The organism is Mycobacterium interjectum, from assembly GCF_900078675.2.
Classification (GTDB): domain Bacteria; phylum Actinomycetota; class Actinomycetes; order Mycobacteriales; family Mycobacteriaceae; genus Mycobacterium; species Mycobacterium interjectum.
Map to the genome: position 1 here is coordinate 1,323,674 of NZ_LT546237.1, position 57,671 is coordinate 1,381,344.

Genomic DNA, 57,671 nt, shown 5'->3' on the forward strand with positions numbered 1-57,671 from the left:
GCGGCGGCGCGACGTAACACCTGGATGCCTTCGTCGCGACCAGCAGGCAAATTTTCTTCCGTGGAAGGCACGATGACACTATAGTGTTCCGCAATGCGGTCTATCAAGAACCGCAATGTGGATCGAAGGGAGCTGCAATGGGCGCGCTACCGGCCGGGCGACATTTTTTCCGTGGCGATGACGGGTACGAGGCCGCCCGCCGAGGCACCGTGTGGCACCAAAAAGTGCCCGACCGGTATCCCGAGCTGATCGTGCAGGCCGTCGACGCCGCGGACATCGTCGCCGGCCTGCGCTACGCCAAGGCCAACGGCCACCAGGTCAACGTCGTCTCGGGGGGACACAGCTTCGCGGCCAGCCATCTTCGCGACGGCGCGGTGCTACTGGACCTCAGCCGCCTCGATCACGCGACGATCGACGCCGAGAAAATGACCGCGGTCGTCGGGCCGGGCAAGGGGGGGAGCCTGCTCATGGCCGACCTGGAGGCGCAGAACCTGTTCTTCCCGGGCGGCCACTGCAAGGGCGTCTGCCTCGGCGGTTACCTGCTGCAGGGCGGTTACGGCTGGAACAGCCGGATCTACGGCCCGGCGTGTGAGAGCGTCGTCGGGCTCGACGTCATCACCGCCGACGGCGAACAGATCCACTGCGACGCGGAGAATCACCCCGACCTCTACTTCGCGGCCCGCGGGGCCGGTCCGGGCTTTTTCGGGGTCGTCACGTCGTTTTACCTGAAGCTGTACCCGCGCCCGGCCGCCTGTGGCACCAGCGTGTACGTCTACCCGTGGGACGTCGCCGACGAGGTCTACACCTGGGCCCGCGGCATCAGCGCCGAAGTGGACCGTCGCGTCGAGATGCAGGCCATCGCGACCCGCAGCCTCTCGGAGATGGGCATCGACGGCCCCGGCATCGCGTTCGCGTCGCCGGCCTTCGCCGACTCCGAAGCGGAAGCCCAACAGGCCCTCGCGATCTTCGACACCTGTCCCGTCGTCGATCGAGCCGTGCTGAAAGTCCCCTACATGCCCAGCGATTTGCCCACCTGGTTCACGGCGGTGATGACCCACTACCTGAACGATTACCGCTATACGGCGGACAACATGTGGACCTCGGCGTCGGCCGAGGAGCTGCTGCCCGGCATCCATACGATCCTCGACACGATGCCGCCGGCTCCGTCGCACTTCCTCTGGCTGAACTGGGGGCCGTCGCCGGCCCGCCAAGACATGGCCTACAGCATCGAAGACGAGATTTACCTGGCCCTCTACGGGTCCTGGAAGGACCCCGCCGACGACGCCAGGTTCGGCGACTGGTCGGGATCCAACATGGCCGCGATGTCGCACCTGGCCACCGGGATTCAGCTTGCCGACGAGAACCTCGGCCAGCGCCCGGCGAAGTTCGCCAGCGACGAGGCGATGGCGCGGCTCGACAAGGCGCGCGCCACCTATGACCCCGACGGCCTGTTCAACGCCTGGATGGGACGACTCTGATGACCGGCGATCTTTACCTCGGCTACCGCAACGACGACGCTAATACGCCGTTTGGCAAGTTCTTCAAGCCCGAGATGGCCCCGCTTCCAACGCATGTCGTCGAGGCGCTACAGCATGGCCCGCAAGGGGCGATGGCGCTCTCGGCGTTCGCCGACGCCGCCGGCGTCGCCGAGCAGGGCTACCAGCAGACCGAGAACGGCTACGGCGTTCTCGAGGACGGCAGCTACCAGGTATCGGTGCGCACCGACATGCCCGGAGTCACCCCGGCGATGTGGTCATGGTGGTTCGGCTGGCACGGCTGCGACACCCGCCGCTACAAGCTGTGGCATCCGCGCGCGCATCTGTCCGCCGCATGGAAAGACGGTGACGACGCCGGTCGTCAGGGCGCCCGGCGCTACATCGGCCGCTGGTCGATCATCAGCGAGTACATCGGCTCCACGATGCTCAACGGTGCAATCCAATTCGTCGAGCCGACCGAGATGGGTTGCCCACCCGACAGCGCCGACGCGGTGGCGATCTGCGCCCGACTGGGCTCCAGCGACGCGCCGGTGGATGTCGGATGGTTCATTCACCACATCCGGTCGACGCCGGAGGGCGCCGAGATGCGGTCACGGTTCTGGATGGGCGGGCCGCACATCGCCGTGCGCAAGGCGCCCGGCGTCGCGTCCAAGGCGGTGCGCCCCATCGCGTCGCGGATACTTGGCGACCCGGTGGCCAGCGGCCGCAATCTGCTGGTGCACTGCGCCCAGGAGATGAACCACCTGGCGGGTTTCTTGCCCGCGCTCTACGCGGCCTTGGGCGACGAGTAGTCGCCTATCAGGGTTAGGCCCCCGCCGCCGGTCACGCGAAAGTGCAACTGGCGAGGCATTTCTCGGGTCGCCGCGTCGGTAACCGCACCCTCGTGGCTATGCGGGTGTCGCCGGCGGGTGCGCGGCACCGATGACAACAAACGCCTCAACGGTGGTCGCCTGCTCGAAGCCATCGACCTCCACCCGCCACTCGTAGATACCGGGTTCCAGCGGTATCCCGGCGGGGATGTTGAGCGTGAGCGGCATGCGAACCGAGGTGCCGTGGATCGCCCCCGGCGGGCGGCCGGCCTCCGCGGACGCCTCGAAAGAGATCCGCTGGGGTCCCTGCGTCCCCATCACCACCACCGGGTCGCCGTCGGTGGTCAACAGCTGGCAGGTCAGCTTGTGCGGCTTGTTGGTCTCGTCCCAGTCGATGTCCAGGAACAGCACCAAAGCGAAAGGGGGCGTGGGCGTTTGGCACTGCCGCCAGCCGAGCCCGAGGGCGTGGACCTTTCCCGACTGGGCGTCCGCCTGCGCCGCGTCCGCGAGGAACAGGGTGATCTTCATGGCCGGGCCCTTCCGGTGCTCACCGCAAGACCCTGCCCTGCCATTGCCGCCGCCTCACGACATCCACGCGATCTGTCCCCCGATCTTGTCGGGAGGATCATACCTTCGCGCGGATCAGCCGCCGCGGCCCCGCACGCCCGCGGCCGTTCAGTGCGCGACGGATCTGTCGGCTATGCGCCGCTGGGCTTCGGCGCCGCGCCCGGGTCCTCGGCTTGCGTCAGCTTTTCCGGGCAGTACGCGGAGGCCGCGAGCGCCGCAAACTTCGCGGCACCCGGGCCCTGGAAGCCCGGGTTGCGGTCCTGCAGGTTCTTGACGATCTCCTCGCCCGTCATCCCGCCGTCGGCCAGGCTGCACACCTGTTTGCCGGCCGTGATCGCGCGGTCGGCGTTCAGGTAGGTCAGCCCGGCTTGGGAAAGCGCGGTCAGGAAGGCTTGGTCTTTCGGGGTGGGGTCGGCGTAGGCCGGGGCGGCCGTACCGATGACCACGGCGGCGCTTGCCATCAACAGCACGAGTCTCATAGTTCGCTGATTGTTCCAAAGTGACGGTAAGGGTGCATCCTTTGCGGCCAAACAGAACTTGAACGGGAGCTGACCACCCAATGAAATCCGAGTGATTCGAATTGCCCTGTCCGGCAACGCCGCTCGGAGGTGCTGCGCGGCGCCGATCACTGCCCGGGCGGCAGCTGGCGCGGGCCGTCGGGCGCCCGCAATTCGCGCGGGCCGNACGTCACCTTGTGGGTGCGCCTGAGCGAAAACCGGATCTCCTCGACCTCCTCGAACACCTGACGCGCGGTGCGCAGGGGCGAAGTCGTGTTGTCGATGACCCGCGCGACGAACGGCGGCACCAGTGGGCGAATCCAGCGAGCCGCGGCCTTGGTGGCGTCAGGAATGGACGGAATCAGGGGCGTCGCGCGCTCCTCATGCCGCGGTTCGACCTCGCCGCTCGGTTCGACATGCGCCGGCAAGTTCTCGGGGACGGTCTCGGCAGGCGGCACGGGGGCGATCGCCCGGCTGGCCGCCTCGGCTTCCGCGGCGATCGGCAGGTAGATATCGTCGTCCGCCGGCTCGAACGCACGCTGCGACGACGTGCGCACCGGGGCGTCGAGGGCCTCCATCACCCGCCGGCGCTGGTTTTCGCGATCAATCTCGGTCTGGGCCTCGATGGCGAGCCGGGCCTGTGTGAGTTGGTGCTCGGCCCACATGATCTCGGCCTCGCGGCGGACCTGCGCGCGCTTGAGCGCGATCGCCGTGTCCGCCTCGAGCTCGGCGCGTTCCTGCTCCGCCCGGGCCGTCGCGTGACGGTCGTGGGTCGTCTCGCCACGCCACCGCCGCAGGATCAGCGGCAGCACGCACAGCAGCGCGAAGAAAGCGATCGTCACCACGCGCAGCGCCAATGCCCCCGGGCTGGCCAGCGTCATGTCGTTCATCGCCACCCAGCGTGCGCCCAGGCCCCGGCCGGCGTCCGCGACCGCGTCCTGCCGCGCGTGAGTCAGGGCCAGCTCCTCGCGGGAGACCCTGGCGTCCAATTCGGGCGCTTGACGATCGCGGGTCGCCAGCGCGTTGTCCAGCTCATGCTGCGCGTCGGCGAGAAGCTCGTTTGCCGTTCGCGTTTCGGGCCCGGACCCCGGAACGCCGGTGATCCGGGTCTGCGGGCAGGCCGGGGTGGGATGGTATTCGCAACGCGCCACGACCAGGGCCTGATCCTGGTGCTCGCGAGCCCGCTCGACGGCCCGGTCGAGCGCGCTGCGTGCATCCTTGGCCTGCTGCACGGCCGCCGCCGCCTGCGCGACGGCCGGCGNGCGAACGAGCGGGGCTCAGGCACGGGCTCAGCAATTTTTTGGGCGCACATCAGCTCCAAACACCTCCCAGTAGGTCAAGCCTCCCAGGCCGCCGCCCGACACACCGAATCGAAGCGCCACGCCTGTGGTGCTCTTCACAGAGGACAGGGTGGATGCGGATCACGTCCTCGTGATACCCATCGGATCCGCTCAGCCCTGACCGCGGCCGCCTCCGCCGCGAAATTGCTGCGACGCGGGCAGATCAGCGACCGTTCCGGCAGGGGACGTGAGACGGTATAAGCCTATGCAAAATCGCGAGTATGTCACCTACGAAGAGTTCGGACGCAGGTTCTTCGAGGTCGCCGTCACCCCCGAGCGTGTCGCCGCGGCTTTCGCCGACATCGCGGGCAATGAGTTCGCCATGGAGCCGATCGCCCAGGGCCCCGGGGGTATTGCCAAGGTCAGCGCCAACGTCAAGATCCAGGACCCCAAGGTGACCCGGCGCCTGGGCGACGACATCACCTTCGTCATCCACATCCCCTTGTCCATCGATCTGCTGCTGGACCTGCGGCTCGACAAGCAGCGGTTTGTGGTCTCCGGAGACATCGCGTTGCGCGCCACGGCGCGCGCCGCCGAGCCCCTGCTTCTGATCGTCGACGTCGCCAAGCCGCGGCCATCCGACATCACGGTCAACGTGTCGTCGAAGTCCTTCCGCGGCGAGGTGCTGCGCATCCTGGCCGGCGTCGATGGCGAGATCCGCCGCTTCATCGCCGCATACGTCGCCGAGGAAATCGACGCACCGCAGTCCCAGGCCGCGCAGGTCATCGATGTGGCCCACCAGCTGCAGGAGGTCTGGCCCTAACGGCGCCGATCGCGTTTACCTCGTCGTCGCAGCCGGGTATGCGGGTCCCAACAGCGACCGTCTCACGAGGAGCGAGAAGACTTGGCACGAGTAGATGTTTCGATGTCGTCCGAGGTGGAACCGGAAACCGCCTGGAAGCTCGCATCCGACCTGCGCCGCTTCGACGAGTGGCTGACCATCTTCGGCGGCTGGCGCGGGCCCGTTCCCCCGACCATCGAGAAGGGCACCTGCGTTTCCTCGTGCATCAAGGTCAAGGGCTTCCGCAACGTCATCCATTGGGAGGTCACCTGTTACGACGCGCCGGAATCGATTGAGCTGCAAGGCCGCGGCCGGGGCGGCATTCGGATCTCGGTCGGGGTGACCATCTCCGACGACCGCCCCGGATCGAAGTTTCACCTCACCGCGGACCTCAAGGGCGGGGTGCTCAGCGGGCCGGTCGGGGGCCTGGTCGCCAGGGTGCTGCGGTCCGACATCCGCAAGTCGGTCGGCAATCTCGCGTCCCTGGAGTAATCGCGCTGCCGGCGCATCCCGCCGCCACGTTCGGCGTCGCGAAACCGCCTGCCGTCCATGCCAAGCCAGGCGAGGCCGGCCCCCAACGCCGACAACCCGACGATCGCGGCGACAACGCCTCCGCCCGCCTCGCCGAGGGCGAAATTGATCCCGCAGACCACGAACGCCAGTACTGCGCCCCCATGATGACGGGCCCGGGCGAGCGCTGCGCATCCCGGCGGGCGCGCGTGATGTGATCCATGGGTCCCCTCAGATTATCGCTATCGTTTCGGCCGCTTGCTTGCGGCTACCCGAAACACCCTCTGAGGAAACGACTTCCGGTCGGCGCCCCTACAGCGTCTGGTGGCGTCCGAAGTACTTGTGGTCCTCGCTGTAGCCGCCGTAACCGCTGCCGATGTCGCGATAGTCGGCGACGAACTCGATCCCCTTGATCCACTTCACCAGCTTGAAGCCGTGCTGCAGCTCGTTGCGCAGCCGCAGCGGCTTGCCGTGCAGGTAGGGGAGTGGCTGGTCGTTCATGTTGTAGGCCAGCATCGTCATGTGATGGTCCATCTGGCCGATGTGGTGGGCGTTGTAGTAGATGCCACCGGTGGCGCCGAGACCCATCGAATAGAACACCGCCCATTTCGCCTCGGGCAGCGGTTTGACGATGTCCATGATCGCCTTCATCTGCACGCCGCCCCACTTGGCCACGCCCGACCAGGCCTGGATGCAGAAGTGCTGGCTGATCTGCTCGTGGTAGGGCAGCGCCTTCAGGTCGTCGAGCGAGAATTCCATCGGGTGCTCGACCAGGCCGTAGACCCTCAGCCGCCAATCGCGAAAGTCGTTGGCCTCCAACTCCTTGTATTCGACCGTCTCCGGCAGGCGGCCGTTGCGCCAATGGTGCGGTGAGATGTCTTTCTCGGTGAACGCGCCGGGCTTGGGATCGAGCTGTTCGAGCACGCGCTGGAACGGGCCGACGAGCGCGTACCCGACCCGCTGAATCACCCGGGGATGCCGAATGGTGAAGGGGGTCGCCCACACCCACGCGACGGCCGTCACCGCCATCGCGGCGGCGAAGATCCCGAAGCCCACCCAGCTGTCGTCGTCGCGCGAGGCGAACATGTGGTTGAGGTTTCGCAGCGCGCCGGTGGTCAACACCATCGTCACGTGCACCAGGATGAAGAACAAGAAGTACACCAGCACAACGAAATGCAGGGACCGCGCGTGCTGAATGCTCAGCCGCTTGCTGAGCCAATGGACGCGCTGCGACAGCGCCGGCGACATCCCCAGGCCGGTGATCAACGCGGCCGGCGCGGCGATGAAGACCGTGGCGAAGTAGGCGAGCAGCTGCAGGCCGTTGTAGGCGACCCAGCCGTTGTCCTTCGGCCAGTCCAGCGACAGGTACTGCACCGCGACCGACGCGGCGTTTCCGAAGACGTCCCAGCTGGTGGGCACGATGTGGCGCCACTGGCCGGTGACGAACAACAGCACGTAGAAGACCAACCCGTTGACGAGCCACAGCACGTCGATGCCCAGGTGCCACCAGCGGGCCAGCCCGATGGAGTGCCGGAACCCCGGCAGGCCGAGCTGCGGTGGCAGCGCGACGGTGTCGGCGTTGGCGGTCCACAACTCGTCGTCGGGCACCGGCGGCCCGACGCGCAGCCATTCGTCCTTGCCCGGTGTGGCGTTGCGGCTGAAGTAAAGCCGGGGATGGTCACAGAGGATCTGGATCCCCGTCCGGATGATGAACATCATCATGAAGAGGTTGAAGAAGTGGGTCCACCCGATCCAGGCGGGCAGGCCCGGGCTGACACCGGTATGGGTGTCGGTCCCCGGGTAGCGCTGGACGAACGACTGCACCGCCGGCATGTTGTGCAGGCCTTTGCCGATCGCGACTCCCACGACCAGCAGGGCAAAGCCGATCGGAATCAGCCACAGCAGGTTGAACCACTTGTCGCGCCCGACGCGCAGTTTCGGGGCCGTGGCCCGCCTGGTGAGGTCGAAGCCGCCACCGTAGGACTCCACGTCGATGGTGTCCTCGGCGGTGTGTATCTCGTTGCGGTAGTCCGGGGTTTCCGCCAGCGGCGTGCCCACCGCCTGTGTCGATACAGAGCCGTCCGGTGCTGCCCGCCCCCCGGCGGTCCCGGCGGAGTCAACGCGCAGGTCCCGATGTTCGGTGTTCGTCACGCGGCCGAAAATACACGAGTCGGCTTGGATAAATTGGACTCGATCGGAAAGAGGGGCACCCCGGCGACCCTGGTTGCGCTGCGCGGTCACCGGCCACAGTTGCCGGCGGGCAAAATCGGCATCGGCACGCATAGCGGTAGCCGCAACTACCAATCAACTAATCATTTTTCGCCGCAAACTCGCTTCCTGGGTGGTGGCTGTGAGTTTGGGCATAACCCTCTGGACGTCGGCTAAGCCCGGTCTCGCGGCAGCAATTTCCGGGCCGTACGGGTCTCAATGGCGTTGATGGTCAGGGCCCGGCGGGCGATCCGCCAGCCCGCGTCCGTCCGTCGATAGTCGTCGTCGTAGCGCAGGTGCCACACCACGTCGACCACTTCGTCCCCGCGCCGGCTCCAGTGGTGCGCGACGCACGCGACGCGACCGCGCGCGGCGCCGGGGCGCGGGCCGTCGTCGTAGACCTCGCCGATGATGGCGTGCTCGGTGCGGGTGACGGCGGCGACGGCGGCCACCGCGACGGCGATGGCCTCCCGGCCCCGGTGGCAGTGGACGGGCTCCAGCTCGGCCGGCGGCTCGGGCAGCACCAGCTCGGCCTCCTCGGTGAAAAGCGCTACGACGGAGTCGAATTGACCGTCGTCGACGTTGCTGGCGTAGCGGTGCACCACATCGCTGAGTGCCACCTGGTCGTCGACTGACAGGGTCATGAGGCCAGGCACAGCCGTTGCGCGCACGCCGACAGCATGTCCTTGGCCTCCCCGATATCGGCGGTCGGCGGCATCGACAACACGATCCGGTCGGCGCCCTGATCGACGAGGCCGCCCGCGCGTTCGGCGTCGATCTTGGTGACCGCGTGGCCCAGCGACACCTCCAGGGCCGCGGGATCGCGGCCCGCCGCGGATGCCTCGTCACGCATCAGCGCGATCAGCGACGCAAGTTGCGGTCCCGCCACGCCCAGCGGTTGGAAGCCGTCTCCCAAGCGCCCCGCGCGGCGGGCCGCCGCCCGGCTGTGCCCCCCGATGTGGATCGGAAGCCGTTCGGCTGCAACGGGTTTCGGGTAACACATGACGTCGTCAAAGTCGAAGAATTCGCCGTGGTGCGAGGCCCCTTGCGGGCGGTCGGCCCACAGCGCCCGCAGCACCGCCAACTGCTCGTCGACCCGCCTGCCCCGGCTGTCGAACTCCGCGCCGCAGGCGGCCAGCTCCTCCTTGAGCCAGCCCACGCCCACGCACAGCCGCAGGCGCCCGCCCGAGAGCGCGTCGACGGTCGCGGCCCGTTTGGCCAGCACCACCGGGTGATGGTTGGGCAACACCAGCACCCCGGTGGCCAGCCCGAGGCGGCTGGTGTGGCCGGCCAGGAAGGCCAGCAGGTCGAGCGGGTCGGGGATGGGGCAGTCGGCGGTCAGGCCGACTCGTCCGGAGCTGTCGTAGGGATAGACGCTGTCATAGCGGGTGAACAGAACGGTGTGCTCGACGACAACGATCGATTCGAACCCGCAGCGCTCCAGGTGATCCGCGAAGCTCACCATCCACTCGGGATCCGCGGTGACACCGTCGGCGACCGGGGCCACCACCCCGACTTTCAGGGAAGCCGTCATGGGATCCGAAGCTAACAGGCCACTTACGTGTCCGGCGCGATCGCCTCGCGGACGGCCTCGGCCAGGGTCGCCGCCCGGGGATCGGTGAAGACGTCCTCGAGCGTCACCGGCCGGCCGTCGGGCCCGGTCAGCGGAACCCGCCAGTTGGGGTATTCGTCGGTGGTGCCCGGCTGGTTCTGGGTGCGGCGGTCGCCGACCGCATCGGTCAGCGCTACCCCCAGCAGGCGCGACGGCGTTCGGCCCAGGTAGCGGTATAGCGCGAGGACGACGAGTTCCGGGTCGTCCTCGCCCTCGACCAGCAGGCCGACCCGGCGCAGCTCCGCCATCCACGCCGCCAGCTCGGCCCGGTCGGATTCGAGCTCGGCCTCCACGGGCCGGGTGAGCAACCCCAGGGACTCGCGCAGCCGCACGTGTTCGCCCGCCAGGTAACCGGCCGTCGGCGGCAGATCGTGGGTGGTGACCGAGGACAGGCAGTACTCACGCCAGCGCTCGGCCGGCAGGGGGCCGCCGTTGCCGTCCCGATCCAATTCGAACCACAGGATCGAGGTGCCCAGCACGCCGCGCAGCAAGAGGTAGTCGCGCACCCAGGGTTCGACGGTGCCGAGATCCTCGCCGACGACCAGCGCGCCGGCCCGGTGCGCCTCGAGGGCGACGATGCCGATCATCGCTTCGTGGTCGTAGCGCACGTAGGTGCCCTGGGTGGGCGGTGCGCCCCGCGGGATCCACCACAGCCGGAACAACCCGATGATGTGGTCGATGCGGACCCCGCCGGCGTGCCGCAGCTGCGCCCGGATGAGCGCGCGAAAGGGCAGGTACTCCCGCTCGTCCAGCCGGTCCGGGCGCCACGGCGGCTGGGACCAGTCCTGGCCGAGTTGGTTGAACTCGTCCGGCGGCGCGCCCGCGGTCACGCCCAGCGCCATCGCATCCTGCAGGGCCCAGGCGTCGGCGCCGTCGGGGTGCACGCCGACGGCCAGGTCTCCCATGACGCCCAGCGCCATCCCGGCCCGGATCGCGTGCGACTGCGCCGAGGCGAGCTGTTCGTCGAGTTGCCACTGCAGCCATCGGTGGAAATCGACCGCGTCCGAATTTCTTTCGGCAAAACCGGCGACCCCGGCGGCGTCGGGGTGCCGCAGCGAATCCGGCCAGCGGTGCCAATCGCCGCCGTATTCCTCGGCCAGCGCGCAATACACGGCGAAGTCCTGGAGTGGAGTTCCCTCCCGGTCGCGGAACGCCGCGTAGGCCAGCTCGCGGCCCGCCGACCGCGGCACCTCGTGCAGCAGCTTGAGCGCCGCGCGTTTGGCCGCCCAGGCGCCGTCGCGGTCGATGGCGTCGAGCCGGCCGGCCCGCCGCTGGACGTCCGAGCGCAGCCGACGTACCCGACCGCGCTTGGTGAGGTCGGCGTATTCCGGGATTGCCTCGACGCGGAGGTAGATCGGGTTGACGAAGCGGCGGGAGGTGGGCAGGTACGGCGACGGTTCCATGCGCCCGCTCGGACCGAACCCGGCCGCATGCAGCGGATTGATCAGCACGTAGTCGGCGCCGTGGCGGGACGCCGACCACACCGCGAGGTCGGTGAGGTCGGTGAGGTCGCCGACGCCCCAGGACTGGCGGGACCGCACGCTGTAGAGCTGGGCCGCCAGCCCCCACGCGCGCCGGGCCCCGAGCTGTTCCGGCAGACCCAGCCAGTCCGGGGTCACGATCAGCGCGGTGCTCGTCTCCGAGTCGCCGGACCGCAGGTGCACGCGGTGATAGCCCAGTGGCAGGTGCGCGGGCAAGACGAAGCTGGCCTCGCCGATCCAGCGTCCGTCCAGCTCGAACGGCGGCGTGAAGTTGTCCACCTGCTGCACCCCGCCGCGGACCGTGCCGTCCTCGAGCTGCAGCCACACCTCGGCGGGGTCACCGTGGGTGACGTGCGCCCAGAACCGGATCTGCTCGCCGGTGCGCCCGACGATGGTCGCCGGCATTCGACGCTGCCAATACGCCCGCCGGTGCGCCGTCAGCGCGGCGTTGCGCTCCTGCTCGGTGCCGGCCTCGACACCCAGCGCGGCGAGCACCGCCACCAACGTTTCCGCTGGGACCAGCACCGGCCGTCCGGTCCAGTCCTCGTATTCGGTCGCGATGCCGAACCGACGGGCGAGTTCGACCAGCGAGGGCGCGAGCTCAGGCATGCCGCCCATCTTGCTCGAGGATGCCGGGAGCCGGCTCGGGCGGGGCCATCGCTCTAAGGTTGCCGTTCAGCAGGACTAGTCGGGCGTCCGCGGTTAACATGCCCAGTGAAGACGCGAAAAATCCAACCCGGGGGATGAGTGGGGAAAAGCAATGTTGGCGGCTCCGCAGCCGGCACCGCCAACGGGTCAGGCGCTGGAAAAGAGGCAGCGTGCGCCGGCCCAGTGCGATGTAAATAGAAGGTGAAGCGCACGCCAACGCGTGGCGAGGTAGGTGCGGGTCCCTTACGGTTGTCGATGTAATTCGCGCGGTGGACATTTTCGACGGACAATATCCAGGCGTTCTAGCAGACCGGATGGTGAAATAACGTGGCGGAAGAGAGTCGCGGGCAGCGGGGGTCGGGGTACGGCCTCGGGTTGTCGACCCGCACCCAGGTGACGGGCTATCAATTCCTGGCCCGCCGAACCGCTATGGCGCTGACCCGCTGGCGGGTCCGCATGGAGATCGAGCCGGGCCGGCGCCAGACGCTGGCCGTGGTGGCCTCGGTGTCCGCGTCGCTGGTGATCTGCCTGGGCGCGCTGCTGTGGTCCTTCCTCAGCCCGTCGGGTCAGATCAACGAGTCGCCGATCATCGCCGACCGTGACTCCGGCGCGCTGTACGTGCGCGTGGGCGACAAGCTCTATCCGGCGCTGAACCTCGCGTCGGCGCGGCTGATCACCGGGCGCCCGGACAACCCGCACCTGGTGCGGTCGAGCCAGATCGCCAACCTGCCCCGCGGGCCGCTGGTGGGCATTCCGGGCGCACCGTCGAACTTCGCGCCCAAGACTCCGTCGGCATCGTCGTGGCTGGTGTGCGACACGGTGTCCGGTTCGACCGGGACGGGTGCGCCGTCCGGGGTGACGGTGACGGTGATCGACGGCGCCCCGGATCTCAGCGGCCACCGCCAGGTGCTCAACGGGTCGGATGCCGTGGTGCTGCGGTACGGCGACGAGGCGTGGGTGGTTCGGCAGGGGCGGCGGTCGAAGATCGACCCGACGAACCGGTCGGTGCTGCTGCCGTTGGGTTTGACGCCCGAGCAGGTCAGTATGGCGAAGCCGATGAGCCGCGCGCTCTACGACGCGTTGCCGGTGGGGCCCGAGCTGACGGTGCCCGAGATACCGAACGCGGGTTCCCCGGCGACGTTCGCCGGTGCGCCCGGTCCGGTGGGGACGGTGATCGTCACACCGCAAATCAGTGGGCCGCAACAGTATTCGCTGGTGTTGACCGACGGCGTGCAGACACTGCCACCGTTGGTGGCTCAGATCCTGCAGAACGCCGGCGGCCCGGGTGGTAACACCAAGCCGGTCACGGTGGAACCGTCGGCGTTGGCGAAGATGCCGGTGGTCAACAAGCTGGACCTGTCGTCGTATCCGGACAACCCCTTGAACGTGATGGATATGCGGGAGAACCCGGCGACCTGCTGGTGGTGGCAGAAGACCTCGGGGGAGAACCGGGCCCGCATCCAGGTCGTGTCCGGGTCGACCCTGCCCATCCCGACCAAGGAGATGAGCAAGATCGTGTCCTTGGTGAAGGCCGACACCACCGGCCGCGAGGCCGACCAGGTGTACTTCGCTTCCGATCACGCGAACTTCGTGGCCGTCACCGGCAACGACCCCGGCGCCAAGACGACGGAATCGCTGTGGTGGCTGACGGACGCGGGCGCCCGGTTCGGGGTCGACGACACCCGCGAGGCCCGCGAGGCGTTGGGCTTGAAGACCACGCCGAGCCTGGCGCCGTGGGTGGCGCTGCGACTGCTGCCGCAAGGCCCGACCCTGTCGAGAGCAGACGCCTTGGTGGAGCACGACACCCTGCCGATGGACATGTCCCCTGGAGATTTGGTGGTACCTCGATGAAGCGCGGATTTGCTCGGCCAACGCCGGAGAAGGCTCCGGTCATCAAGCCGGAGAACATCGTCCTACCGACCCCGCTGAGCATCCCGCCACCCGAGGGCAAGCCCTGGTGGATCGTGGTGGTCGGGGTCGTGGTGATCGGCCTGCTGGGCGGCATGGTCGCCATGACCTTCGCCAGCGGTTCCCATGTGTTCGGCGGCGTCGGCGCGATCTTCCCGATCTTCATGGTCGGCGGGATGATGATGATGATGTTCCGCGGCGGCGGCGGCCAGCAGCAGATGAGCCGGCCGAAGCTGGACGCGATGCGCGCCCAGTTCATGCTGATGCTCGACATGCTGCGCGAGACGGCCCACGAGTCGGCCGACAGCATGGACGCCAACTACCGCTGGTTCCACCCGGCGCCCGACACCCTGGCCGCGGCCGTCGGGTCGTCGCGGATGTGGGAGCGCAAGCCCGACGGTAAGGACCTCAACTTCGGTGTGGTGCGCGTCGGCGTGGGCATGACCCGGCCCGAGGTGACCTGGGGCGAGCCGCAGAACATGCCCACCGACATCGAGCTGGAGCCCGTGACGGGCAAGGCGTTGCAGGAATTCGGCCGCTACCAAAGCGTCGTCTACAACCTGCCCAAGATGATCTCCCTGCTGGTGGAGCCCTGGTACTCGCTCATCGGCGACCGCGAGCAGGTGCTGGGCCTGATGCGGGCGATCGTCTGCCAGCTGGCGTTCTCGCACGGGCCGGACCACGTGCAGATGATCGTGGTCAGCTCCGAGGTGGAGCAGTGGGACTGGGTGAAGTGGCTGCCCCACTTCGGCGACCCGCGCCGTCAGGACGCGGCCGGCAACGCGCGCATGGTCTACAGCTCGGTGCGGGAGTTCGCCGCGGAGCAGGCCGAATTGTTCGCCGGCCGTGGGTCTTTCACGCCCAGGCATGCCAGTTCGTCGGCGCAGACCCCCACCCCGCACACGGTGATCATCGCCGATGTCTCGGACCCGCAGTGGGAGTTCGTGATCAGCGCCGAGGGTATCGACGGCGTGACGTTCTTCGACCTGACCGGCGGATCGATGTGGTCGGCCGTCCCCGAACGGACCCTGAAGTTCGACGAGCGGGGTGTGATCGAGGCGCTGCCCCGCGACCGCGACACCTGGATGGTCATCGACGAAAACACCTGGTTCTTCGCCCTGACCGACCACCTCAGCATCGCGGAGTCGGAGGAGTTCGCGCAGAAGCTGGCGCGGTGGCGGCTGGCCGAGGCGTACGAAGAGATCGGTCAGCGGGTGGCCCACATCGGCGCCCGGGACATCATGGCGTACTACGGGATTGACGATCCGGCCGACATCGACTTCGACGCGTTGTGGGGCAGCCGCACCGACTCGATGGGCCGGTCGCGGCTGCGGGCGCCGTTCGGCAACCGCTCCGACAACGGCGAGCTGCTGTTCTTGGACATGAAGTCGCTGGACGAGGGCGGCGACGGCCCGCACGGGGTCATGTCGGGAACGACCGGTTCGGGTAAGTCGACCCTGGTGCGGACCGTGATCGAATCGCTGATGCTGGGGCACCCGCCGGAGGAGCTGCAGTTCGTGCTGGCCGACCTCAAGGGTGGTTCGGCGGTCAAGCCGTTCGCGGGCGTGCCGCACGTGTCGCGCATCATCACCGACCTGGAGGAAGACCAGGCGCTCATGGAGCGCTTCCTCGACGCGCTGTGGGGTGAAATCGCCCGCCGGAAGGCGATCTGCGACAGCGCCGGTGTCGACGACGCCAAGGAGTACAACTCCGTGCGCTCCCGGATGCGGGCGCGCGGTCAGGACATGCCGGCGCTGCCGATGCTGGTGGTCGTCATCGACGAGTTCTACGAATGGTTCCGCATCATGCCCACCGCGGTCGACGTGCTGGACTCGATCGGGCGTCAGGGACGCGCCTACTGGATCCACCTGATGATGGCGTCGCAGACGATCGAAAGCCGGGCCGAAAAGCTCATGGAGAACATGGGTTACCGGTTGGTGCTGAAGGCTCGTACCGCGGGCGCGGCCCAGGCGGCCGGCGTGCCGAACGCGGTGAACCTGCCGGCCCAGGCCGGTCTGGGGTATTTCCGTCGCAGCCTCGAGGACATCGTCCGGTTCCAGGCCGAGTTCTTGTGGCGGGACTACATCTCCCGGGGGATCACCATCGACGGCGAGGAAACCCCGACGTTGGTGCACAGCATCGATTACGTGCGCCCGCAGCTGTTCACCAATTCGTTCACCCCGCTCGAGGTGAGCGTCGGGGGACCGGAGCTGGAGCCGGTAGCGGTCCACTCGAACGGCGAGGCGCTCGAGGTCGCCGAGAGCGAGGAGGACGAGGAAGGGATCAGGGTGCCGAAGGTCGGCACGGTGATCATCGATCAGCTGCGCAGGATCGACTTCGAGCCGTACCGGCTGTGGCAGCCGCCGCTGACCACTCCCGTGGCGATCGACGAGCTGGTCAATCGGTTCATCGGCCACCCGTGGCAGCAGGACTACGGCACCGCACAGAACCTGGTGTTCCCGATCGGGATCATCGACCGCCCGTTCAAACACGACCAGCCGCCGTGGACGGTCGACACCTCGGGGCCCGGCGCCAACGTCCTGATCCTGGGCGCCGGCGGTTCGGGCAAGACCACGGCGCTGCAGACGCTGATCTGCTCGGCCGCGCTGACGCACACGCCGGAGCAGGTCCAGTTCTACTGCCTGGCCTACAGCGGCACCGCGTTGACCACGGTCGGGCGCCTGCCGCATGTCGGTGAGGTGGCCGGCCCGACGGACCCCTACGGCGTGCGCCGTACCGTGGCCGAACTGCTGGCGCTGGTGCGCGAGCGCAAGCGCACCTTCCTCGAATACGGCATCGCCTCGATGGACGTGTTCCGGCGCCGCAAGTTCGGCGGCGAGGCCGGCCCGGTGCCCAACGACGGGTTCGGCGACGTCTACCTGGTGATCGACAACTACCGGGCGTTGGCCGAGGAGAACGAGGTGCTGATCGAACAGGTGAACCTGATCATCAACCAGGGCCCCTCGTTCGGGGTGCACGTCGTCGTCACCGCCGATCGCGAATCGGAGCTGCGGCCGCCGGTACGCAGCGGTTTCGGCTCCCGGATCGAGTTGCGGCTGGCCGCGGTGGAGGACGCCAAGCTGGTCCGCTCCCGGTTCGCCAAGGAGGTTCCCGTCAAGCCGGGGCGCGGCATGGTCGCGGTCAACTACGTCCGCCTCGACGCCGACCCGCAGGCCGGCCTGCACACGTTGATCGCCCGGCCCGCGCTGGCCAACACACCCGACAACGTGTTTCACTCCGACAGCATCATCGAGGCGGTCAGCAGGCTCGCGAGCGGCCAGGCACCGCCGGTGCGCCGGCTGCCCGCGCGGTTCGGCGTGGAGCAGGTGCGCGAGCTGGCCGCCCGCGACACCCGCCAAGGGGTGGGCGCCGGCGGAATCGCCTGGGCTATCTCGGAATTGGATCTGGCGCCGGTGTACCTCAACTTCGCCGAGAACGCGCACCTGATGGTCACGGGCCGGCGCGAGTGCGGGCGCACCACGACGCTGGCCACCATCATGTCCGAGATCGGCCGGCTGTATGCGCCGGGATCCAGCAGCGCACCGACACCACCGGCGGGGCGGCCGTCGGCCCAGGTGTGGCTGGTCGACCCGCGGCGTCAGCTGCTGACCGTGCTGGGCTCCGAATACGTCGAGAAATTCGCCTACAACCTCGACGGCGTGCAGGAGATGATGAACGAGATGTCGGCGCTGTTGGCCAGCCGCGAACCACCGCCCGGCCTGTCGGCGCAGGAGCTGTTGTCGCACTCCTGGTGGAGCGGCCCGGAGATCTTCTTGATCGTCGACGACATCCAGCAGCTCCCGGCGGGCTTCGACTCGCCGCTGCATAAGGCCGCCGCCTGGGTGACCAGGGCCGCCGACGTCGGCTTGCACGTGCTCGTGACCCGCACGTTCGGTGGGTGGTCCTCGGCGGGCAGCGACCCGATGCTGCGGGCGCTGCACCAGGCGAACGCGCCACTGCTGGTGATGGACGCCGACCCCGACGAGGGCTTCATCCGCGGCAAGATGAAGGGCGGCCCGCTGCCCCGTGGCCGAGGCCTGCTGATGGCCGAGGACACCGGCATCTTCGTGCAGGTGGCGGCCACCGAGTTCCGCCACTAGGACGGCGATACCGCTGCGCTGGGGTTGACCCCGATCGACCGGGGATCAACTCCAGTGCAGCGGTAATTCCTTGAGCGCGAACGTCTTTGAGGGGAATTTGATTTCCGGTTTGTAATCGGCCGGCACCTCGAAATCGGGGATCTGCCTGAGCCATTCCGCGACGACGATGGTCAGCTCGATCCGCGCCAGGTGCGAACCCAGGCAGCGGTGCGGTCCACCGCCAAATCCCCAGTGCCGGTGCACCTTGCCGTCCAGGAACAGGTCGTCGGTGGACATCGCGTCGCTGCCATCGCGGTTCACCGCCGCCATGCACAGCCGCACCGGCGTGCCCGCGGGCAGCGTCATGCCGCCCACGGTGACGATCTCCGTCGTGACCCGCGGCGCCACCGGCGCCGATGGCTCCAGCCGCACGATCTCTTCGATGAACACCCTGATCTGCCTGGGATTGTCGCGCAGCTCTTCTCGGAGCGGCGGCCTGCGCGCGAGTTCGAACAACGAGAATCCGATCGCCGCGGTCACCGTGTCCAAACCGGCCAGGATCAGCAGGTGGCTCATGCCCAGCAGCTCGAGATCGGTGAAGTCGCCCTCGCCCGTCATCACTTGGGACAACATGTCCGAGCCCGGGTTTTCCCGGCGCTGGGCAATCGCGTCGGTGAGATATGCCAACAGCTCGTGTGCCTTGGCTAAGTCGTCCTGCGTCATGTAGGGCTTGTCGGCGATGATCGCGTCCTTCCAATCGATGACGCGGTCGCGGTCCTCGACTGGGAGACCGTAGAGATCGAGGAAAACCTGGAAGGGATACAGCCTCGCGAAATCCGCCATGCCATCGCACTTGCCGCGCCCGGCCAGCTCGGCGATCATTTCCGCCGCGTGGCGCTGCAGCACGGGCCGCGACTTGCTCAATCCCTGCGGGCTGAAGTACGGCTGCAGGATCTTGCGGTAGCGGGTGTGCTCCGGCGGGTCGAACGCCAGCGGTATCACCGGTAACGGGCTGCCGGGGGGCTGCAGTGCCAGGCGCGACGAAAAGACCTTGGGATTGCGCAGCGCGGCGAGCACGTCCTCGCGGCGGGTCAGGTAGTAGTGGCCGTTCATGAACACCACCGGCCCGGCGTCCCGCAGCGCCTTCCACCCGACGCCCCGATCGTCCGCCAACGGCAACTTGGTGTACTCGAGCCGCGGAAGGTAGAAGCTACCTGGCTGGCCTTCGCCAAAAGTGCTCATGCGCTCGATCTCCGCTTGTCCTGGTGCTTTTCGGGCTTTGCCGTCTCAGTCCCCGATGCAGCAGGCCCGCCCGGATCCCGATGGCACACCAATATTGCATGTGGAGAACAAGGGCACCAATTGGCACGGCCGCCGTCGGCGACCATCTCTTAGACTTTATCGACCGACCCAATCCACTACCGTCGAAGAAGGAAACCTGGTGAAGGTTCGTCTCGAAAAGTCCAAATGCGTGGGCCACGCCCAGTGTTACGCCGTCGATCCCGAGCTGTTCCCCATCGACGCTTCGGGCTATTCGACCCTCGAAGAGCACGAGGTGCGGCCCGAGGACGAAGAGTTGACCCGCGACGGCGTGGCCTCCTGCCCGGAAATGGCGCTGATCCTCGAGGAGGACTAGCAGCGCAACGCGGCAAGCCGCGAAACGAACGCCAAGTGAACGTTCGGTTGTTTTTCGTGAACCGAGGCTTGCCGGGAATGAACATTGGTTGGCCTGGAATGAACAGTTGGCATCGTCGGTCGGTGCGCCCGAAATGAGCAGCTAATGTCGTTCGCGAGCGGCAGTTCAAGCACCAGCGAGCTGTCGCTCGGTTGCTGACACCGGGATAGTCGAGGCAGATTGCTCATGTTGTTACCGACCAGATTTCCGGGAGTTCTGTTGGCGGAGCGCCCATCCGGGCACAACGGACGGGTCCGCCTCAGTATTCCGACTACCCCGTCGGCTGGGTTTGCTGGTCCACAAAGTCGTGACCGCGCTCACCACGATCTTTACCTGACCGCCGCGATCGCCACCGCGATCGCGGCCGACTGAGGAGGACACGGGGTGTTCGACTTCGGAGCGTTACCGCCCGAAATCAATTCCGGTCGGATGTATGCGGGTCCGGGAGCCGAGTCGATCATGGTTGCCGCGACGGCCTGGGACGCGCTCGCCGCAGAACTGAGCACGGCGGCCAGTGGCTACAACTCGGTGATCACGGAACTGACCAGCGCGCCCTGGGTGGGGCCCTCGTCGGCGGCGATGGTGTCGGCGGTCGTGCCCTACGTGAGCTGGCTCGGCTCGGCGGCGGGGCTGGCCGAGGAGAGCGCCAGCCAGGCGCGGGCCGCCGCGGGCGCCTTCGAGGCCGCGTTCGCGATGACGGTGCCCCCGCCGGTGATCGTGGCCAACCGGGTGTTGTTGGCGACGCTGGTCGCAACCAACTTCTTCGGGCAGAACACGCCGGCGATCATGGCCACCGAGGCGCAGTACATGGAGATGTGGGCCCAGGACGCCGCCGCCATGTACGGCTACGCCGCCTCGTCGGCGGCCGCCACGGTGTTGACCCCCTACCAGGCGCCGCCCAACACCAGCACGCCGGACGCGCCGGCCGAGCAGGGCGCCGCCGTCGCCCAGGCCACGGTGCAGCCCGCCGGTAACTCCGCGCAGACCGCGGCGCAGGCGGTCCAGGCCGCATCGATTCCGCAGACCTTGCAGCAACTGGCACTGCAGCAACTGTCCGCTTATCAGTTCACCCAGTGGCCGTTATCGATGCTGCAGAGCCAGCTGAAAGATCTGCTCACCTATGGGCTGCCCAGCCCGAGCAACAACTGGTTCGGGATCACTCCTCCGCTGTTCAACGCGGCCCGTCAGACCCTGCAGGCCTACTTCGGTGTCGGCATTGGCAACTTCGGGTGGTCGATGGGCCAGCAGCTCACCTTTGGTCCCGGTGGTGCGACGGCCGGTGCGGGTGGTGCCTGGTTCCCGACGCCGCAGTTCGGCGGCCTGCACCTGGGCGCGATCGGGGCGAGCTCGGTCAGCGGCCAGGGTGGCGGCGCGGTGTTGGCCAGCGCGGGCCAGGCCGGCAAGGTCGGGATGTTGTCGGTCCCGGCCAACTGGGCCAACCCGACCGCGGAGGCAACCCTGGTCAGCGCCGTCAGCGACGAGGCCCCGGCCAACGCCGGCGCCGTGCCAGGAAACGCCATCCTGCGGGGGATCCCGATGACGGGCACGGGTCGGCGCACCGCGGGCTATGGCTACACCAACAAATACGGGTTCCGATATAGCGTGCTGACCCGCCCGCCGTCGGCCGGATGACGAGGAGCGCCGAGCGTGAGCTACCAGCCGGCAAGCCCGCCCGGGGTCGCCGCGAAATGAACAGCAGTTGTCCACCAATGAACAGTTGGCGCTAAGGAGGCGCGACCCGGAGGGATCCAATTAGTCTCGCTAGCAAGCCATGTCTGAAGGGAACCTTCAGCAGCAAATCTTTCCTTGATGGTCATCGAGCCTGAAAGTTGAGGAGGAAAACCACATGTCTTTTGTGACTACCCAGCCAGAAGCCCTGGCGACGGCCGCGGGCAGCCTGCAGGGCATCGGCTCGGCGTTGAGCGCCCAGAACGCCGCGGCGGCGGCCCCGACGACGGGGGTGGTGCCGGCGGCGGCCGACGAGGTGTCGGCGCTCACCGCGGCCCAGTTCGCCGCCCACGCCCAGATGTACCAGGCCGTCAGCGCGCAGGCGGCGGCGATTCACGAGCAGTTCGTCAGCACCCTGGGCATCAGCTCGGGGTCGTACGCGGCGACCGAGGCGGCCAACGCGGCCGCGGCCGGCTAGGAGGCAGTGATGAGTGACTTGGGTATGTTGCCACCGGAGGTCAGCTCCGCGATGATCTACGCGGGCCCGGGCTCGGGCTCGATGATGGCGGCGGCCGCGGCGTGGAATGGGATTGCCGCTGAATTAACCTCGGCGGCCATGGGCTACGACCAGATCATCACCCAGCTGTCGAGCGAGGAGTGGATGGGACCCGCCTCGGCGTCGATGGCTTCGGCGGCGCAGCCCTACGTGCAGTGGATGACGACCACCGCCGGTCAGGCCGAGGAAGCCGCCGCCCAGGCCCAGAACGCCGCGGCGGCCTACGAGACCGTGCTCGCCTCGGTGGTGCCCCCGCCGCTCATCGCGCTCAACCGCACGGAGTTGTCGCAGGCCATGGCGACCAACATCCTGGGGCAAAACAACGGGATCATCTCGCAGCTGGAGGCCCAGTACCAGGAGTTCTGGGCGCAGAACTCCGCGGCGATGTACAGCTACGCCGGTCAGTCCGCGGCGGCGGCCAAGGTGACGCCCTACCAAAACGCGCCGGCGGTGGCCAACCCTGCCGCCGCGGCCGTCACCCAGTCCGCTGCGCCGGCCGCCTCGATCCAGCAGACCCTGCAGAGTTACCTCACCCAGATTCAGAGCTCGTTGGGCGCCCTGGCCACGCCCAGCTCGACGGTCTCGGCGGTGAACTCGTTCTCGAGCAACAACCCGTTGAGCGAACTCTGGTTCCTCATCAGCGGCCAGACCGTGCTCCCGTCCAACGTCGGGACGTTCCTGAGCGGCTACAACAACTTCTCGAGCTTCTTCTACAACACCGAGGGTCTGCCGTACTTCAGCGTCGGTATGGGCAACTTCGGTATCCAGATGGCCAAGACCCTCGGGGCCATTACCGGGCCCGCGGCGGCGGCGGCGGCCGTGCCGAAGGGCCTGCCCGGTCTGGGCGGCCTGCTGGGCGGCGGCGTCGGCGGTGCGGCGGCGCATTTGGGCAGCGCGACGTCGATCGGCAAGCTGTCGGTGCCCGCCACCTGGGCAGGGTCGGTCCAGGCCGTCACGCCCCATGCCTCGGCCATACCGGTCAGCAGCATCAGCGCTGCGCCGGAGGCCGCCAGCGGACCCGGAAACCTGCTCGGCGGCATGCCGCTGGCCGGTGCGGGCGCCGGCGGGGGCAGCGGTGCCGGACCCCGCTACGGGTTCCGTCCCACCGTGATGGCCCGGCCGCCCCTCGGCGGGTAGCCGGTCGTTGGAAAATTCGGCGCCGTGGGCGCAGGCAGGAATGCCTGCGCCCACGGTCGTTTGTGGCGTAAGGCCGGCCTCGATAAAACCGGGGCCTACCCTCTCGCAACGAAAGGTTTGCTAAACACCGGGGTGTCTCGTCGCTTCGATGGCTTCTCGCGGCCGGTGGCCTGCGCCCCTTACGGCACCGATTACGGTTTTTCCGCGACAGGATTTTTAACTGTCCCGACGGCTTCGTGCCGTCGAACCTTCCTCGGAACTGGCCCGGGCGCCGCGCGCCACCGAACCGCAGCCGCGAGGCTATCGATGCATTTCTGCAGGTAGAGGAGCCGCCTGCACGCGGTTAGCAACCGGGGATCCAGCCCCACTTTGCTCTTCGGCCACCCAGCGAATCGCCACCGGCCCGAGGTGCCGGCCCTATCGCGTGGCGGCGGCGATGGGGTCGCGCGGTTTAGCCTCACAGCAGTACAACGTCGCGAACAATCGCGCAGTTATATCCGAACTTGCGGAGAAAAAATGCCCTTTGAGTCCGACGGTTCGTAAGTGCTCGACTTCGGGGCGCTACCACCAGAGATCAACTCGGGCCGGATGTATGCCGGCCCGGGTTCCGGGTCGATGATGGCCGCGGCGTCGGCCTGGGATGGGCTGGCCACCGAAATGAGCCTGACCGCGACCGGCTACACGTCGGCGGTCACCGAGCTGACCAGCGCACCGTGGCTGGGCCCGGCGGCGCAAGCCATGGTGGCCGCGGCCGCCCCTTATATCTCCTGGCTCAGTACTGCCGCCGCGCTGGCCGAGGAGACCGCCAACCAAGCCAGGGCGGCAGCGGCGGCCTTCGAAACCGCCTTTGCGCTGACGGTCCCTCCTCCGGTCGTCGCGGCCAACCGGGTGTTGTTGATGACGCTGGTCGCGACCAATTTCTTCGGGCAGAATTTCCCCGCGATCGCCGCCACCGAGGCCCAGTACGCGCAGATGTGGGCGCAAGACGCCACAGCGATGTACGGCTACGCGGGCGCCTCGGCGGTCGCCACGCGGTTGAACGCTTTCAGCGAGCCGGCACGGGCCACCGACCAAAGCGGACTGGCCGCGCAGGCGGCCGCCGTCAGCCAGGCCATCGCGACGCCCGCGGGGACCAGCGCACCGGAAGCGGCCGCCGCGACCCCTGGACTGTCGCTCACCCCTGACGCGCTCTCCGTCACGTCGATCTTTACGTCGATCAACCAAGCACTCCAACAACTTTCGACGGGGGCGTTGGCGTCGCCGCTGAACCCCTACAACTGGTGGATCGTCCAGCAATTCGCCAATCTCAACGTGACGAACCGGGTGGCCCTGTCCCGATTGGCCGTGGGGCTCCCGTACTTCTCAACCGGCATGATGAGTTTCGTCGGCTCGATCTCGCAGCAGTTGACGTTCGGTCCCGGCGGAACGACGGCCGGTTCGCAAGGCGCCTGGTTCGCCACGCCCCAGTTCGCCGGCCTGCACTTCGGCTCCGTGGCCGGTGGCGCGGGCAGCCACGGGGGGGTGGCGGCGAATTTGTCCTCCGCCACCAAGATCGGGGGGCTGTCGGTGCCGCAGGCATGGACCGGCCCTCCCGTCTCGGTGCAGCAGCAAGCCGCCCAGGCGCTCGCCGTCGACTACGCCACCGACCCGCACGGCGCCGGCCCCAACGGGCTGCTGCGCGGCATGCCGATGGGCCCCGGCGGCCGACGCGCCGGCTCCGCCTGGCCGCCCCGCGAATATGGCTTCAGACGCAGCGTGCTCGCCCGTCCACCATCGGCCGGATGACGCAGATGCCCAACGACATTCGCCAAGCCGGTACCCAGCCGACCGAATCCCACCCGATCCGGCCGTCGCCGTCAAGCACGGTATGGGCAAGTGCGGCAAGCGATTTCGGAGCGATTGAGTCGGCTACGGAGGCGGCCAACGCGGCCGCGACTGGTTAAAGGAGTCAGGAAATGGCACTCGATTTTGGCGCATTACCGCCCGAGATCAACTCGGCACGCCTGTACGCCGGCGTGGGCTCCACGCCGCTCGTGACCGCGGCCTCGGCGTGGAACTCACTGGCCGCCGAGCTGACCGCGGCCGCCCTTGACTACGAGAACGTGGTGACCCAGTTGGCCAGCGAGGAGTGGCTGGGGCCGGCCTCGGCGTCGATGGCGCAGGCCGCGCAACCATACGTGGAGTGGGTGAGTACCACCGCAGCCCAGGCCGAACAGGCGGCCACGCAGGCCAGCGCTGCGGCCGCCGCCTACGAGGCCGCGGTTGCCGCGATAGTGCCTCCGCCGGTCATCGCGGCAAACAGAGCCGAGTTGGCTGAGGCGGTGCAGACCAACGTGATTGGGCAGAACACCGGGATCATCGCGCAACTGGAGGCGCAATACGGCGAGTTCTGGGCTCAGGACGCCGCGACCATGTACAGCTATGCCGGCAACTCGGCGTCGGCTTCCACCGTGACGCCGTTCACCGCGGCACCGACGGTCGCCAATCCGGCGGCGTCGACCACCCAGGCGGCCGCCGCCACGACTTCGGTCAGCTCGATACAGAACCAGCTCAACAGCGCCATCAGCCAGATCACCGCTCAACTCACCAGCCTGGCGTCGCCGTACTACACGCCATTGCAACAGGAATGGTGGTACTTCGCGTCGGGCGCGGGCCCGCTGTCCCCGGTCTGGCAGATGTTGTTCGGAAGCCCCACCTTCCCCGGGACCAGCCTTTCGGCATTTATGTCCGCGATCTCGCCGTACGCCGGGGTTTTCTACAACACCGAGGGTCTGCCCTACTTCAGCATCGGTATGGCCAACTCCATGACCCAGACCGCGAAAACGCTCGGCGCGATCGGCGGGGCGGCGGCGCCGGCGGCAGCCGCCATCCCCAAGGGCTTGCCCGGGCTGAGTGGGTTGCTCGGCGGAGGCGCCCCCGTTGCGGCGCACTTGGGGAGCGCGACATCGCTCGGCAAGCTGTCGGTGCCGGCGTCGTGGTCGGGGCCCGTCACGGCGCCGAGCCATGCCACCGCCATACCCGTCAGCAACGTCAGAGAGGCACCCGATGCGGGAGCCGGAAACCTCCTGGGCGGCATGCCGCTGGCGGGCACGGGTACCGGCGGATCCAACGCGGGACCGCGCTACGGATTCAAGCCGGTCGTGATGGCCCGCCCGCCGGCGGCCGGGTAGGCGGGGGTACGCCGTGCTGCATTTGCTCCCGCGCGTTTTCGCCCCGTCGGTGATAAGCTCCATACGTGCTGGCCAGTAGGCCTTCCACAGCACCAACGGGGTCTCGCCTCTGACGGTTTGCTGTGACGGTCCTGTGAACGCCAGCGGTAGGGGCCGTGCGCTGTTACTGTGTCGTTACCAAAAGTGAATTTGCCGTGCCATCCAGTGAACAATTGAGAACGGGTGGCCTCGGAGCGAGCTTCAAGCAGATGTTGTCATCTACTCTCTTGCACAAAGCGGTGCGGAGGAATTCGAGGAGGGAAACCTATGTCGTTCGTTACCACACAGCCGGAGGCCCTGGCCGCGGCGGCCGGAAGCCTGCAGGGGATCGGCTCGGCGCTGAGCGCCCAGAACGCCGCGGCGGCGGCCCCGACGACGGGGGTGGTGCCGGCGGCGGCCGACGAGGTGTCGGCGCTGACCGCGGCCCAGTTCGCCGCGCACGCGCAGATGTACCAGGCGGTCAGCGCGCAGGCGGCGGCGATTCACGAGCAGTTCGTCAGCACCCTGGGCATCAGTTCGGCGTCCTACGCCGCGACCGAAGTCGCCAACGCGGCGTCGGCGGGCTGATCGGGTCCAGCGGTTAACGCCTTCGACGGAACCCGCGACGATGCGGGTTCCATGGCGACCATCCGGCGTCGACGGCGCCGGGGCCTGACGGCTGGGCCGAAACAGCTTTCCGGGGGGGACCAACTTTCTGTATGCGATTCGGCGGTGCGTTAGCGCGTAACCGCCGGGTCGTCGCTCATCACAACTGAAAATCAAGTCACTCAGAATTAAGGAGAAAGCCAACATGGCAACACGTTTTATGACCGACCCGCACGAGATGCGGGCGATGGCGGGCCGTTTCGAGGTCCACGCGCAGACCGTTGAGGACGAGGCCCGCAAGATGTGGGCGTCGTCGATGAACATCGCCGGTGCGGGCTGGAGTGGCCAGGCGCAGGCGACCTCCTACNCGGCGGATCCAACGCGGGACCGCGCTACGGATTCAAGCCGGTCGTGATGGCCCGCCCGCCGGCGGCCGGGTAGGCGGGGGTACGCCGTGCTGCATTTGCTCCCGCGCGTTTTCGCCCCGTCGGTGATAAGCTCCATACGTGCTGGCCAGTAGGCCTTCCACAGCACCAACGGGGTCTCGCCTCTGACGGTTTGCTGTGACGGTCCTGTGAACGCCAGCGGTAGGGGCCGTGCGCTGTTACTGTGTCGTTACCAAAAGTGAATTTGCCGTGCCATCCAGTGAACAATTGAGAACGGGTGGCCTCGGAGCGAGCTTCAAGCAGATGTTGTCATCTACTCTCTTGCACAAAGCGGTGCGGAGGAATTCGAGGAGGGAAACCTATGTCGTTCGTTACCACACAGCCGGAGGCCCTGGCCGCGGCGGCCGGAAGCCTGCAGGGGATCGGCTCGGCGCTGAGCGCCCAGAACGCCGCGGCGGCGGCCCCGACGACGGGGGTGGTGCCGGCGGCGGCCGACGAGGTGTCGGCGCTCACCGCGGCCCAGTTCGCCGCCCACGCCCAGATGTACCAGGCCGTCAGCGCGCAGGCGGCGGCGATTCACGAGCAGTTCGTCAGCACCCTGGGCATCAGCTCGGGGTCGTACGCGGCGACCGAGGCGGCCAACGCGGCCGCGGCCGGCTAGGAGGCAGTGATGAGTGACTTGGGTATGTTGCCACCGGAGGTCAGCTCCGCGATGATCTACGCGGGCCCGGGCTCGGGCTCGATGATGGCGGCGGCCGCGGCGTGGAATGGGATTGCCGCTGAATTAACCTCGGCGGCCATGGGCTACGACCAGATCATCACCCAGCTGTCGAGCGAGGAGTGGATGGGACCCGCCTCGGCGTCGATGGCTTCGGCGGCGCAGCCCTACGTGCAGTGGATGNTCGGCCGTCGGGTCCAGCTGGGCCTAACTCGCAACTTCGGGCGCGGCAGCACACCACACATCGGTGTGCTGCCGCGTCCTGCGGTTTCAGTAAACTTCGACCACTTCGACCACTTCGACCACTTCGACCACTTCGACCACTTCGACCACTTCGACCTCTGAGGCTATTGATGGATCAACAGAGCACCCGCACCGACATCACCGTCAACGTCGACGGCTTCTGGATGCTTCAGGCGTTGCTCGACATCCGACACGTCGCGCCCGAACTGCGGTGTCGGCCGTTCGTATCCACCGACTCGAGCGACTGGCTCAACGAACATCCGGGAATGGCGGTGATGCGCGAGCAGGGCATCGTCGTCGGCGACGAGGTGCAGGAGCAGGTCGCCGCCCGGATGCGTGTCCTCGCCGCGCCCGACCTTGAGGTCGTCGCCCTGCTGTCGCGGGGCAAGCTGCTCTACGGCGTGGTGGACGACGAGAACCAGCCGCCCGGTTCGCGCGACATCCCCGACAACGAGTTCCGGGTGGTGCTGGCCCGCCGAGGACAGCACTGGGTGTCGGCAGTGCGAGTCGGCAGCGACATCACCGTCGACGACGTCGCCGTCGCGGACAGCGCCTCGATCGCGTCGCTGGTGTTGGACGGCCTGGAGTCGATTCACCACGCGGAGCCGGCGGCGATCAACGCGGTCAACGTGCCGCTGGAGGAGATGCTGGAAGCGACGAAGTCGTGGCAGGAGTCCGGGTTCAACGTCTTTTCCGGCGGTGATCTGCGGCGGATGGGCATCAGCGCCGCCACGGTCGCCGCGCTGGGCCAGGCCCTGTCGGACCCGGCCGCCGAGGTAGCGGTGTACGCGCGCCAGTACCGGGACGACGCCAAGGGCCCGAGCGCCTCGGTGCTGTCGCTGAAGGACGGCTCGGGTGGCCGCATCGCGCTCTATCAACAGGCGCGCACAGCGGGCTCGGGGGAGGCGTGGCTGGCGATCTGCCCGGCGACCCCGCAACTGGTGCAGGTGGGCATCAAAACGGTGCTGGACACCCTGCCCTACGGCGAGTGGAAAACCCACAGCAGGGTTTGACATCCGCGTGAAACACAAACTTTACCAACGCTTTTGCCGACAACATGCGGTCGGGGTGCGAAGACGGCATACTTCTCTAGAATCATCAGCAAATCTCCAAAGCACTCTCACCACCACTCCTTAGCGCAAGGCGAGGCAGATGAAATTCGAATTAGTCGAGCTGTACCTCTCAGGGGGCCGCAGCGCCGCGGCGAGTGAAGCCACCGAGGCTCCCGCGCGTATGGCGACACCGGGTTACACATTCACCATGACGGGGGGTGCCGGGCGATGACATCGGCAGGAGTATCTGACGCCTTACAGGCGGAAATCGAGGGCATCGCACAGCCTCGCGCGGTAGTCGTCGGCATCATGGCCGGCGAGGGCGTCCAAATCGGCGTTCTGCTGGACGCCAACGCCCCGGTCTCGGTGATGACCGACCCGCTGCTGAAGGTGGTCAACAGCCGCCTCAGGGAACTCGGCGAGACCCCGCTGGAGGCCACGGGACGCGGCCGGTGGGCGCTGTGCCTGGTCGACGGCAGCCCGCTGCGGGCCACCCAGTCCCTGACCGAGCAAGACGTCTACGACGGTGACCGGTTGTGGATCCGGTTCCTGCCGGACACAGAGCACCGGTCGCAGGTCATCGAGCACATCTCGACCGCGGTCTCGGCAAACCTGAGCAAGCGCTTCGCCGCGATCGACCCGGTCGTCGCCGTTCAGGTCGGCGCTTCGATGGTCGCGATCGGCGTGACCGCGGCGGCAGGTTTGCTGGGGTGGTGGCGTTGGCACCACAACTCCTGGCTGCCCACGGCCTACTCTGCGATCATCGCCGCGGTCGTGTTGACGGTCGCCATCCTGCTGGCGATGCGGGCGAAGACGCACTCCGACCGTTTGGTCGCCGACATCATGCTGTTGAGCGGCCTCGCGCCGCTGACCGTGGCCGCGGCCTCGGCGCCGCCGGGTGGTGTCGGCTCCCCGCAAGCGGTGCTGGGCTTCGGGGTGCTTGCGGTTGCGGCGGCGCTCACCCTGCGCTTCACCGGTCGCCGGCTTGGCATCTACACCGCGATCGTCACCATCAGCGCGGTGGCGGCGATCGCCAGCCTGGCACGCATGGTCGCAAATACCAGCGCGGTCACGAACTTCACCTGCGTGGTGCTGGTCTGCGTGCTGACCTACCAGGCGGCGCCGGCCTTGTCGCGCCGGTTGGCCGGCATTCGGCTGCCCGTCTTCCCGTCGGCCACCAGCCGGTGGGTGTTCGAGGCGCGGCCGGATCTGCCCACCACGGTGGTGCGGCCCGACGGCGGCGCTCCCGTCCTGGAGGGTCCCGCGTCCGTCCGGGATGTGGTGCTGCAGGCCGAGCGGGCCCGGTCGTTCCTGACGGGTCTGCTGCTGGGGCTGGGCGTGCTGATGGTGGTCTCGCTGGCCTCCCTGTCCGATCCGCACACCTTCCAGCGCTGGCTGCCGCTGCTGCTGGCCGGCTTCAGCGCGGGCTTCCTGATGTTGCGCGGGCGTTCCTACGTCGACCGCTGGCAGGCCATCACCCTTGCCTCGACGGCGGTGCTCATCGTCGCCGCGGTGGTGGTGCGCTACGCCCTGGGGCTGCAGTCGCCGCTGGCGGTGTCGATCTGCGTGGCGATCCTCGTCGTGCTGCCGGCGCTGGGTATGACGGCCGCGGCGGTCGTGCCCAACACCATCTACAGCCCGCTGTTCCGCAAGTTGGTGGAATACGTCGAGTACCTGTGCCTGATGCCCATCTTCCCGTTGGCATTCTGGCTGATGAATGTTTATGCGGCGATCCGTTACCGCTAAAAGCAAGGGGTGGCGCGGTCGCGCTTCGCGCGCGACCGTCGCCGCTCTCCTGCTCGCTTCAGGTGCACTAGCCGGTTTGCCACCCGCGTCGGCGATCTCCCCGCCGACGGTTGATCCGGGTGCGGTGCCGCCGGACGGTCCGCCGGGACCGCCGGCGCCGATGAAGCAGAACTCCTACTGCACCGAGGTCGGGGTGCTGCCCGGCACCGACTTCCGGCTGCAGCCGAAGTACATGGACATGCTGAACCTGCAGGAGGCGTGGCAGTTCGGGCGCGGCGCGGGGCAGAAGGTCGCGGTCATCGACACCGGTGTGACGCCGCACCCGCGGTTTCCGCACCTGATCCCCGGCGGGGACTACATCATGTCCGGCGACGGGCTGTCGGACTGCGACGCGCACGGCACCATCGTCGCGTCGATGATCGGCGCGGCCCCGGCCAACGGCGCCGCTGCGCCGCCCGCGGCGCCGCGCAAGCCGGTCACCATCCCCACCACGGAGCCGCCCCCCAAGGCGCCGCCGCCGCAGACGGTGACCCTGTCGCCGCTGCCCCAGACGGTGACGATGGTGCCTCCGCCACCGGAAGCGCCTCCGGGACCGTTCGGCGCGCCCCCAGCGCCTCCCGCGCCGCCGGAACCTNCGCCACCCCCGCCCCCGGCGCCGCCGGGAGCCCCGTCGTCGCAGCCCGACGCCTACAGCGGGATCGCCCCGGACGTCGACATCATCTCGATCCGGCAGTCCAGCCAGGCGTTCGGCCTCAAGGACGCCTACACCGGGGACGAGGATCCGCAGACCCGGGCAAAGATCGACGACGTCGAGACCATGGCGCGGGCGATCGTGCACGCCGCGAACCTGGGCGCCACGGTGATCAACATCTCCGACGTGACCTGCATGAGCGCGCGCAACATTGTCGACCAGCGCACGCTGGGCGCCGCCGTGCGGTACGCGGCGGTCGACAAGAACGTCGTCATCGTGGCCGCGGCCGGGGACACCAGCAAGAAGGACTGCAAACAAAACCCGGCCTACGATCCCATGCAGCCCAAGGACCCGCGCGGCTGGAGCGGTGTCAGCACGGTGGTGACTCCGTCCTGGTACAGCGACTACGTCCTGACGGTCGGCGCGGTCGACACCGAGGGCCGGCCGCTCACCCAGGGCGGCGGGCAGGGTTCGACGAGTGTCGCCGGACCGTGGGTCGGCATCGCCGCGCCGGGCACCGACGTCATCGGGCTCTCGCCCCGGGACGACGGCCTGATCAACGCCATCGACGGCCCGGACAACACGCTGCTGGTCCCGGCCGGCACCAGCTTCTCGACCGCGATCGTGTCCGGCGTGGCCGCCCTCGTTCGCGCCAAGTATCCCCAGCTATCGGCGTACCAGATCATCAACCGGCTGGAGCGCACCGCCAGGGCGCCGGCGCGCGGGGTCGACAACCAGGTCGGATACGGCGTGATCGACCCGGTGGCGGCGCTGACCTGGGATGTACCCGAGGGTCCGGTGAAGGCGCCGCAGCAACTGTCGGCGCCCCTGAACATCCCGAAGCCGGCCCCCCACCGCGATATGGTGCCAATATGGGTGGCAGCCGGAGGGTTGACCGCGGCCTTGTTGATCGGCGGCGCCGTGTTCGGGATCGCGGTGTTCATCAAGCGAACACGCAAGCAGCAATGAGGTCGGAGCAGCGATAGTAATGAAGGCTCAACGCAGTTTTGGACTGTCCTTGGCGTGGCCGCGCGTCACCGCGGTGTTTCTGGTCGACATCCTGATCCTGTTGGTGGCCAGCCACTGCCCGGCCTCCTGGCAGGGTGAGCACCACATCGCGTTCTGGGTGGGTGTGGGGCTGGCGTCGGTGGTGACGCTGCTGTCGCTCGTCACCCACCACGGGCTCACCGTGACCTCCGGCCTGGCCACGTGGCTGTGGGACTGGTCCGCCGACCCCGGCACCGCGCTGACCGCGGGATGCACGCCCGCGATCGACCACCAGCGCCGCTTCGGGCGTGACAAGGTCGGCGTACGCCAGTACGAAGGCCACCTGGTGAGCGTGATCGTGGTCGACGGCGGGGAGGAGGACGCCTCCGGGCGCCACCGGCACCGGACGACGGCCGGCATCCTGCCGGTGCACGCTGTCGCTGATGGCTTGCGCCAGTTCGATATTCACCTCGACGGCATCGACGTGGTCACGATGAAGGTTCGCCGCGGCGGCCCCGAGGTCAGAGCCGCCGAGAAATCGAAGCTGGATGACTGGGGGCCCGAAGAGTGGGGGCTGGTGAGCGACGAGCCCACCTCCTACGTACGCCGCACCTGGCTGGTATTGCGGATGAACCCGCAGCGCAACGTCGCCGCCGTGGCGGCCCGCGATTCGCTCGCATCGACGTTGGCGGCGGCCACCGAACGGCTCGCCCAGGATCTCGACGGACAGTCGTGTGTGGCCAGGCCGTTGACCGCCGACGAGCTCGCCGAGGTCGACAGCGCCGTGCTGGCCGACCTGGAACCGACGTGGAGCCGTCCCGGATGGCGGCACCTGAAGCACTTCAACGGGTTCGCCTCGAGCTTCTGGTTGACCCCGTCGGACATCTCCACCGAGACCCTTGAGCACTTGTTGCTGCCCGACGTGGGGGCCGCCGTGATCACGGTCCGGCTCGACACCAGCGGCGGCCGGCCCCAGCTGGCGGCATGGGTGCGCTACCACAGCGAAGGCCGGCTCCCGCGAAAGGTTTCGTCGGGCCTCAACCGGCTCACCGGCCGCCAACTGGCGGCGGTACGCGCCAGCTTGCCCGCCCCGGCGGCCCGCCCGCTCCTGGTCGTGCCCAGCCGTCCGTTGCTCGATGACGAGGATCTGGTGCTGTCGCTCGGTCAGGTTCGGGAGGGCGCAGCGAGCGTATCCGCAGCGCAATGACGCGGCCCCAATCCACCGCCGAAGACGCCCGTAATGCCATGGTCGCCGGGCTTTTGGCGTCCGGAATATCGGTCAACGGGCTGCAGCCAAGCCACAACCCGCAGGTGGCTGCGCAGATGTTCACCACGGCGACCACGCTTGATCCGGGGATGTGCGATGGCTGGCTGGCGCGGATGCTGGCAGGGGAGCAGAGCATCGAGGTGCTTGCCGGCGCGTGGGCCTCGGTCCGGACGTTCGGCTGGGAAACCCGGCGCCTCGGGGTCACCGATCTCCAGTTCCGGCCCGAGGTGTCCGACGGGTTGTTTTTGCGCCTGGCCGTCACCAGCGTCGAGTCGCTGGCGTGCGCTTATGCCGCCGTCCTCGCCGAGGCGAAACGGTACGAGGAGGCCGCGAAACTTCTCGACGGCGTCGAGCCCCGGCACCCCTTCGACGAGGAAGTGGTCAACTACGTGCGGGGTGTGCTGTATTTCCGCACCGGGCGGTGGCCCGACGTGCTCGTCCAGTTTCCCGAGGGAAAGACTTGGCGCCACCCCGAGCTGAAGGCCGCGGGCGCGGCGATGGCGACCACCGCGCTGGCATCCTTGGGCGTCTTCGAGGAGGCCTTCCGCCGCGGCGAGGCCGCCGTCGAGGGGGACCGGGTTCCCGGGGCGGCCAACATCGCCCTGTACACGCAGGGCATGTGCCTGCGGCACGTGGGCCGCGAGGAGGAAGCCGTCGAGCTGTTGCGACGGGTGTATTCGCGGGACCCGAAGTTCGCCCCGGCCCGAGAAGCGCTCGACAACCCCAACTACCGGCTGGTGCTGACCGATCCGGAGACGATCGAGGCCCGCACCGACCCGTGGGATCCCGATAGCGCGCCGTCGCGCGCGCAGACGGAGGCCGCCCGCCACGCCCAGGAGGCCGCCAAGTATCTGGCCGAGGGCGACGCCGAACTCAATGCGATGCTGGGCATGGAGCGGGCCAAGCGCGAGATCAAGCTCATCAAATCCACCACCAAGGTGAACTTGGCCCGGGAGAAGATGGGTCTCCCGGTGCCCGTGACCTCGCGCCACACCCTGCTGCTGGGGCCGCCCGGGACCGGCAAGACGTCGGTGGCGCGCGCGTTCGCCAAGCAGCTGTGCGGGCTGACGGTGTTACGCAAGCCGCTGGTGGTGGAGACCAGCCGCACCAAGCTGCTGGGCCGTTACATGGCCGACGCGGAAAAGAACACCGAGGAGATGCTCGAGGGCGCGTTGGGCGGAGCGGTCTTCTTCGACGAGATGCACACCCTGCACGAGACGGGGTATCACCAGGGTGACCCCTACGGCAACGCGATCATCAACACCCTGCTGCTCTACATGGAGAACCACCGCGACGAGTTGGTGGTCTTCGGGGCGGGCTATGCCAAGGCCATGGACAAGATGCTCGAGGTGAATCAGGGTCTGCGACGGCGCTTTTCGACCGTGATCGAATTCTTCAGCTACACGCCGGACGAGCTGATCGCCCTGACCAAGCTGATGGCACGCGATAACGAGGACATCGTCGCCGACTCCGAGGTCGAGGTGTTGTTGCCGTCATACACCAAGTTCTACCTCGAAGAGAGCTATTCCGAAGACGGGGACCTGATCCGCGGCATCGACACGCTCGGCAACGCCGGCTTCGTGCGCAACGTGGTGGAGAAGGCCCGCGATCACCGCAGCTTCCGCCTGGACGACGAGGACCTCGACGCGGTGCTGGCGAGCGATCTCACCGACTTCAGCGACGCCCAATTGCTCCGGTTCAAGGAACTGACCCGCGACGACCTCGCCGAGGGGCTGAAGGCGGCGGTGGCCGAGACGAAGCCCGGGTGATAAAGCTCCCGCCCAGCCGCAGCAGCTAACCCGCACGGTCTGTTTTCGCGGCGGCCGAGCGATGCTTGGCGGAGGGACGGGCCATGGCTCGCGCTACGGGTTCCGCGTGACCGTGATGGCCGGCCCGGCGGCCGCAGGATGAACCGGGCGGCAGGCGAATTGCGGCAAGCCGGCCGCGGCTTGGCTTGACTGACCTACGCTGCTGATGCCACGATGGCCTCTGCAAGCACCTCGCTAGGTGAGGCGTCTGCACGGACACAGGCCACTGACCTCGAACGTCGAAAGACGCCCAGGGTCAGGACAGCTCTTCCCGGATTAAGGGTTGAGCCCAAGTGGCTTCCAGCTCGAGTAGAGCCGGATACGCCGTGTGGTGCCAAAGCTCTGACGAGAGGGGTGCGGTGTCCGGGCGTTCCGCCCTGACCCTCCTCCCCGTGTGCAAGCCGCGTAGGTAAAGGGCATCCCCGTGTGCCAAGGCCGTGAGGAGGTGAGTGCGAAATGAGTCCCGACGATAGTCCGTATTCCAGATCGACCATTTCGTTTCGATCCGACCCCGGCCCCGTTCTGACAGTCTGAACGGCTCGCCCCCGGCAGGCCTCGTCCGCCCGCGTCCGCTTCGCGGATTGCGGCTTTGGCATGCGCGGAAGTAGCCGGCACTGGCCAGGCGCCCCGGGATCGGCCCTTTCCCGTGAGGAGAAGTTCCGATGCCGTTTGTCCATCCGCGCGTATCAGCCTTGACCGCAACACAATTCAGCGCACCCGCCCAGATCCCAGCGAGCCGGAAGCGAGGCCGGCGATGACCCTGGAACTGGATTTTGCGACGCTTCCGCCCGAGGTGAACTCCGGCCGAATGTATTCCGGCGCGGGTTCGGGCCCGATGCTGGCCGCCGCGTCGGGCTGGCATGGGCTGGCCGCCGAAATGCGTTCCACTGCAACGTCTTACGGTTCGGTGCTGGCCGCACTGACCGGTGAAGAATGGCACGGCCCGGCGTCGGCATCGATGGCGGCGGCCGCGGCGCCGTACGTTGCCTGGTTGGGCACGACGGCCGAGCAAGCCCAGCAGGCCGCCACCCAGGCCGAGGCCGCCGCGGCGGCCTATGAGGCGGCGTTCGCCGCCACGGTGCCGCCGCCGGTGATCGCGGCCAACCGCGCCCAGCTGACGGCGCTGATCGCCACCAACGTCCTTGGCCAAAACACCCCGGCGATCGCGGCCACCGAGGCGCAGTACGCCGAAATGTGGGCCCAGGACGCCGCAGCGATGTACGGCTACGCGGCCTCCTCGGCGGTCGCCACGCAATTGAGTCAGTTCGTCGAGCCGCGGCAGACCACCAGCCCCGGCGGGCTGTCCGCGCAGTCGACCGCGGTGGCCCAGGCCGTCGCCGCCCCGGCCGGTACCCAGCAGAACACGCTGTCGCAGCTGATGTCGGCGTTGCCCGCCACGCTGCAGGGCCTGTCCTCGCCGGCGTCGTCCTCGTCGCCGGCGGCGGAGATCGCCGGGCTGCTGACCGGNCCGGTCGGCGGATTGAGCTTTCCGCAACCTGCCGAACACGGCGAGCGCACGCAGCGACGGACCCGGCGGGGCCGCTAGCACGACAAACGGCCTGCGTCGGGCTCACAGGGAACTTCAAGCAGCTAATCAGCGGTATGGCAGCGATCAATGCGTACGCTAGGTGAAATTCAGGGGAGCACCACATGACGATTAGCTGTCCATTCAGCGAGGCCGAGCGGCCCGTGGGCAAACGGCGCGTACCGCCGGCAGCAACATCGACGACACCGATGGCGCCACCGGATCCGGCCGTGCGCAAACGGCACTTCTTCCAGAATAACGAACACTGCACCGCCGCCACCCAGGACACTTATTGACGAACGCAAATGCGTCCTTTCCTGCCGGATAATGACGCATGCGGCCATTAAATAGTATGGCGAATGTACGATAGCCACGCGGGGCCATCGAGCTTATCAATCACGTCCGTTTAAGCTCGCGCAAGCGCATGTCGATTGCGGAGCACAGATAAAATAGCATGGCTTTCTGAAAGGTTGCTGAAAGCTATCTATAAACCTGCTGCACAACATCTTCAACACAGCAAGACGTTAGCTGACGACCAGCGTACTCACAGCCAGAGTGACACCGTGAGATATGTTCTTTACGTTAGCCTTACATCCCAGGAACCCACGACAAATACGTTTCCATCACGATCATCCTGATATTTTGGGCAGCGGAGCCCTGACGGCGGGTAGATGCGCGGCCAGCTTCATCTTCAAGTTAACGGAGCGGAGTCTGTTGTCTTCAAACGAGTTGTACAGGTCCGTGGACCCGGCATCGGATTCCATGGATTCCATTAGAGCTACCGGGCGGTTGCGGCCGGAGCTACCGAACCGCGCCTACCATGGCGGCCACCTAGGGGACCGGAGGGCATAGATGTTCGATTTCGGGGCGCTACCACCGGAGATCAACTCCGGCCGGATGTATGTCGGCGCCGGGGCGGGGCCGATGCTCGCAGCCGCGGCGGCCTGGGACGAATTGGCGACGCAGTTGCAGTCGACAGCGGCCGCCTACGGCTCGACGATCCAGGGCCTGGCGGTCGGACCTTGGACCGGGCCGTCGTCCATCGCGATGGCGGCGGCCGCCACCCCATACGTGGCATGGATGAACGCGACGGGGGCCCAGGCCGAAGAGGCGGCCAGCCAGGCCAAGATCGCCGCGGGCGCCTACGAGACGGCGTTCGCGGCCACGGTGCCCCCGCCGGTGATCACGGCCAACCGCGCACTGCTCATGGCGCTGATCGCCACCAACTTCCTGGGCCAGAACACCCCGGCGATCGCGGCCACCGAGGCCCAGTACGCCGAGATGTGGGCCCAGGACGCCGCCGCGATGTACGCCTACGCGGCCTCCTCGGCGACGGCGTCACAGTTGACGCCGTTCACCGAGCCGCCGCAGACGACGAACTCCGCGGCCGCGCCCATGCAGGCGGCCGCCGTCTCTCAGTCCAGCGGAACGGGTGGCCTGAACATCGGTTCCCAGCTGTCCCAGTTGGTCAACTCGCTGCCGACCGCGCTGCAGAACATGGCGACAAGCACCACGCCGGCGGCGTCGTCGTCGGGGTTGTTGAACTTGCCGCCACTTCCGGCGGGGCTCACGGCCGACCTGACCAACTGGAACACAATCAACTCGTCCCTCACCTCGATATGGTCGCCTTTCTTTGGGGACAGTTCGCTGGCCGGCGGCCCGTTCCTGTCGTTCGGTCAGACGTACGCCTATGCCCAAAACGGGCAGGGTGTCGCCGCCTTCGGCGCCATCAAACCCATCACCGGGGCGTTGGCCCCGCTGACCAGTGGGGAGGTGGCAAACCTGAGCTCCGCGAGCTTCGGCGGGGCGCCGGCATCGGGGGCCATGGGCAAGGCGGCCCTCGTCGGGAGTATGTCGGTACCCCAGGGCTGGACCGAAGCGGCACCGGCAATCAAAACGCTCGCCTCGGTGTTTCCCACCAACTTGGCGGCCGCACCGGAGGCCGCGCTGGCCGGCGAGGGCGGCGTCTTCAGCCAGATGGCCCTGTCGAGTCTTGCCGGACGCGCCATCGCCGCTGCCGGGACCTCCTCCGCGGGCGGCAGTGCCGTGGCTGGGTCACTCGGCGGTGTAGTCGCTGCGGCCGACCCCGCCGCGGCAACCATCATCGTGATCCCGGCAATCGAGGAGTGACTGCGATGCGGATGGATAGTCGCCCAACACAGACCACCCAGACTCGCCCGACAGGTAAGGGGTAGAGACATGTTTTACGCAGCGTTTCCACCGGAGTTCAACTCGGGCAGGATGTACACGGGCCCGGGATCGGGGTCGATGCGGGCCGCCGCGGCCGCATGGGACGGGCTGGCCACCGAATTGCAGTCCACAGCGGCCTCCTATTCGTCGGTGATCGACACACTGACCAGCAGCCCCTGGGTCGGTCCTTCGTCGCTGGCCATGGCCGCCGCCGTCGCGCCCTATTTGACCTGGATGCAGGGGACCGCCGCACAGGCCGCCGAAACTGCGACCCAGGCCACGGCGGCGGCTACCGCCTACGAGGCGGCGTTCGCCGCGCACGTGCCGCCGGTGGAGATCGCGGCCAATCGCACCCAACTGGCGTCGCTGGTGGCAACGAATGTTTTCGGGCAGAACACCCCGGCGATCGCGGCAACCGAGACCCAATACGCCGAGATGTGGGCTCAGGACGCTGTGGCGATGAACAGCTACGCCGGCTCGTCATCGGCCGCCACCGAGGTGACACCGTTTACCGCGGCCCCGCAGATCACCAACTCCGGCGGGATCGCCACCCAAACGGCCGCGGTGGCCGCCGCAGCTGCGACCCCGGCCGGCGCTGCACAGTCCCTCGTGTCAGAAATAGTCAACCCTCTGACGGTGGGCAACCCGATACTGGCAGCACTGGCAGAAGTGAGCACCGGCTACACCAGCTTCTTCAACAACATCGTCGACTCCGTCCTAGGGCCAACCTGGTCTACGACCATTGGCCAGATCTACACAGCCCTAAGGACTCCACTGGGCTACACCACGCAATACAACTGGATCGGGCTGGCCATTAACCTTCCGGTGTCGCAGGTCCTCAAGTTCGCCCCTCACCCAAGCGCGCTTGGCGCGATCCCGAGAGACTTGCTAGGGGGCGGGCTTGCGGCGCCACACTTTGGCCGGGGCACGCTGTTCAGCGAGGTGTCGGGCGGTATGGGAAATGCCGGCACTCTGGTCGGGAAGTTGTCGGTTCCGCCCAGCTGGGCCGCGAACACTCCAGCCGTCAGAATGGTCGCCTCCGCCTTGTCGGCCGGGGGAGCGGAGGCCGTGCCGGCGGCCGCGCTCGGCGAGGGTGGGCTGCTCAGTTCGATGTCGGTGGCAGGCATGCTCGGCAGCGCGCTGGGCGCGGGGGGCCCCACCGTTGTGGCCAATGCTGGCGTGCGCGGCCGCGTCAAACCCATCAAGGACCTCAAAGACGCCCACTCGCCGGAAAAACTCAAGCGTCTGGTTGCACAAATCTCGGAGAAACCCGAAAGCGTGCAGCACCACACGGTTGACCAGGAAGGTCTTGACAGCCTGCTCGAGCAGCTAGCGAAAAAACCCGGCATCCACGCGGTGCACCTGAAAAAGGGCGACAAGGCCACAATCGTGCCCTCCGAAGCGCAATCGAGTTAGTGCGCAACGAAATTGGGAGAGTGAATTATGAGACTGCTACTAGCGATACTCGGCGTTTCCGCCATGATCGGCCTCGCCGCGCCAGCCTACGCCGATCCTCCGCCTCCGCCGGAGGGTGACGACGCCGGCTTCCTCGCTGCTTTGCAGCAAGTCGGCATCAACTACGGCAACCCAGATGCGGCCATCACGTCCGGCAAAGCGGTGTGCACGTGCTTGAACGACGGCGAATCGGGCCTGGAGCTAGTTCACGATGTGAAGACCCATAATCCGGGGTTCGATATGGAAAGCGCATCCAATTTCGCCATGATCTCGGCGAAGTTCTATTGCCCCCAGCAGCTCCACAAGGCATAGCGCAAGCCCCCGCGGCTTGACCGGTTGAAGTTGACGACGGGCTCTTCGGGCTCCAATGCATCGGTCGCGCCATCTCGCGGTTTCGCGGGTGTGGCCGCGCGGCAACGGGTTCGGGTCCGGTCCACCTGCCGTTCACCTGTGCGTGGTTAGCTGCCGCCGACCGGCGCGCGGGCGGGGAAGGAGGGCGCCGCCATGCAGACATTGAGCGTCGCGGACTTCGCCCTCCGCCTTGCCGTCGGGGTGGGCTGCGGCGCCTTGATCGGCCTGGAGCGGCAGTGGCGGGCGCGGCGGGCGGGCCTGCGCACCAACGCGCTGGTCGCCGCGGGCGCGACGCTGTTCGTGCTGTACGCCGTCGCCACCGAGGACACCAGCCCGACGCGGGTCGCGTCGTATGTGGTGTCCGGTATCGGGTTTCTCGGCGGCGGGGTGATCCTGCGCGAGGGTGTCAACGTCCGCGGGCTCAACACCGCGGCCACCCTGTGGTGCTCGGCGGCGATTGGCGTGCTGGCCGCGTCGGGGCACCTGATCTTCACGTTGATCGGCACCGGCACCGTCATCGCGATTCACCTGTTCGGGCGCCCACTCGGCCGGCTGATCGACCGCGACAACACCGACGAGGAAGACGAAAGCCTGCAGCCGTTCCTCGTGCAGGTGATTTGCCGACCGAAAACGGAAAAGTACGCGCGCGCGCAGATCGTGCAACACGCCAGTGGCAACGACATGACGCTGCGCGGCATCCACACGGGGCCGGCCGGGGACGACGAGATCACGTTGACCGCGCATCTGCTCATGGACGGCCACACCCCGGCGAAACTCGAGCGGTTGGTGGCCGAACTGTCGCTGCAGCCGGGCGTGCGGGCGGTGCACTGGTACGCCGGCGATCAGGTGCAGTCGGACTGACCCGATCAGGGGCGGGCCTGCAACTCTGGCGCGGCGGCGGCGAGCAGCTCGGCGCGGTCGCGGGTCAGCGGCGGGTAAATCCGGCGGGTGTTGATCGTCTGCTTGGTGGCCTTGGCCGCCGCGCCCGTCGAGACCACCACCCGGTCCCACCCTTCGGTGTAGACGGCGCCGGCCGGACCCAGATCGAGAACCGTGACGTACCAGGGTATTCGAAGGGCCAGCATCGGCTCACCGAGCAGGTCGCTGATGACGTTGTAGCCGGCATAACGGCCCATCGGCCGCCCGTGTTGACACGACATCACCGACAGGTGCTCGTCGTCCATGCGGGCAGCGGCCACGTCGCCCGCGGCAAAGACCGACGGCACGCCGACCACCCGCAGGTAGTCGTCGACCTGCACCCGGCCCAGCCGGTCGCGCGGCACCGGTAGCTGCTCGGTCAGCGAGCTGGCCCGCATGCCCGCGCACCACACCACGGTGGCGGCCTCGAGCCGTTCGCCCGAGGACAGCGACACGCCGCGCTCGGTGACCTCCGTGACACCGACCGCCGTTCTGGTCTCAACGCCGTTGCGTGACAAGGCTTCTTCGATCACCGGACGCGCCGAGGGACCCATGTCGGACCCCACCGCGGGATTGCGGTCGATCAAGATCACCCGCGGGGTGGCGGTTCCGCGAGAGAACAAGGCGCGCAGCCGCTTTGGCAGCTCGCAGGCCGCCTCGACGCCGGTCAGCCCGGCCCCGACCACGACGACGGAGGCCGCCCCGGGCGTCGGCGCGCTGCCGACAAGCTTGCCCAGGTGGCGCTGCAGCGCAAGGGCGCCATCGTGGGTGTCGACGTCGAAGCCGTACTCCCGCAGGCCCGGTATGTCGGGTTTGAGCACGTGGCTGCCCGACGCGAGCACCAGCCGGTCATAGCCGAACACCGCACCGCCCGATGTGGCGACCGAGCGGGCGCCGGGGTCGATGGCGGTCACCTCGGTGGCGACGTGCGCAACGCCGACGGGATCGAGGAGGTCGGCGAGCGGGATCCGGCAGTCGCTCAACTCCGCCTCGTAGTTGCGCACCCGGATGTCATGGAAGGGCTGGGCGCTCAACACGGTGATGCCGACCGTGCCCGCCGGCACGCCGAGCTCGTCGAGGCGCCGGGCGGCGCCGAGGGCCGCCCACAGCCCGGCAAACCCGGCGCCGATCACCACCACTGCGGTCACGCGCTCAACACCTCATTGGTACGGGCCGTTACCAACCTCGGCCGGTGGAAGTAATCTATCCGTGTGCACGCTGTCACCGGGTTGTGGTTCGCGCTGCCGGCGCAGATGCGAGATCCCGTGCTGTTCGCCGTTCCGTTTTTCCTGCTGATGCTGGTTCTCGAATGGACGGCGGCCCGCAAGCTGGAGCGCATCGAGTCCTCGGGTGCCTATCCCGCCCGGCACGCGTCGGGCGCGTACCTCGCCCGCGATGCGGCGGCGAGCCTCTCGATGGGGCTGGTTTCGATCGCCACCTCAGCCGGCTGGAAGGCGCTGGCCCTGTTCGGCTATGCCGGCATCTATGCCTACCTGGCGCCGTGGCACCTTTCGGCACAGCGGTGGTACACGTGGGTGATCGCGATCCTCGGTGTCGACCTGCTGTGGTACACCTACCACCGCATCGCCCACCGGGTGCGGCTGATCTGGGCAACGCACCAGGCCCACCACTCCAGCGAATACTTCAACTTCGCCACCGCGCTGCGCCAGAAGTGGAACAACAGCGGCGAGATCCTGATGTGGGCGCCGTTGCCGCTCTTGGGGCTTCCACCCTGGATGGTGTTTTTCAGCTGGTCACTGAACCTGATTTACCAATTCTGGGTGCACACCGAGCGCATCGACAAGCTGCCCCGGCCGTTCGAGTTCGTCTTCAACACCCCGTCGCATCACCGCGTGCACCACGGCATGGATCAGCCGTATCTGGATAAGAACTACGGGGGCATCCTGATCATCTGGGACCGGCTGTTCGGGACCTTCCAGACGGAGCTGTTTCGCCCGCACTACGGCCTCACCAAGCGGGTCGACACGTTCAACATCTGGAACCTGCAGACGCGCGAATACGTCGCCATCGCCCGCGACTGGCGATCGGCGAAACGCCTGCGTGACCGGCTCGGCTTCGTCTTCGGGCCCCCGGGGTGGGCGCCGCGCGTGGCGAGCACGCCCGCCGACGCCGTCCCGCTGGTCACGCCGGGGTAACGCCAGCGCCATCACGTGCGAAAAGATCAACGAGGGGTGAGACTAAGTCGTAACGTCACCCTTCGGATCGGCCTTTTCACGGACGGATGGGGGCTCATGGTGCACCGCCTGGCAATGCGCGCATTCGCCGCGTCGGCTTCCTTTGCGGCCCTGGCATCGTGGCTACCGCCGGCGCCCGCCAGAGCGGATCCGGTGGTGTTTCCCGGGATGGAAATCCATCAGGACAATCGCGTCTGCACGCTGGGCTACGTCGACCCGGGGCTGAAGATCGCGTTCACCGCGGGGCATTGCCGGGGTAGTGGGGTCGTTTACGACCGGGAACACAACGTCATCGGCCGCCTCGCGACGTTCCGCGACAACACGCCCAGCGGCACCACCGTGGCCACCGACCAGGCGATCAACGACTACGAGGCGATCGTGCTGGACAGCGGCGTCACGGCTAACAACGTCCTGCCCGGCGGGCGCCCACTGGAATCCAACCCCGCCGCGACGCTGCAGCCGGGCGAAGCCGTATGCCATTTCGGCGTCATAACGGGGGAGACGTGCGGGACCGTCGAAAGCGTGAACAACGGCTGGTTCACCATGTCGCACGGCGTCCAGAGCCAGCGGGGCGACTCCGGGGGGCCGGTGTACCTCGCACCCAACGGCGGGCCGGGGGAGATCGTCGGAATTTTCAACAGCGTGTGGGGAGATCTGCCCGCGGCGGTGTCGTGGCGGGCCGCCTCCGACCAGGTCCGCCAGGATCTCGGGGCAACGACCAACCCGCGCTGACGCGCCCTACCGAGCGGGTTCGAGCACGAACACGGGGATGGCCGGTGCGCCGGCGAGCAGCTGATCATCGGTGGAGTCGGGCGTCAACCCGCCGACGTAGTCCTTCACCTGCCAGTACCACCGCGCCAGGTAGCGCCTCAGCACGTCGGGCTTGGCGGCATCGTCGACCTCGCTGACCCGGGAGCGTCGCCTCCGCCAGCGCGGGCCGACCTCGACGACGCCCGCGGCCCGGACGTTGCGCGCCCACTGCGTGTTCCCGCGCGGCGAGACCAGATAGTCGACGCCGTCGACGCTCAACAGGTTGATCACCACCGCCCGGGGTTTTCCGCTTTTGCGGCCACGGACGCGCAGCGCCCGGGTCCCGGCGATGCTGATTCCCAGCTCGGCAAACCAGCGGATCACGGTGTTGGCGGCCCGGACCAGCCGCCCCGGTTCTTCGTAACGCGTCGCCATGGTCAGTCCTCTCGAAGATTGTGAGAGCGGTGCTCTCATTGCTCGACACGCTGCCACAGCCCGGTTCGAAAAGCAAGAGCGGTGATCTCGGTTGTGCCAGACTGGCCACGTGGGCAAACGCCAGGAATCGCGGGAGCAGATCGAGGCGCGGATCGTCGAACTGGGCCGGCGTCAGCTGGTGGATCGCGGCGCCGCGGGGTTGTCGGTGCGTGCCATCGCCCGCGATCTGGGCATGGTGTCCTCGGCCGTGTACCGGTACGTTTCCAGCCGCGACGAGTTGCTGACCTTGCTGCTGGTTGACGCCTATTCCGACCTGGCCGACGCGGTGGACCGGGCCCGCGAGACGGTGGGCGACCTGTGGAGCGACGACGTCATCGCGATCGCGCGGGCGGCGCGGCGGTGGGCCGTCGCCCATCCCGCCCGGTGGGCGCTGCTCTACGGCAGCCCGGTGCCCGGATATCACGCGCCGGCGGAGCGCACAGTCCCGGCCGGCACCCGCGTGGTGGGGGCCATCTTCGACGCCGTCGCCGCCGGAATCGCCACCGGGGACATCCGGTTGACGAGTGACCTTGCGCCACAACCGATGTCGTCGGACTTCGAACGCATTCGCCACGAGTTCGGGTTTCCGGGGGACGACCAGGTCATCGCCAAGTGCTTCTTGTTGTGGGCCGGTGTGCTCGGCGCCATCAGCCTCGAGGTGTTCGGGCAATACGGCGCCGATACCCTGACCGACCCGTCGGCGGTGTTCGACGCCCAGCTCGGGCTGCTGGTAGACGTGCTGAGCCAGCATTGACCCGGCGGAATTAGAACGTGTTCATCGCCCCTTTCCGGGGCCCAGGCGGCCTGTCACGGCAAAGTTTGGCCGGCCCTTTCTGGCGGCCGCCGCCCTGGGCTATCCTGCGAGACGATGACCCCTACGCCTCAACCGCCGACGCAGATCGCATGGGTCACCCCGGACCTGGACGCCACCGAAAGGGCCCTCACCGGCTTATTAGGCGTCCGGAAGTGGGTGCGGATACCCGACGTGCACTTTGCTCCGGAGACGTGCAGCTATCTTGGCAAGCCGGCCGATTTCGTCGCCAGCATCTCCCTGAGCTACCTCGGGGACATGCAGTTGGAGCTGATCCAACCGGTCCGCGGGGAGAACATCTATAGTGACTTCCTCCGGGAATCGGGGGCGGGGTTGCACCACATCTGCGTGGAGGTGGGGAGCCCCGAACAGTTCGACGCGGCGTTGGCCGAGGCCGCGGGCCAAAAAGCGCCGGTCGTGCAGCAGGGCGTGATGGCCGGCGGCATCCAATTCGCCTATGTGTCGGCGCGGCAGGCGGGAGTGCCGTTTCTTGAAATCGCCTACATCGCGCCCGAGATGAGGCCCTTCTACGACTACATCAAACAGGAGCAGCAGCGGTGAGCACCGAGATTCCAGCGACGATCAGCGCGACCACGGTGACGTCTTGGTCGGACGACGTCGATGTGGTGGTGATCGGCTTTGGCATCGGCGGTGGCTGCGCGGCGGTCAGTGCGGCCGCCTCGGGTGCGCGGGTGCTGGTGCTCGAGCGCGCGGCCGCGGCGGGCGGCACCACTTCCCTTGCGGGAGGCCACTTTTACCTCGGGGGCGGGACCGCCGTCCAGCAGGCCACCGGGCATCCCGATTCGCCCGAGGAGATGTACAAGTATCTGGTCGCCGTGTCGCGGCAGCCGGACCACGCCAAGATCCGCGCGTACTGCGAGGGCAGCGTCGAGCATTTCAATTGGCTGGAAGACTTGGGCTTTCAGTTCGAGCGCAGCTACTTCCCGGGCAAGGCGGTGATCCAGCCCAACACCGAGGGGTTGATGTTCACGGGCAACGAGAAGGTGTGGCCCTTCCTGGAAAAGGCCGTACCGGCGCCGCGAGGCCACAAGGTGCCCGTGCCCGGCGACACCGGCGGTGCCAGCATGGTGGTCGACCTGCTCCTCAAACGCGCCGCGAGCCTCGGCGTGCAAATACGCTACGAGACGGGCGCCACCCAGCTCGTCGTCGACGACTCCGGCGCAGTAACCGGCGTGGCGTGGAAGCGCTTCACCGAAACCGGTGCGATCAAGGCAAAGTCGGTGATCATCGCTGCCGGCGGCTTCGTGATGAACCCGGAGATGGTAGCCAAGTACACCCCCAAACTGGGCGAGAAGCCGTTCGTGCTCGGCAACACCTATGACGACGGCCTGGGCATCCGGCTGGGTGAGTCCGCCGGCGGCGCCACCCAGCACATGGATCAAATCTTCATCACGGCCCCGCCGTACCCGCCGTCGATCCTGCTGACCGGGATCATCGTGAACAAGCTCGGCCAGCGGTTCGTCGCCGAGGATTCCTACCACTCCCGGACCGCCGGCTTCATCATGGACCAGCCGGACAGCGCGGCGTTTTTGATCGTCGACGAGGCGCACCTGGAGCATCCCAAGATGCCGCTGGTGCCGCTGATCGACGGCTGGGAGACCGTCGCCGAGATGGAAGCCGCGCTCGGCATCCCGCAGGGCAACCTGGTCGCGACGCTCGAGCGCTACAACACCCATGCCGCCCGCGGCGAGGACCCCGACTTCCACAAGCAACCGGAATTCCTTGCGCCGCAAGACAAGGGCCCGTGGGGCGCGTTCGACATGTCGTTGGGCAAGGCAATGTACGCCGGTTTCACCGTCGGCGGGCTGGCCACCTCGGTGGACGGCCAGGTGCTGAGCGAGGACGGCTCGGCGGTACCCGGCTTGTACGCGGTCGGGGCGTGCGCGTCCAACATCGCCCAGGACGGCAAGGGCTACGCCAGCGGCACGCAGCTGGGGGAGGGATCGTTCTTCGGTCGCCGCGCCGGAGCGCACGCGGGCCGCGGGGCCGGGGGCGCGCAGGCGCGTTAGGACATCGCGCCGGAGCGCACGCGGGGCGCGGGCGCTAAACGGGCGCGGGCTCCTTTTCCACCGGGCCCAGCCGCCATTCGCCGCCGCCCAACAGGTGGAGCTGTTGGTCGTGGTGCTGTTCGACGGTGGGCCGGTGACTCACACTGACCAGGACGGTGTCCGGCAGCTCGGCGCGCACCAGCTGGTAGAGCGCGAATTCGAGGCCCTCGTCCAGCGCCGAGGTGGCCTCGTCGAGGAAGACGGCCTTCGGCCTGGTGAGCAGGATGCGCGCGAACGCGACCCGCTGCTGCTCACCCGGGGAAAGCACCTTGGCCCAGTCCTGCTCCTCGTCCAGCCGGTCAATCAGCGGCGCGAGAACCACTTTGGTCAACACCTCGCGCAGCGCATCGTCGGAGACGTCGTCCGGCGAGTTCGGGTAGCACACGACGGTGCGCAGATTGCCCAGCGGCACGTACGGCAACTGCGACAGGAACATCGTCGCGTTGTCGCCGTCGGGACGGCACAGCGTCCCCGACGCGTAGGGCCACAGTTCGGCCAGGCTGCGCAGCAGCGTGGTCTTTCCGGCGCCGGACCGCCCGGTGATCACCAGCGCGTCACCCTCGTCTAACTGCACATCGAGGGGATCGATCAGCTGGTCACCGCCCGGCGTGCGCACCTCGACACCGCGGAGCTCGACCGTCGCCTCCTCGCTCGGCTTGACCAGAATGGTCGGCAGCGCGCGGCCCTGGCTGTTGGCGTCGACAAGCCCGTGTAGCCGGATGATCGCTGCCCGAAACGCCGCGAACGCGTCGTAGTTGTTGCGGAAGAACGACAGCGAATCCTGAATGTTGCCAAAGGCCGTCGCGCTCTGGCCGACGTCGCCGAAGTCGATCTTTCCGGCGAACAGCCGCGGCGCCTGGATCACCCACGGCAGCGGAACGATCACCTGCGACACCGACCAGTTCCACCCGTTGAAGATGATCGTCCGGCGCACGAACTTGCGATAGTTGCCGATGATCGGCGTGAAGCGCCGCCACAGTTGCGCTCGCTCGACTCGTTCACCGCGGTAGAAGCCCACCGCCTCGGCCGCGTCGCGCAACCGCACCAGGGCGTAACGGAAGGCGGCGTTGAGTTTTTCGTTGTTGAAGCTCAGCTGGATCAGCGGATGGCCCAACCAGATCGCGACCAGGGTAGCGACCAGCACGTAGACGAGGACCGTCCAGAACATCGCGCGCGGCAACACCACGCCGAAAACGTCCAGATCTCCCGACAGCTGCCACAGGATGGCCGCGAACGAGATCACCGAGGCCACCGCGTTGACGGCCCCGAACAGCAACGTGCTGCCGGTCCCGTTGGACGGGATGTTCGGCGTGCCGCCGGCATTGGCGGTGAAGATGTCGATGTCCTGCTGGATGCGCTGGTCCGGGTTGTCGATCGTGTTGTCGATGAACAGGTCCCGGTAATATGCCTTGCCGCCCAGCCAGTCATCGGTGAGGTGGGCGGTCAGCCAGATGCGCCAGGCGATGATGAACCGCTGCGTCAGATAGATGTCGATCATGAACCGGATGACATACAGCGTCGCCAGCACGGAAAAGATCACGATCGACATCCAAAAGCCATGGATCCCAGACTGTTTGACGTTGTCGTCGTCCGCCGCGATGCCCTGGACCGCTTTCTGCACCCCGGTGTAGAGGTCGTTGCCCTGATAGCTGAGCAAAACCGTGAGGCGCACCGACAGGAGCACCGACAGCAACAACACGCCGAGCATCAGCCACACCTTGATGCTCGCCGGACCGACGAAATATCCGCGGGTGATCCGCCAGAACTGCCGGCCCCACGGCGTGAGAAACCGAAACGCGACGAGCACGGCCAGCAGACACACGGCCCCGATTGCCCAGGCGATGGCGATCCACCGCAGCGAATCCATGGGTGCCGCCGACCAGTCGATCGACGGCTTGAACGGCTTCGGGCCCATGGTCGAGGTCTCCTTACGGCCGAGGTGTCCAGCCTGTGCTCAACGAAAATCCTTCGGCGAAGGTACCCGAAGGATCTGGATAGGCTGCGGTAATGAGTACCGACGCCATCCCCACACAAACATTGCACGCCGGCCGGCTCATCGCGCGGCGGCTCAAGGCCAGCGGCGTCGACACCGTCTTCACGTTGTCGGGCGGCCACCTGTTTTCCATTTACGACGGGTGCCGTGCCGAGGGAATCCGGCTGATCGACACCCGGCACGAGCAGACCGCGGCGTTCGCCGCCGAGGGCTGGTCAAAGGTGACGAGGCTGCCGGGCGTAGCCGCCCTCACCGCCGGGCCCGGCGTCACCAACGGGATGAGCGCGATGGCGGCCGCGCAGCAGAACCAGTCGCCGTTGGTGGTCCTGGGGGGCCGGGCTCCCGCGCTGCGCTGGGGCATGGGCTCGCTGCAGGAGATCGACCATGTGCCGTTCGTGGCCCCACTGGCGCGATTCGCCGCGACGGCGCAGTCGGCCGGGGACGCCGGCCGGTTGGTCGACGAGGCGTTGCGGGCGGCGGTGGGCGCCCCGTCCGGTGTGGCCTTCGTCGACTTCCCCATGGATCACGCCTTTTCAATGTCGGAGGACGACAACTCACCGGGCGCCTTGACCGCGCTGCCGCAGGGCCCCGCCCCGGATGCCCGGGCGCTGGACCGCGCCGCCGGCCTGCTGTCCGCCGCGCAGCGGCCGGTGATCATGGCGGGCACCAACGTCTGGTGGGGACACGCGGAGGGGGCGCTGCTGCGCCTCGCCGAGGAACGACAAATCCCGGTGCTGATGAACGGGATGGCCCGCGGCGTCGTGCCCGCCGACCACCCGATGGCGTTTTCGCGCGTCCGCGCCAAAGCACTGGGGGAGGCCGACGTGGCGCTGATCGTCGGCGTGCCAATGGATTTCCGGCTGGGCTTCGGCAAGGTCTTCGGCGCCCAGACCCAGCTCGTCGTGGCCGACCGCGCCGAGCCCGGCCGCGAGCATCCGCGTCCCATCGCGGCCGGGCTGTACGGCGACCTCACCTCGATCCTGGCCGCCCTGGCGGCGGGCGGTGCCGGGCACCAGGGGTGGGTCGACGAGCTGCGCACGGCCGAGGCGGCGGCGCGCGCCCAGGAAAAAGCCGAGCTCGCCGACGACCGGGTCCCGCTGCATCCGATGCGGGTGTACGCGGAGCTGGCGCCAATGCTGGACCGCGACGCGATCGTCGTCATCGACGCCGGCGACTTCGGGTCCTATGCCGGCCGGGTGATCGACAGCTACCTGCCGGGCTGCTGGCTGGACAGCGGCCCGTTCGGCTGCCTGGGATCGGGCCCCGGTTATGCACTGGCCGCCAAGTTGGCGCGGCCCGACCGTCAGGTCGTGCTGCTGCAGGGCGACGGCGCGTTCGGCTTCAGCGGCATGGAGTGGGACACCCTGGCGAGGCACGGCGTGCCGGTCGTGTCGGTGATCGGCAACAACGGGATCTGGGCCCTCGAAAAGCACCCCATGGAGGCGCTGTACGGCTATTCGGTGGTGGCGGAGTTGCGGCCCGGCACCCGCTACGACGGGGTGGTGCGCGCCCTGGGCTGCCACGGCGAACTGGTCTCCGCGCCGGTCGAGCTGCGGCCCGCGCTGGAACGCGCGTTCTCCAGCGGGTTGCCTGCCGTCGTCAACGTGCTCACCGACCCGGCCGTCGCCTACCCGCGCCGGTCGAACCTGGCGTGACGGGCGCCGACGAGCCCGCGACCGTGCGCAGATTGCCACGGATTACGGCGTGTCGCGGTACAGACACGCACCCTCGCGCCCGACGGCGGCTCGCGTACCGTTGACCTGTGTCAAAGACCACCCGGACCCAACCCGGACGCCTGAGTAGCCGGTTCTGGCGACTGCTGGGCGCCAGCACCGAAAAGAACCGCAGCCGGTCCCTTACGGACGTCACCGCCTCGTCGGAGTACGACAAGGAAGCCGCCGACCTCAGCGACGAGAAGCTGCGCAAGGCGACCGGGCTGCTCAAACTCGACGACCTCGCGGAATCCGCCGACATCCCGCAGTTCCTCGCGATCGCGCGGGAGGCGGCCGAGCGGACGACCGGGTTGCGGCCGTTCGACGTGCAGCTCCTGGGTGCGCTGCGGATGCTTGCCGGCGACGTGATCGAGATGGCCACCGGTGAGGGCAAAACCCTGTCGGGGGCGATCGCGGCCGCCGGATACGCCCTGGCCGGTCGGCACGTGCACGTGGTGACCATCAACGATTATCTGGCCCGCCGCGACGCGGAGTGGATGGGCCCGCTGCTGGAAGCGATGGGGCTGACCGTCGGCTGGATCACCGCGGACTCGACGAGCGAGGAGCGGCGGGCCGCCTACGGCTGCCACGTCACCTACGCCTCGGTCAACGAGATCGGCTTCGACGTGCTGCGCGATCAGCTGGTGACCGACGTCGACGACCTGGTCTCGCCGAACCCCGACGTGGCCCTGATCGACGAGGCCGACTCGGTGCTGGTCGACGAGGCGCTGGTGCCGCTGGTCCTGGCCGGCACCACGCATCGCGAGACACCGCGACTGGAGATCATCAAGCTGGTCGGTGAACTGGACGCCGGCACCGACTACGACACGGACTCCGACAGCCGCAACGTCCACCTGACCGACGTCGGCGCCCGCAAGGTGGAAAAGGCGCTCGGCGGCATCGATCTGTATTCCGAAGAACACGTCGGGACCACGCTGACCGAGGTCAACGTGGCGCTGCACGCGCACGTGCTGTTGCATCGCGACGTGCACTACATCGTGCGGGACGACGCGGTGCATCTGATCAACTCCTCCCGCGGGCGCATCGCGCAATTGCAGCGGTGGCCGGACGGCCTGCAGGCCGCCGTCGAGGCGAAGGAGGGCATCGAGACCACCGAGACCGGCGAGGTGCTCGACACCATCACCGTGCAGGCGTTGATCAATCGCTACGCCACCGTCTGCGGAATGACCGGCACCGCACTGGCCGCCGGTGAGCAGCTGCGCCAGTTCTACAAGCTCGGTGTGTCGCCGATCCCGCCGAATAAACCCAACATTCGCGAGGACGAGTCCGACCGCGTCTACATCACCGCCGCCGCCAAGAACGACGCGATCGTCGCCCACATCGCCGAGGTGCACGAGACCGGGCAGCCGGTGCTGGTCGGCACCCGCGACGTGGCCGAGTCCGAGGAGCTGCACGAGCGGCTGCTGCGCCGCGGTGTGCCGGCGGTGGTGCTGAACGCGAAAAACGACGCCGAGGAGGCCAAGGTGATCGCCGAGGCCGGCGAGTTCGGCACGATCACGGTGTCGACCCAGATGGCCGGGCGGGGCACCGACATCCGCCTCGGCGGGTCCGACGAGGCCGATCACGACCGGGTGGCCGAACTGGGCGGGCTGCACGTGGTCGGCACGGGCCGGCATCACACCGAGCGGCTCGACAACCAGTTGCGCGGGCGCGCCGGGCGCCAGGGCGATCCGGGGTCGTCGGTGTTCTTCTCGAGCTGGGAGGACGACGTCGTCGCGGCCAACCTCGACCGCAACAAGTTGCCGATGCAAACCGACGAGGACGGGCGGATCGTGAGCCCCAAGGCGGCGGGGATGCTCGATCACGCGCAGCGGGTCGCCGAGGGCCGGATGCTGGACGTGCACGCCAACACCTGGCGCTACAACCAACTGATCGCCCAGCAGCGCGCGATCATCGTCGACCGGCGAAACACGTTGCTGCGCACCGCAACCGCGCGCGAGGAACTCGCCGAGCTGGCGCCGGATCGGTACGAGGAACTGTCCAAGGAAATCCCCGAGGAGGGTCTGGAGAAGATCTGCCGGCTGATCATGCTGTATCACCTCGACCGCGGCTGGGCGGATCACCTGGCGTACCTGGCCGACATCCGCGAAAGCATCCACCTGCGCGCGCTGGGCCGGCAAAATCCGCTCGACGAATTCCACCGGCTGGCTGTCGACGCCTTCGCGTCGCTGGCCGCCGACGCCATCGAGGCGGCCCAGCAGACCTTCGAAACCGCTAACGTGCTCGAAGACGAGCCGGGTCTGGACCTGTCCAAGCTGGCACGGCCGACGTCGACGTGGACGTACATGGTCAACGACAACCCGCTGTCGGATGACACGCTGTCGACCCTGAGCCTGCCCGGGGTGTTCCGCTAGGGCGTTCGGCCGCCGAGTGCGCGGCCAGCTTCACCTCCGGCGTTCGACTAATGTCACGGCTCATGGAGCAGGTGCTTCCGCCCGATCGGGTGCTGACAGTGCCCAACGCCCTGAGCGCCATCCGCCTGGTGCTCATCGGAGTATTCATCTACGTCCTGCTGTTCGCGCACGCCAACGGCTGGGCGGTGGCGATCCTGATGTTCAGCGGGGCCTCCGACTGGGCCGACGGCAAGATCGCCCGCACCCTCAACCAGTCGTCGCGGCTCGGCGTCCTGCTTGACCCGGCGGTGGACCGCCTCTACATGGTGACCGTCCCGATCGTCCTGGCGGTCGACGGAATCGTGCCCTGGTGGTTCGTCATCACGCTGCTGGTGCGGGACGGGCTGCTCGCGGCGACGCTGCCGCTGCTGCGAAGTCGCGGGCTGTCGGCGCTGCCGGTGACCTACATCGGCAAGGCCGCCACCTTCGCGTTGATGTCCGGCTTCCCGTTGGTGCTGCTGGGCACGGGGGGTGCGGTGTGGAGTCGGGTGCTGAGGGCCTGCGGGTGGGGCTTTTTGGGTTGGGGCTTGTACTCGTACCTGTGGGCTTTCGTGTTGTATGCGGTGCAGATGGCGTTGGTGGTGCGCCGCATGCCCAAGCTCAAACACGCTGCCCCCCAGCCGGTCGCGCCCGAGACGGGTGAGCATGGCTGACGCCGACCGCCTGCTCGGCGGCTATGACCCGAACGCCGGCCGCAGCGCCCACGCCGCGGCCCGGCCGCAGCTGATCCCGGTGCCCTCGCTGCTTCGCGCCCTGCTGTCGGAGCACCTGGATCCGGGGTACGCCGCGGCCGCCGCCAGACGCGGCGGCTCGGACGCACCGCGGCGCGGGCGGGAACGGGCTTTCGGCCGGCTGTGGGAGGCGCTGGCGGCGCTGTTGATCGCCGCGGTATTCGCCGCGGCGGTCGCCCAGGCCCGCTCGGTTGCCCCCGGCGTCCGCAACGCGCAGCAGCTGCTGTTGCAAAGCGTGCGTTCGTCGGAAACCACGGCGGCCAGGCTGGGCAAGGAACGCAGCGCGCTGTCGGCGAGGGTCGACGACGTGCAGCGCCGGGCGCTCGCGGACAACGCCCAGGGCCAGCGGCTGCTGACCCGGCTCGACGCGCTCAGCCTGGCGGCGGCCAGCACCGCGGTCATCGGTCCCGGTCTGACGGTGACCGTGACGGATCCCGGTGCCGGACCGAACCTTTCCGACGTGTCCAAGCAGCGCGTCAGCGGCAGCCGGCAGATCATCCTGGACCGAGATCTGCAGCTGGTCGTCAACTCGTTGTGGGCCAGCGGCGCCGAAGCGATCTCCGTCGGTGGCGTGCGCATCGGGCCGAACGTGACCATCCGGCAGGCCGGCGGGGCGATCCTGGTCGACAACAACCCCACCAGCAGCCCCTACCAGATCCTCGCGGTCGGGCCGCCGCACGCGATGCGAGACGTCTTCGACAGCAGCCCCGGCCTGCAGCGCCTGCGGCTGCTGGAGGCCTCCTACGGCGTCGTCGTCACCGTGAACGTCGCCGACGGTCTGTCGCTGCCCGCCGGATCGATCCGGGATGTCAAGTTCGCCAAACAGATTGGGCCCTAGTGAGACAACTTCTCCCCAGACCGATCCCGCTCGCCGGCGTGGGGTGCCGCGCATGATCGGCATCGCGGCGCTCGCCGTTGGCATCGTGCTCGGCCTGATCTTCCACCCCGCCGTCCCCGAGGCCGTCCAGCCCTACTTGCCGATCGCGGTGGTGGCCGCGCTCGACGCGGTGTTCGGCGGGCTGCGCGCCTACCTCGAACGGATCTTTGACCCCAAGGTTTTCGTCGTGTCGTTCGTGTTCAACGTCTTCGTGGCCGCCCTGATCGTCTACGTCGGCGACCAGCTGGGCGTCGGCACGCAGCTGTCCACCGCCATCATCGTCGTCCTGGGCATTCGCATCTTCGGCAACGCGGCCGCGCTGCGGCGCCGGCTGTTCGGGGCTTGAGGCCAGCGTGAACCAGGACCCGCCCGATCGCCCCGGCCCCCAAGGCGGGGCCAAAGACAGGGAAAGTCGTGAGCACAAGGCGGGCGACGGCGCGCCGCATGGCCGCCATGAACTGCCCGCCAAGCGCCCGCGCCCCGAGATCGGGCCGGTTCGCCGCACGGGGCTGTCCGGCCTGCGGCGGGGCGGTCGCTCCCGCCTTGGCTTCGGGATCTTGGCGACCGTGCTGTGCCTCGTCCTCGGGGTCGCGATCGTCACCCAGGTGCGCCAGACCAAGTCGGGCGATTCGCTCGACACCGCCCGCCCGGCCGACCTGTTGGTGCTGTTGGATTCGCTGCGGCAGCGTGAGGCCACGCTGAACACCGAAGTCGGGGAACTACAGAACACGCTGAATTCCCTGCAGGCCTCCGGCAACACCGATCAGGCCGCCATCCAGAGCGCCCAGGCCAGGCTGAACGCGCTGTCCATCTTGGTCGGCGCCGTGGGCGCCACCGGGCCAGGTGTCACGATCACGATCGATGACCCCGGCCCCGGGGTGTCACCGGAGGCGATGCTCGACGTGGTCAACGAGTTGCGCGCCGCCGGCGCCGAAGCGATCGAGGTCAACGACGCGCACCAGTCGGTGCGGGTGGGTGTCGATACCTGGATTGTGGGTACGCCCGGCTCGTTGACCATCGACACCAAGAACCTGTCGCCGCCGTATTCGATTCTGGCGATTGGCGATCCGCCCACGCTGGCCGCAGCCATGAACATCCCGGGCGGCGCGGAAGACAGCATCAAGCGCGTCGGGGCGCGGATGTCGGTGCAGCAGGCCGACCGCGTGGAGGTGACCACCTTGCGACAACCAAAACCGCACCAATACGCTCAGCCCGTCAAGTGAGAAGCGACCAGAACAGGATCCCCCGTGAGCGATATTCCGTCCGATCTGCATTACACCGCCGAACACGAGTGGGTTCGACGAAGCGGTGAGGACACCGTCCGGGTCGGAATCACCGACTTTGCGCAGTCGGCCCTGGGCGACGTCGTTTTCGTCCAGCTGCCCGACGTGGGCAGCCAGGTGAGCGCGGGCGAATCGTTTGGCGAGGTGGAATCGACGAAATCGGTGTCGGACCTGTTCGCCCCGGTCTCGGGGACGGTGTCGGCGGTCAACGGCGAGCTGGAGGGCAGTCCGCAGCTGGTCAACTCCGACCCCTACGGCG

General features: G+C 68.0%; 46 protein-coding genes, 4 pseudogenes and 1 riboswitch (2 of these 51 running past the window's edge). Of the genes and pseudogenes, 38 read left to right on the forward strand and 12 right to left on the reverse strand.

The features are described 5' to 3' along the window. On the reverse strand, positions 1-71 hold the 5' end (the start) of the coding sequence (locus tag BN4348_RS40585) for an IclR family transcriptional regulator (RefSeq protein WP_066912635.1). Its footprint begins 676 nt before the window's first position; 71 of the gene's 747 nt are visible here — the first part of the coding sequence; it begins with the start codon at positions 69-71; its stop codon lies beyond the left edge, outside the window. A gap of 66 nt (positions 72-137) precedes the next feature. Between BN4348_RS40585 and BN4348_RS40590 the strand changes: the two genes are divergently transcribed. Both BN4348_RS40590 and BN4348_RS40595 read left to right on the forward strand, forming a co-directional pair. Continuing rightward, positions 138-1,478, forward strand: coding sequence for an FAD-binding oxidoreductase (locus BN4348_RS40590; RefSeq protein WP_066912395.1), 1,341 nt, complete (start codon positions 138-140; stop codon positions 1,476-1,478). Next, on the forward strand, positions 1,478-2,287 hold the full coding sequence (locus BN4348_RS40595; RefSeq protein WP_066912398.1) for a DAPG hydrolase family protein: 810 nt from the start codon (positions 1,478-1,480) through the stop codon (positions 2,285-2,287). The genes BN4348_RS40590 and BN4348_RS40595 overlap by 1 nt, the downstream gene beginning before the upstream one ends. A gap of 96 nt (positions 2,288-2,383) precedes the next feature. Here the strand turns inward: BN4348_RS40595 and BN4348_RS40600 are convergent, their stop codons facing one another. The 3 genes and pseudogenes from BN4348_RS40600 to BN4348_RS40610 all read right to left on the reverse strand — a co-directional run. Then, the gene (locus BN4348_RS40600; protein ID WP_066912401.1) at positions 2,384-2,833 is read right to left on the reverse strand and encodes a DUF6941 family protein; all 450 of its coding nucleotides are present in this window, start codon (positions 2,831-2,833) and stop codon (positions 2,384-2,386) included. A 170-nt stretch (positions 2,834-3,003) separates the two neighbouring features. Beyond that, a complete protein-coding gene (locus BN4348_RS40605) occupies positions 3,004-3,351 on the reverse strand; it encodes a DUF732 domain-containing protein (protein ID WP_066912404.1) in 348 nt (115 codons plus the stop codon). Positions 3,352-3,557: 206 nt separating this feature from the next. Next, positions 3,558-4,628 (reverse strand): annotated as a pseudogene (locus tag BN4348_RS40610) (DUF4407 domain-containing protein); the annotation flags it as partial. A 286-nt stretch (positions 4,629-4,914) separates the two neighbouring features. On the opposite strand from BN4348_RS40610, the gene BN4348_RS40615 reads away from it, so the two are divergent. After that, entirely contained in the window at positions 4,915-5,472 is a 558-nt protein-coding gene (locus BN4348_RS40615; protein ID WP_066912407.1) for a hypothetical protein, read from the forward strand. 81 nt (positions 5,473-5,553) lie between these two features. Continuing rightward, positions 5,554-5,982, forward strand: coding sequence for a type II toxin-antitoxin system Rv0910 family toxin (locus BN4348_RS40620; protein WP_211145710.1), 429 nt, complete (start codon positions 5,554-5,556; stop codon positions 5,980-5,982). 330 nt (positions 5,983-6,312) lie between these two features. Here the strand turns inward: BN4348_RS40620 and BN4348_RS40625 are convergent, their stop codons facing one another. The 4 genes from BN4348_RS40625 to malQ form a co-directional block, all read right to left on the reverse strand. Beyond that, on the reverse strand, positions 6,313-8,058 hold the full coding sequence (locus tag BN4348_RS40625; RefSeq protein ID WP_066912412.1) for a molybdopterin-dependent oxidoreductase: 1,746 nt from the start codon (positions 8,056-8,058) through the stop codon (positions 6,313-6,315). A 323-nt stretch (positions 8,059-8,381) separates the two neighbouring features. After that, entirely contained in the window at positions 8,382-8,852 is a 471-nt protein-coding gene (locus BN4348_RS40630) for a nuclear transport factor 2 family protein (RefSeq protein WP_066912414.1), read from the reverse strand. Then, on the reverse strand, positions 8,849-9,730 hold the full coding sequence (locus tag BN4348_RS40635) for an LLM class F420-dependent oxidoreductase (RefSeq protein ID WP_066912637.1): 882 nt from the start codon (positions 9,728-9,730) through the stop codon (positions 8,849-8,851). The genes BN4348_RS40630 and BN4348_RS40635 overlap by 4 nt, the downstream gene beginning before the upstream one ends. Before the next feature lie 35 nt (positions 9,731-9,765). Continuing rightward, positions 9,766-11,910, reverse strand: a complete 2,145-nt coding sequence (gene malQ / locus BN4348_RS40640; RefSeq protein ID WP_066912639.1) for a 4-alpha-glucanotransferase — start codon at positions 11,908-11,910, stop codon at positions 9,766-9,768. Between the two features lie 366 nt (positions 11,911-12,276). On the opposite strand from malQ, the gene eccB reads away from it, so the two are divergent. Both eccB and eccCa read left to right on the forward strand, forming a co-directional pair. After that, positions 12,277-13,800: a type VII secretion protein EccB gene (gene eccB, locus BN4348_RS40645; RefSeq protein WP_066912417.1), complete on the forward strand. Its 1,524-nt coding sequence runs from the start codon at positions 12,277-12,279 to the stop codon at positions 13,798-13,800. Further along, positions 13,797-17,957, forward strand: coding sequence for a type VII secretion protein EccCa (gene eccCa / locus BN4348_RS40650; protein WP_066912420.1), 4,161 nt, complete (start codon positions 13,797-13,799; stop codon positions 17,955-17,957). The genes eccB and eccCa overlap by 4 nt, the downstream gene beginning before the upstream one ends. Positions 17,958-18,002: 45 nt before the next feature. On the opposite strand, the gene BN4348_RS40655 is transcribed toward eccCa, so the two are convergent. Continuing rightward, the gene (locus tag BN4348_RS40655; RefSeq protein ID WP_066912423.1) at positions 18,003-19,178 is read right to left on the reverse strand and encodes a cytochrome P450; all 1,176 of its coding nucleotides are present in this window, start codon (positions 19,176-19,178) and stop codon (positions 18,003-18,005) included. 199 nt (positions 19,179-19,377) lie between these two features. Between BN4348_RS40655 and BN4348_RS40660 the strand changes: the two genes are divergently transcribed. From BN4348_RS40660 to BN4348_RS40760, 20 genes and pseudogenes are all read left to right on the forward strand, one after another. Continuing rightward, positions 19,378-19,572, forward strand: a complete 195-nt coding sequence (locus BN4348_RS40660) for a ferredoxin (RefSeq protein WP_066912427.1) — start codon at positions 19,378-19,380, stop codon at positions 19,570-19,572. Positions 19,573-19,995: 423 nt separating this feature from the next. Next, positions 19,996-21,243 carry a PPE family protein gene (locus tag BN4348_RS40665; RefSeq protein ID WP_066912430.1) on the forward strand — a complete coding sequence of 416 codons (1,248 nt, stop codon included), beginning with the start codon at positions 19,996-19,998 and terminating at the stop codon, positions 21,241-21,243. 214 nt (positions 21,244-21,457) lie between these two features. Further along, entirely contained in the window at positions 21,458-21,757 is a 300-nt protein-coding gene (locus tag BN4348_RS40670; RefSeq protein WP_066912433.1) for a PE family protein, read from the forward strand. 6 nt (positions 21,758-21,763) lie between these two features. Continuing rightward, positions 21,764-22,972, forward strand: a complete 1,209-nt coding sequence (locus BN4348_RS40675) for a PPE family protein (RefSeq protein ID WP_066912436.1) — start codon at positions 21,764-21,766, stop codon at positions 22,970-22,972. A gap of 543 nt (positions 22,973-23,515) precedes the next feature. After that, on the forward strand, positions 23,516-24,757 hold the full coding sequence (locus BN4348_RS40680) for a PPE family protein (protein WP_066912439.1): 1,242 nt from the start codon (positions 23,516-23,518) through the stop codon (positions 24,755-24,757). 170 nt (positions 24,758-24,927) lie between these two features. Next, positions 24,928-26,142, forward strand: a complete 1,215-nt coding sequence (locus BN4348_RS40685; RefSeq protein ID WP_066912441.1) for a PPE family protein — start codon at positions 24,928-24,930, stop codon at positions 26,140-26,142. 306 nt (positions 26,143-26,448) lie between these two features. After that, positions 26,449-26,748 carry a PE family protein gene (locus BN4348_RS40690; RefSeq protein WP_066912446.1) on the forward strand — a complete coding sequence of 100 codons (300 nt, stop codon included), beginning with the start codon at positions 26,449-26,451 and terminating at the stop codon, positions 26,746-26,748. 223 nt (positions 26,749-26,971) lie between these two features. Next, positions 26,972-27,130 (forward strand): annotated as a pseudogene (locus tag BN4348_RS40695) (WXG100 family type VII secretion target); the annotation flags it as partial. A gap of 383 nt (positions 27,131-27,513) precedes the next feature. Next, entirely contained in the window at positions 27,514-27,813 is a 300-nt protein-coding gene (locus BN4348_RS40700; RefSeq protein ID WP_066912455.1) for a PE family protein, read from the forward strand. A 9-nt stretch (positions 27,814-27,822) separates the two neighbouring features. Continuing rightward, positions 27,823-28,071: pseudogene (locus tag BN4348_RS61365) on the forward strand (PPE domain-containing protein); the annotation flags it as partial. 152 nt (positions 28,072-28,223) lie between these two features. Then, positions 28,224-29,126 carry an ESX secretion-associated protein EspG gene (locus BN4348_RS40710; protein ID WP_066912460.1) on the forward strand — a complete coding sequence of 301 codons (903 nt, stop codon included), beginning with the start codon at positions 28,224-28,226 and terminating at the stop codon, positions 29,124-29,126. Positions 29,127-29,393: 267 nt separating this feature from the next. Further along, entirely contained in the window at positions 29,394-30,911 is a 1,518-nt protein-coding gene (eccD, locus tag BN4348_RS40715; RefSeq protein WP_066912462.1) for a type VII secretion integral membrane protein EccD, read from the forward strand. Beyond that, a complete protein-coding gene (locus BN4348_RS40720; protein WP_066912464.1) occupies positions 30,889-32,571 on the forward strand; it encodes a type VII secretion-associated serine protease mycosin in 1,683 nt (560 codons plus the stop codon). The genes eccD and BN4348_RS40720 overlap by 23 nt, the downstream gene beginning before the upstream one ends. Before the next feature lie 19 nt (positions 32,572-32,590). Beyond that, complete coding sequence (gene eccE / locus BN4348_RS40725; protein WP_066912466.1) at positions 32,591-33,796, forward strand: type VII secretion protein EccE; 1,206 nt, start codon at positions 32,591-32,593, stop codon at positions 33,794-33,796. Further along, positions 33,793-35,625: a type VII secretion AAA-ATPase EccA gene (gene eccA, locus BN4348_RS40730; protein WP_066912469.1), complete on the forward strand. Its 1,833-nt coding sequence runs from the start codon at positions 33,793-33,795 to the stop codon at positions 35,623-35,625. The genes eccE and eccA overlap by 4 nt, the downstream gene beginning before the upstream one ends. Before the next feature lie 223 nt (positions 35,626-35,848). Further along, positions 35,849-36,025, forward strand: a riboswitch (M-box (ykoK) riboswitch). A 393-nt stretch (positions 36,026-36,418) separates the two neighbouring features. Further along, positions 36,419-37,085: pseudogene (locus tag BN4348_RS40740) on the forward strand (PPE family protein); the annotation flags it as partial. Between the two features lie 956 nt (positions 37,086-38,041). Then, positions 38,042-39,319, forward strand: coding sequence for a PPE family protein (locus BN4348_RS40745; RefSeq protein ID WP_066912471.1), 1,278 nt, complete (start codon positions 38,042-38,044; stop codon positions 39,317-39,319). A gap of 69 nt (positions 39,320-39,388) precedes the next feature. Beyond that, positions 39,389-40,795 (forward strand): PPE family protein, encoded by a 1,407-nt coding sequence (locus BN4348_RS40750; protein WP_066912474.1) that lies wholly within the window; start codon positions 39,389-39,391, stop codon positions 40,793-40,795. Between the two features lie 24 nt (positions 40,796-40,819). Beyond that, positions 40,820-41,146, forward strand: coding sequence for a DUF732 domain-containing protein (locus tag BN4348_RS40755; RefSeq protein WP_372513971.1), 327 nt, complete (start codon positions 40,820-40,822; stop codon positions 41,144-41,146). 192 nt (positions 41,147-41,338) lie between these two features. Continuing rightward, positions 41,339-42,046 (forward strand): MgtC/SapB family protein, encoded by a 708-nt coding sequence (locus tag BN4348_RS40760; protein WP_066912483.1) that lies wholly within the window; start codon positions 41,339-41,341, stop codon positions 42,044-42,046. A 5-nt stretch (positions 42,047-42,051) separates the two neighbouring features. Here BN4348_RS40760 and BN4348_RS40765 read toward each other — a convergent pair whose 3' ends face one another. Continuing rightward, on the reverse strand, positions 42,052-43,251 hold the full coding sequence (locus BN4348_RS40765) for an NAD(P)/FAD-dependent oxidoreductase (RefSeq protein WP_066912486.1): 1,200 nt from the start codon (positions 43,249-43,251) through the stop codon (positions 42,052-42,054). Positions 43,252-43,314: 63 nt separating this feature from the next. On the opposite strand from BN4348_RS40765, the gene BN4348_RS40770 reads away from it, so the two are divergent. Next, positions 43,315-44,259: a sterol desaturase family protein gene (locus BN4348_RS40770; RefSeq protein ID WP_066912494.1), complete on the forward strand. Its 945-nt coding sequence runs from the start codon at positions 43,315-43,317 to the stop codon at positions 44,257-44,259. Positions 44,260-44,355: 96 nt separating this feature from the next. Continuing rightward, positions 44,356-45,030, forward strand: coding sequence for an Rv1815 family serine proteinase (locus BN4348_RS40775; protein WP_066912498.1), 675 nt, complete (start codon positions 44,356-44,358; stop codon positions 45,028-45,030). A gap of 6 nt (positions 45,031-45,036) precedes the next feature. Here BN4348_RS40775 and BN4348_RS40780 read toward each other — a convergent pair whose 3' ends face one another. Continuing rightward, complete coding sequence (locus BN4348_RS40780) at positions 45,037-45,483, reverse strand: nitroreductase family deazaflavin-dependent oxidoreductase (RefSeq protein WP_066912501.1); 447 nt, start codon at positions 45,481-45,483, stop codon at positions 45,037-45,039. A gap of 109 nt (positions 45,484-45,592) precedes the next feature. On the opposite strand from BN4348_RS40780, the gene BN4348_RS40785 reads away from it, so the two are divergent. The 3 genes from BN4348_RS40785 (at position 45,593) to BN4348_RS40795 (ending at position 48,363) form a co-directional block, all read left to right on the forward strand. Further along, positions 45,593-46,276, forward strand: coding sequence for a TetR/AcrR family transcriptional regulator (locus BN4348_RS40785; RefSeq protein ID WP_211145711.1), 684 nt, complete (start codon positions 45,593-45,595; stop codon positions 46,274-46,276). Between the two features lie 114 nt (positions 46,277-46,390). Then, on the forward strand, positions 46,391-46,894 hold the full coding sequence (locus tag BN4348_RS40790) for a VOC family protein (RefSeq protein WP_066912507.1): 504 nt from the start codon (positions 46,391-46,393) through the stop codon (positions 46,892-46,894). Further along, the gene (locus BN4348_RS40795; RefSeq protein WP_066912510.1) at positions 46,891-48,363 is read left to right on the forward strand and encodes an FAD-binding protein; all 1,473 of its coding nucleotides are present in this window, start codon (positions 46,891-46,893) and stop codon (positions 48,361-48,363) included. Before BN4348_RS40790 ends, BN4348_RS40795 begins: the two co-directional genes overlap by 4 nt. A 34-nt stretch (positions 48,364-48,397) precedes the next feature. Here BN4348_RS40795 and BN4348_RS40800 read toward each other — a convergent pair whose 3' ends face one another. Further along, positions 48,398-50,317 (reverse strand): ABC transporter ATP-binding protein/permease, encoded by a 1,920-nt coding sequence (locus tag BN4348_RS40800; RefSeq protein ID WP_066912512.1) that lies wholly within the window; start codon positions 50,315-50,317, stop codon positions 48,398-48,400. 92 nt (positions 50,318-50,409) lie between these two features. Between BN4348_RS40800 and BN4348_RS40805 the strand changes: the two genes are divergently transcribed. From BN4348_RS40805 to gcvH, 7 genes are all read left to right on the forward strand, one after another. Next, a complete protein-coding gene (locus tag BN4348_RS40805; protein WP_066912515.1) occupies positions 50,410-52,050 on the forward strand; it encodes an acetolactate synthase in 1,641 nt (546 codons plus the stop codon). Positions 52,051-52,157: 107 nt separating this feature from the next. Then, positions 52,158-54,482 (forward strand): accessory Sec system translocase SecA2, encoded by a 2,325-nt coding sequence (gene secA2, locus BN4348_RS40810; protein WP_066912519.1) that lies wholly within the window; start codon positions 52,158-52,160, stop codon positions 54,480-54,482. Between the two features lie 62 nt (positions 54,483-54,544). After that, positions 54,545-55,174 carry a CDP-alcohol phosphatidyltransferase family protein gene (locus BN4348_RS40815; protein ID WP_066912522.1) on the forward strand — a complete coding sequence of 210 codons (630 nt, stop codon included), beginning with the start codon at positions 54,545-54,547 and terminating at the stop codon, positions 55,172-55,174. Further along, the gene (locus BN4348_RS40820) at positions 55,167-56,090 is read left to right on the forward strand and encodes a DUF881 domain-containing protein (protein ID WP_066912525.1); all 924 of its coding nucleotides are present in this window, start codon (positions 55,167-55,169) and stop codon (positions 56,088-56,090) included. The genes BN4348_RS40815 and BN4348_RS40820 overlap by 8 nt, the downstream gene beginning before the upstream one ends. 52 nt (positions 56,091-56,142) lie before the next feature. After that, complete coding sequence (locus BN4348_RS40825) at positions 56,143-56,475, forward strand: small basic family protein (protein ID WP_066912527.1); 333 nt, start codon at positions 56,143-56,145, stop codon at positions 56,473-56,475. Positions 56,476-56,587: 112 nt separating this feature from the next. Further along, complete coding sequence (locus BN4348_RS40830) at positions 56,588-57,352, forward strand: DUF881 domain-containing protein (protein ID WP_235852874.1); 765 nt, start codon at positions 56,588-56,590, stop codon at positions 57,350-57,352. 24 nt (positions 57,353-57,376) lie between these two features. Beyond that, a protein-coding gene (gene gcvH / locus BN4348_RS40835; RefSeq protein WP_066912532.1) for a glycine cleavage system protein GcvH crosses the window boundary here: on the forward strand, positions 57,377-57,671 show its 5' portion. The gene runs 104 nt beyond the window's last position; only the first 295 of its 399 coding nucleotides appear in the window; it begins with the start codon at positions 57,377-57,379; its stop codon lies off the right edge, out of view.

Excerpts from the sequence above, each read along its gene's own strand:
- BN4348_RS40760 (WP_066912483.1), top strand. The coding sequence starts at position 41,339 with ATGCAGACATTGAGCGTCGCGGACTTCGCCCTCCGCCTTGCCGTCGGG.
- eccCa (WP_066912420.1), top strand. The coding sequence starts at position 13,797 with ATGAAGCGCGGATTTGCTCGGCCAACGCCGGAGAAGGCTCCGGTCATC.
- BN4348_RS40655 (WP_066912423.1), bottom strand. The coding sequence starts at position 19,178 with ATGAGCACTTTTGGCGAAGGCCAGCCAGGTAGCTTCTACCTTCCGCGG.
- BN4348_RS40790 (WP_066912507.1), top strand. The coding sequence starts at position 46,391 with ATGACCCCTACGCCTCAACCGCCGACGCAGATCGCATGGGTCACCCCG.
- BN4348_RS40605 (WP_066912404.1), bottom strand. The coding sequence starts at position 3,351 with ATGAGACTCGTGCTGTTGATGGCAAGCGCCGCCGTGGTCATCGGTACG.
- eccA (WP_066912469.1), top strand. The coding sequence starts at position 33,793 with ATGACGCGGCCCCAATCCACCGCCGAAGACGCCCGTAATGCCATGGTC.
- malQ (WP_066912639.1), bottom strand. The coding sequence starts at position 11,910 with ATGCCTGAGCTCGCGCCCTCGCTGGTCGAACTCGCCCGTCGGTTCGGC.
- eccE (WP_066912466.1), top strand. The coding sequence starts at position 32,591 with ATGAAGGCTCAACGCAGTTTTGGACTGTCCTTGGCGTGGCCGCGCGTC.
- BN4348_RS40820 (WP_066912525.1), top strand. The coding sequence starts at position 55,167 with ATGGCTGACGCCGACCGCCTGCTCGGCGGCTATGACCCGAACGCCGGC.
- BN4348_RS40685 (WP_066912441.1), top strand. The coding sequence starts at position 24,928 with ATGGCACTCGATTTTGGCGCATTACCGCCCGAGATCAACTCGGCACGC.
- BN4348_RS40595 (WP_066912398.1), top strand. The coding sequence starts at position 1,478 with ATGACCGGCGATCTTTACCTCGGCTACCGCAACGACGACGCTAATACG.
- BN4348_RS40670 (WP_066912433.1), top strand. The coding sequence starts at position 21,458 with ATGTCTTTTGTGACTACCCAGCCAGAAGCCCTGGCGACGGCCGCGGGC.
- BN4348_RS40615 (WP_066912407.1), top strand. The coding sequence starts at position 4,915 with ATGCAAAATCGCGAGTATGTCACCTACGAAGAGTTCGGACGCAGGTTC.
- BN4348_RS40805 (WP_066912515.1), top strand. The coding sequence starts at position 50,410 with ATGAGTACCGACGCCATCCCCACACAAACATTGCACGCCGGCCGGCTC.
- BN4348_RS40815 (WP_066912522.1), top strand. The coding sequence starts at position 54,545 with ATGGAGCAGGTGCTTCCGCCCGATCGGGTGCTGACAGTGCCCAACGCC.
- BN4348_RS40800 (WP_066912512.1), bottom strand. The coding sequence starts at position 50,317 with ATGGGCCCGAAGCCGTTCAAGCCGTCGATCGACTGGTCGGCGGCACCC.
- BN4348_RS40690 (WP_066912446.1), top strand. The coding sequence starts at position 26,449 with ATGTCGTTCGTTACCACACAGCCGGAGGCCCTGGCCGCGGCGGCCGGA.
- BN4348_RS40600 (WP_066912401.1), bottom strand. The coding sequence starts at position 2,833 with ATGAAGATCACCCTGTTCCTCGCGGACGCGGCGCAGGCGGACGCCCAG.
- BN4348_RS40630 (WP_066912414.1), bottom strand. The coding sequence starts at position 8,852 with ATGACCCTGTCAGTCGACGACCAGGTGGCACTCAGCGATGTGGTGCAC.
- BN4348_RS40710 (WP_066912460.1), top strand. The coding sequence starts at position 28,224 with ATGGATCAACAGAGCACCCGCACCGACATCACCGTCAACGTCGACGGC.
- BN4348_RS40750 (WP_066912474.1), top strand. The coding sequence starts at position 39,389 with ATGTTTTACGCAGCGTTTCCACCGGAGTTCAACTCGGGCAGGATGTAC.
- BN4348_RS40775 (WP_066912498.1), top strand. The coding sequence starts at position 44,356 with ATGGTGCACCGCCTGGCAATGCGCGCATTCGCCGCGTCGGCTTCCTTT.
- BN4348_RS40745 (WP_066912471.1), top strand. The coding sequence starts at position 38,042 with ATGTTCGATTTCGGGGCGCTACCACCGGAGATCAACTCCGGCCGGATG.
- BN4348_RS40590 (WP_066912395.1), top strand. The coding sequence starts at position 138 with ATGGGCGCGCTACCGGCCGGGCGACATTTTTTCCGTGGCGATGACGGG.
- BN4348_RS40780 (WP_066912501.1), bottom strand. The coding sequence starts at position 45,483 with ATGGCGACGCGTTACGAAGAACCGGGGCGGCTGGTCCGGGCCGCCAAC.
- BN4348_RS40700 (WP_066912455.1), top strand. The coding sequence starts at position 27,514 with ATGTCGTTCGTTACCACACAGCCGGAGGCCCTGGCCGCGGCGGCCGGA.
- eccD (WP_066912462.1), top strand. The coding sequence starts at position 29,394 with ATGACATCGGCAGGAGTATCTGACGCCTTACAGGCGGAAATCGAGGGC.
- BN4348_RS40825 (WP_066912527.1), top strand. The coding sequence starts at position 56,143 with ATGATCGGCATCGCGGCGCTCGCCGTTGGCATCGTGCTCGGCCTGATC.